Origin of the sequence: Dictyobacter kobayashii (assembly GCF_003967555.1) — a bacterium.
GTDB lineage: Bacteria > Chloroflexota > Ktedonobacteria > Ktedonobacterales > Ktedonobacteraceae > Dictyobacter > Dictyobacter kobayashii.
The window spans coordinates 1,210,325-1,267,995 of the sequence record NZ_BIFS01000001.1 but is presented as its reverse complement, the minus strand read 5'-3'; the positions used below and the strand labels follow the sequence as shown (position 1 = coordinate 1,267,995).

Genomic DNA, 57,671 nt, shown 5'->3' with positions numbered 1-57,671 from the left:
GAGCGCACACTATATTCGTTGAACCTGCTCCCTCTTGGTGGCTTTGTACGTATGGCGGGCGAGAGTGGGGATACAGTGGATGAGAATGGCCGCTATGATGAGGGCAGTTTTGCCGCGAAAACGGCGGGAAAACGCATCATTGTACTCTGTGCCGGCGTCTTTATGAACTTTCTGCTCGGCATAGTCCTGTTCACTGTCGCTTATGGACTGGGTGAGCCCATGCCAACACCGACTGCCGTGATTGGCTCAATTCAAGCCAATTCGCCCGCAGCCATGGCTGGTTTACGGGCAGACGATACCGTCCTGGCTGTGAATGGGAAGGCTGTAAAAGACTTCAACGCTATGTCGACTGCGGTGACACAGATTATCAATGCTGATAAGGGAAAAGATGAGCATATACCCATTCGATTAACGATTCAGCATAGTCAGCAGAGTGGTACCCAGGATGTAACCGTCAACGCGCGTGTCCATCCGCCACAAGGACAGGGCTACATGGGCGTGGGCGCAAAAGTCTTAACCATGCATTATCCTCTCTGGCAGGCTCCTTTTAGAGGCATTGCACATACTTTTGACTTTATCCATCAATACCTGTCCATTATTGGAAAAATGATTATTGGCGCTATCCAACCGCAGTTTTCTGGTCCGGTTGGTATTGCTCAGGTTACTCAAAGTGTGGCCGAGCAAACCCCGGTTGTTGGCTGGTGGCCCATTTTAAGTCTAACCGCCGCCTTAAGTTTGAATTTAGCAATTTTTAACATTTTACCCTTCCCCGCTCTTGATGGTGGACGCGTCTTCCTTATATTGGTAGAGATATTACGGGGTGGAAAGCGTTTGAAACCGGAGCGCGAAGGTCTTATTAATCTCGTTGGTTTTGCTTTACTATTAGTTCTCATGGTTGTGGTCACGGTCAGTGATCTCATGCATTGGAACGGCTAAACGGAGTTTGCTTTCAATTATGCGAAAAAAAACACGACAGATACATGTAGGTAATGTAGCAATTGGTGGAGATGCCCCAATTTCTGTTCAATCGATGACCACTACCTATACACGTGATGTAGAGACAACTGTTGCGCAGATCCATCGCTTACAGGATGTGGGTTGTGAATTGGTGCGTGTTGCAGTGCCTGAGATGGAAGACGCTGTGGTTTTGAGCGAAATAAAGAAGCGCATCAATATTCCGCTGGTGGCCGATATCCATTACAATCCCGAATTGGCTTTAGAAGCGATTCGTCAGGGTATCGACAAAGTTCGCATCAATCCTGGAAATCTGTTACAGGGCCGCAAGTCCCTGGAGAAAATTGTTCTGGCCGCTAAAGAGCGTGACGTTGCTATGCGTATCGGCGTCAACTCTGGTTCGATCGATGCGTTGGATAAAGTCGCCCAGATGCAGCGTGTACAGGTTCGCCTGCGCGATGATGGTACCCTCGAGCGCACAGATCCCACTGAGGCCCGCCGCCAGGAGCGTGAGCAACTGGCCGAGCGTATGGTCGCACGTGCTCTGGAGTATATCAGCTGGTGTGAGGAACTGGATTATCATAACCTCGATGTCTCGTTGAAATCTTCAACTGTGCTGACCGCTATTGAGGCCTATCGCCGTTTCTCGCAGCGTTCGGACTATCCGATCCATCTGGGTATTACCGAAGCCGGTACACTTGTAACCGGTGCCGTTAAGTCTTCAGTTGGTCTGGGTATCCTGCTGGCCGAAGGTATTGGTGACACTATCCGTGTTAGCTTAAGTGCCGAGCCAGAGGAAGAGATTCCTGTTGCCTTTGAGATTTTGCGCTCACTGGAATTGCGTAACCGTGGCGTCACCTTTGTTTCTTGTCCCTCATGTGGACGTGTCGAGATCGACGTTATTAGCGTTGCCAACGAAGTAGAAAAGCGACTCTCGAAGGTACAGACCCCCATTCAGGTTGCTGTTATGGGTTGTGTTGTGAATGGCCCTGGTGAGTCCCGGGATGCCGATGTTGGCCTCGCAGGCGGTAAAGGTAAGGGGGTGATCTTCCGCAAAGGTCAGGTAGTCAAAACCGTGCCTGAAGATCAATTCCTGGATGCTGTCCTGAAAGAGGTCGCTAGCTTACTTCCCGAGGCAGAGGCAAAAGTTGTTTATCCTGATGGTGGTATTACAGATATCGCTGGCACACACCGTACCCGTGACGAGGGCACGAACCTGCCGATCTTACCCCGCGCCTAACACAAATTTTCACATATAGATTAGCGCAGTCTCAACTTGAAGCATCATGCTTCAAGTTGAGACTGCGCTTTTTTAAGTATCCATCCATTGGATCTTATCTACTATTTATCTTCTTTCTCGCTTCCCCTCGCTGCCTCCACCTTTACAGTACAAGCAGAGAAATACTAAAAAATGAGCTGCCTATGGCGTTAGCGACTCCCAAATACCTCTCATCAGGGCGCACTAACTCTGAATCAGGGCTTTTCATGTTCCTCTTTGGCGCCTGCGGCGCCGGGTGTGGAGTGTGTGTGGTGAACGGCCGCGACAGCCCACCACACACACTCCACACCTGAAAGAAGGTCCATCGTATCGCTGGTTCGTGATCTCCCTGCGATCTCTGGACGACCATGAAAAAGCCTTGCCCCTGAATAATTTCTCGTTTGTGAAGGGCAGTGAGCATGCGGCCAGGCCGCATGCTCACTGCCCTTCACAAACCCAGACGAGCGCCGCAGGCGCGTAGCTGCATGCCACTAATTCCTGGATAAAATCTAGTAAGGTAGTTATATACATTCATGACAAGTTTCTGGTTGGATATAAAGTAGGTGATAGTACCTTTTGGAAATAAATGTACTGTATAGTTCTTACAGTTTACCATGTAGTTTTTTTCTAATGTAACTATTCAAATTGTTTCATTGTATGTCTTATTGCGTAAATATATTCCGTTTATGCTATTAATTGCAATAGGACATTTATTATATAACTCATTTCTTCAATATTTTCTATTCAGACACCTAGAAAATTAACTTATTATCTTCTATACTTAGAAAGCGACTCTTCCTATATAGATATGTTTAACTCTATGATTTTATTTGGAGGGATATCTTATGATGCAAAGACGTGTGGTCGCTCCTCACATGCTTTATGCAACTTTCGCTTTTGCGCTATTATTAGCCCTTTTAGCGTCTGGTGCGGCGACACAAACCGTTGACGCCCATGCATCGAGTCATGTCAGTCCGCAGGCGGTGGTTAATCCCCATCATATTTATGCTGGTGCTGTCCAGGATAAGACATTCAAATGCCAGTCAAATACTGCCGCCATCCGTTGTTATGGCCCCAAACAGATTCGTAATGCCTATAGTATTCAGCCACTATTGGACAAAGGAATTACTGGAAAAGGTCGTACAATTGTTATTCTGGATGCTTATAGCGCTCCCCATATCCAGGATGACTTGCATTCTTTTGACCAGAACTTTGGTCTGAACGATCCTACTCTCAACATCATCCCTGGCCAGGGTTCACTGACCCCATTTGATGGCAGTGCTTTGCAGGAAGGTTGGGCTGGTGAGATCGCGTTAGACGTAGAGTGGTCTCATGCGGTTGCTCCTGATGCCACCATCGACCTGGTGTTGGCCAAGAGCAGTAACGACAGCGACCTGGTTGCTTCATTGCAGTATGCTATCGACAACAACCTGGGCGATGTCGTTTCGATGAGCTTTGGTGAGGCAGAAAGCTGCCTGGATGCGCCAACTACGCAATTATGGCACCATGCTTTCCAGACTGCCACCCAGAAGAACATCACACTGTTCGCATCTGCTGGTGACCAGGGTGCAGCACAGCCAACCTGTGATAATAGCTCTTATATCTTGTCTGCCTCTTCACCTGCTAACGATCCATTCGTTTCAGGCGTTGGTGGTACTCAGCTGGTAGCTGATGCTGTTACAGGTGCTTATCAGAGTGAAACTGCCTGGAACGAGCCTGACTTCGGCGCTGCTGGTGGTGGTGGTTTCAGCACAGTATATGCGAAACCATTCTTCCAGTATGGATTGCCAAATATCCCGGTAAAGGTCGCGGTGTGCCAGATGTGGCCTACAACGCAGCCATCAACGGTGGTGTTCTGGCTGTCACATCCGATAGCGGTGCTCCTGCTGGATCAGTCTTCATCTTCGGTGGTACCAGTGCTGGTTCCCCACAGTGGGCAGCTATTGTTGCCCTGGCTGATCAACTTGGCAATAAAAGGGTTGGTTACATCAACCCTGTTCTGTACCTGATCTTTGGCCGTATTGGTAGCATCTATTCCGCAACCTTCCATGACATCACTACTGGCAACAACTCTTATACCTTTGCCGATGCCAATGGCAATCCTGTAACCATTCAGGGTTATGATGCCAAAAAAGGTTGGGATGCCACAACTGGTTGGGGTTCACCAATCGTCTCCAAGTTCGTACCTCTGCTGGTGCTCTTCACTGGTGGCGTTCACGCACACGATTTTGATGCCCAGAAAGCAGCTATGAAATAAGTAGCCTCATTCTGATGTCCCTATGCAAATAGGGGCATCAGAAGCCCTACATTGTTAATAGCATAAAGAAGACCTCCTGCAACAAAAGTATGCAGGAGGTCTTCTTTATGCTGGTGGTCGATACAGAACTCGAATCTGTGACCTCTACGATGTCAACGTAGCGCTCTAACCAACTGAGCTAATCGACCAGATATTCATCCAGTGATTCTGGGTGGGCGATACAGAACTCGAATCTGTGACCTCTACGATGTCAACGTAGCGCTCTAACCAACTGAGCTAATCGCCCTTAACGGAGACAATAATAGCATCGATCCTGTATATTGTCAAGCGCTTTTCGAGGGTTTTCGAGGTCATAGGAATGTGTTAGTGGTTGCAGATGCTATGCCATAAGGCATGTTTATAACTTATTAAGTTACCTAAGTACTAAACATAGACCAGAGCGCCTTGATTCTATATGAATACGATGTTATAATTTCCCGTGTGTCGAGAACGTCTATTTTCTTATTCTCGATAAAAAAATCTACTGCCTTTGCATCGGATATATCAGTATGTATCTATAAAGATGCGTTTAATATTTTCATTTGCCAACCAGTATCTCGATATATCCGCATGCGTATGTCCAGGGGATGTGACCACATGGCCCTTTACCGTCCCTGCTTTTCTTAGGAAGGTGTGTCCTGTATGCTTTTTTCAGCCCAAGGACGGATGCTGAAGGTAACGCGTATGCTAAGCGGTCACTATGATAGCCGCAAGTGGGTAAAGATCATTGGAGTTTGTCTTCTTTGTCTGGTGATTTTTGTAGAGTTTTCACCCTTTGCAGCTCCTCCCGTGAGCGCGCATGCACATGTACAAAGTTCCGCTGATTGGTGTGGCGGCTCCTATTTTTCTCCTGATGGCAATCCTTATATGCTGTGTCCTGGTCCTTATCCACTGGGTGGTAATTGTGTCTGGTGGGCCTGGGAGCAGTGGCACCTGCTGGGTTATGATCTGCCGGTGAATTGGGGCAATGCTGCTGAGTGGGCCACTGATGCAACCAGTTCTGGTTTTAGTGTCGGAACCACGCCGCGTGTGGCTTCTATCGCGGTTTTTCCTGTTGGTGATGGCGCCTGGGCAGCCGGGCCGGCCGGGCATGTGGCCTTTGTTACATCTGTAAGTGCGGATGGCTCTACATTTGATGTGACCTACCAAAATTTTGGCGATGCCAGGTATATGTATGCTGATAAAGGCTATAACGTCAATGTCATCAATCAGCCCCGCTATCAGAATGGACAGCTACGCTTTATTTATTTTCCGCAGAAAGTTGATGGCAATCTTTTTGCGAAACTGCCTGGTATAGGGAGCTTTGGGGATCCTACCGCCGCTGTCAATCAAGCTAACAGCGCTCTGAATACTTCTACCACTGTCGCCCCCGCCGATACAACTGGCACCACGAGCAGCAATAACAGTGTTCAGCAGCAACAGAATACCTATACCAGCGATCGTATCGCGCTGGGCCTTTCACCAGCATCTTCTGACCAGGAATTTAATGCGGATTTCACGGGTACGGGTTCCAGTACGCTATTGCTCTATAATCGGCAGCGTGGAAGTATCCAGATCTATAAGTTAAATCAGCAACGACTGCCGGCGCAGAAGGTGCGACCCAGAACAGGTGATGCCTCTCTGAATGATGACTTGCTGCAGGTACCTGCAGCAGCCTCACCATTAGTGGATCTGGGCGATGCTACCACGCCTGCTGGTAACTGGGGATCAAGCCTGGATATTCATGTCGGTAATTTCTCGGGTGCGAAAGCCTCTGAGATTTTGCTGTATGACAGGATCGCGGGTACGATGCAATTATTAAGCCTGGGTAGCGATTTCCAGATCAAAAAACATGTGACGCTTTCTGATATTGGACCCGGTTGGGAAATTTCGGTTGGACGTTTCAATGGCAAGAGTAGCGGCCTCTTTATGTATAAGCGCTTTGCTACTCCATTGCCTGTTGCAGCTCCAGCTACGCCGATCCCTTCTGATACCAATCCGGTTGATCCTTCGGCCACAAATCCTGGCTCAACTGGACCAACAAGTGGGCCAACGGTAAAGACGACGCCGAGCGTGAAGCCAACGGTGAAGGCAACGCCCACGGTGAAGGCGACTCCAACTGTGAAGCCAACGGTGACGCCAACACCAAAACCAACGGTAACGCCGACGCCGAGCGTGAAGCCAACGGTAACGCCGACGCCAACCGCTACGCCGACCGCTTTGCCAACCGTGAGTCCGACACCAACGGCTCCAGTGACGCCTGTTCCAACAGCAGCGCCCACTCCGGCTCCGACTCCTACACCAACACTTGCGCCTGCGCCCACCGCGTCGGCTACACCGGCTGCTACCGCTGCCGCCAGGCCGAGTGCTACGGCCAGTACCCAGAAGACCGTTCAATACAGCTATATTATGCCTTCAAATATTATGGGCGATACCCCGCCCGATAAAGGTGGGGAGTTGAGTGGTAGTCAACTGACCGATTGGGAGAAGCAGGGGCGCTCAGCCAATATTGAGTTAATGGATTTCAATCCAGATTTAAGTATCCATCATCAACAGAGCTATACCCTCTGGCATTCTAGCTGGGAGGTGTACGTTGGCCGTTTTGTGAACTCACAGCAAGATGGCGTATTCCTGTATGATCGTACGGCAGGTGAAGGTCGCATCATGGACTTTGATCAGAACCTGGTCGTGCAGGATTACCATGAGCAGCACAATCTGGATGGAAACTGGGTAGTCTACAGCGGCGACTTCATCAATGCGGGTCGTTCGCAACTGCTCCTTTACGATCCAGGTAGCGGCGATATTCAGCTCTTGAAGTTCGATTCACACCTGGAGCTCTCCCAGCAAAAGCTGCAATCGCATCTTGGGGCTCATCAGGTCTTATACGTTGGCCACTTTGGTCTGCCAACGCTGAGTGTGATGCTCTATGATGCCCCAAGCGCGCAGAGTACCTTTGTCGCCTTTGACCAGAACCTGGATATCGCCCATCAATATCTGGTTAAGACCTGGGATCAACGCTGGCAAATCCTGGTGGGTGCCTTTACCAACCGGGCTAGTTGTACGCAGAATACAATGTGTGCCACGGACGATACTATTCTGGTACTCAATCGGCAGAGTGGACAGATCGAGCAATATGTCTTCTCATTTGGACGGGCGTTTACTGTATACGATAATCGTATCCAGTCTTTCTTACGAGAAGGCTTACCTGTTCAAGAACACGTGCAATCGGTAGATACCACCGTCTTCAGCATGGTTAATTCTCTGAGCACAAATATTCGCAACGAAGAACTTTATTAAGAACAAAATCGTGGTACAATAGAGCCACTATGCGACACGTATTTTTGATAGGGCTGTCTGGAAGTGGAAAAAGTACCGTTGGGCGTCTCTTAGCGCAACGGTTAGGACGTCCCTTACTGGATGTCGACGCGCTCATCGAACAGGAGTATGGGGAGCGCATTCCTGCAATTTTTGCACGACATGGTGAGGAATATTTCCGCACGCTCGAAGCCCGCATCTTGGCTCACGCAGTGCAACAACCAGATGATGCCATCATCGTTACCGGTGGTGGCATCGTTGTACGATCGGAGAATCGCACGCTGATGGCTCAACATGGCGTGCGCATCTTCCTGTATGTTGATCCTCAAGATTCCCTGGCTCGCCTGCAGGCGCAGCATCTTAGAGAGCAACAGCATGGTCAGACTCCGGAGATACGACCCCTCTTATCTGGTACTGATCCTCTTGCTAATCTACAGAGGATGCTGGCGGACCGTGAAGCCTGGTACAGAGAGGCCGAATTGATCTGTTCCACGCAGGGTAAACATGCTGAACAGGTGGCCGGGGAGATTATGACGATGCTTGATGATCTAACTGCTCTAGAACGGGTGGCTCCGATTGTACGCCATGTTAATGTGGGTGCAGGCTATGATACTGTGGTTGAGTGGGGAGGACTACAGCGGCTGGCTGGCTATCTCCAAAAATTGCAACTGCCCCCACGGGTATTTATTGTTACTGACAGCAATATCCATGACCTCTATATACCTTCGTTGCTCCCACAGTTGACCGCGGCTGGCTTTGAACCATGTGTTTATACCGTGCCAGCGGGCGAAGGGAGTAAGTCACAGCAACAGCTCTCAGCCATTTATGATTGGTTACTGGAGCAGCATGCCGAGCGCCGAGAAGCACTGATTGCGCTGGGTGGTGGTGTGGTTGGTGACCTGGTTGGCTATGCGGCAGCCACCTACTTACGTGGCGTGCCTCTCATTCAAATTCCTACCTCATTGCTGGCCCAGGTAGACTCCGCCATCGGCGGCAAGACCGGCATCAACCATCCTCGCGGCAAAAACCTGATTGGTGCTTTCTACCATCCTCGCCTGGTCCTGGCCGACCCATCCACTTTGCTTTCCCTGCCAGAACGCTCACGCACTGAGGGATGGGCAGAAATTGTAAAGTATGGTATCATACTCGACGCTGAGTTGTTTGCCTTATTAGAGGCGAATGCGGACCTGTTGCGAGATTTCTCCAGGCCTCCTATTGCGTTGCTCTGTCAGATTATTGCGCGTTGTATCGACTTAAAAGTTATGGTGATAGAAGAAGATGAGCGGGAACAAGGACGCCGTGCTATCCTAAACTATGGTCATACCTTTGGACACGCGTTAGAAAACGCTTCCGGTTATGGTGAATGGCTCCATGGGGAGGCTGTTTCGCTTGGTATGGTTGTTGCCGCGGCTCTGGCCCAGGCGGCTGGTTTGTTTGACGAAAAAGACGTTGTACGACAGAACCAGCTCTTGATGGCCCTTGGATTACCAACCACTTATAGCGGCTCGGTGCGCGCGCACGATATTCTGGCTGCTATGCAGCTAGATAAAAAGGTCGTGGGCAAGCGAGTGCGTTGGATCATGCCCAGGCAGATTGGTGAGGTGGTGATCACATCATTGCCTGACGATCTGGTTGAACGGATCATCACAGCGTTTATGGGAGAAAAGTAGGGATAGATGCTTAATTTCCTCATTTTAAGTGGTCCAAATCTTAATATGCTGGGTACCCGTGAACCCGCTATTTATGGTACGATGACCCTGGAGCACATTCATGATGCGCTACGTCAACGTGCCGCCACGCTGGGTGTGAGCGTTGACTGTTTCCAATCTAATTATGAGGGAGCCCTGATCGATCAGATCCAGCAACAGCGCGAACAGGCGGCTGGCATCGTGATTAATCCTGGCGCATTTACCCATTATTCGATTGCCATACGCGATGCTATCGCCGATGCACATCTGCCAACAATTGAGGTTCACTTGAGCAATGTCTATGCACGTGAAGAGTTTCGGCATCATTCAGTGATTGCTCCTGTCTGCCGTGGACAAATAGCCGGACTGGGATGGCGAGGCTATGTCCTGGCACTAGAGGCCTTGACGGCATTGGTAAGCGAGGAATAGAAAGAGATAGCTATGAGTCAAGAGAGCATACAAAAATTTAGGACGTGGATTGCTGAGCAGGGGCTGGATGCTTTTTATGTGACGCAGCCACAGAGCGCTTCCTATTTAAGTGGTTGGCTCAATGATGAGGAAGGGGCTGGTTCTGTCGTTGTCAGCGCGCAGCAGCAGATTCTCCTGACCAATCCTCTCTATAGTGAGGTCGCCGCGCGTGAGGCTGCGGGCTGGAATGTAGTAATACCAGCTGGTCGCAATTATGCGCAATCGATTGCTTCTCTGGCTCAAGAACATGGCTGGAAGAAGATCGGCTTTGAATCCACCGCGATGAGCTACGCCGATTTTGAAGCGCTGCGCAAGGCTGGCGAGGAAATTTTCAGCCTGCACCCATTTGACGAAACCATTGTCAATAAATTGCGTTATGTCAAGCAGCCATATGAACTGGAATTATTGCGGCGAGCGATCGCGATTACCGATGAAACCTTTTCACACCTGCGCCAGTGGATCCAGCCTGGCATGACCGAGAAAGATGTTGAGTGGGAAATCTCGCGCAAGATGGTGGAACTGGGTGCAGATGGTACATCTTTTAACTCGATTGTAGCTTCTGGCCCCAATGGTTCCATGCCCCACGCTATCCCGGGTCAGCGCCAGATTCAGCGTGGCGAACTGATTACTATTGATATGGGTGCTCGCTACAAAGGGTATTGTGCCGATATGACCAGGACCATTTGCCTGGGTGAGCCGGCCGAGCCCCGTATGAAAGAAGTCTACGAGACTGTTTTGCGCGCAATGAAGACCTGTGAACAAGGTTTACATGCGGGCCTCAGCGGCCGCGAAGCCGATGCTCTGGCGCGCAACGTCCTGGTGGAAGCAGGCCTGGCAGAGTATTATATTCACAGCACAGGTCACGGCGTTGGCCTGGAAATCCACGAAAATCCCTCTCTTTCACAACGTGCCCCCGAAGATGTCAAATTACCAGTAGGCTCGGTCGTAACGGTTGAGCCTGGTGTCTATATTCCCGGGTGGACTGGTACACGTGTAGAAGATTGTGTTTTGGTTAAAGAAGATGGTGTTGAAGTATTAACGCAGTCACCAACAGATCTGGTGGTTTCGCGCTAAAGGAGTTTTGCATTTATGATTTCAACTGGTGATTTGAAAAAAGGTGTCACAATCGAATTCGAAGGCCAATTATGTTCTATTCTGGAATGGCAGCATGTAAAAATTGGTCGTGGTGGTGCTATTGTACGTATGAAGTTGCGCAATCTACGCTCGGGATCAACGGTAGATCGTACCTGTGATGCGGGCGATAAATTCAAGCGCATTTACCTGGACCGTTCTAATGTTACCTATCAATATCAGGAAGGTGATCAGTACCATTTCATGGATACCAGCACCTATGAAGATATTGTCCTGACCGAGGCACAACTGGGTGAAGCCAAAAATTATCTGATCGACAACCTGGAGTTGGACATCATTCGTTATGAAGAAGAGCCCCTCTCGGTAGAGCTGCCTGAAAAGCTTGTGCTACGCGTCACCTACACCGAGCCAGGCTTCAAAGGCGATACCGCCACGGGTGGTAGCAAGCCTGCCACAACCGAGACCGGCCTGGTCGTCCAGGTACCATTATTCATCTCAGCCGACGACCTGATTCGTGTCAACACCACCACTGGTGCCTACGTCGAACGCGCCTAACGGCACATTAACAACCTACCCTCGCTTCTCTAAAGGCTGGGAGCTGCAGGAGGGCCGGCGAGGCCATCCTGCCGGGGAGCGGTGGCAGGCATGCTGGGAGCACGCCAGTCCCCGCCATCCCTTTCCTCCCCATCTCCCGCCGCAAGGCGGGAAATGAAAAAATATCATCAATGCTAGCTAGCATATATTGGAGTCGTCTATGGACCACAACTATCCTTATGAAGTCGAAACCATCGCACGCGAAGAAAATGTCTCAGTTCCCAAGGTCAGCATCGAACAACTGAAGCGCCTGGTACAACTACTAGATGAGAGCGATGTCTCAGAGATCGAAGTTAAACGGGCCGAAGAAGGGATGCAGTTAGTGCTGCGCAAAGCAAAAGCGCAGGTGGGCAGTGAAGTTGGCGAATACGCGCTTATGCAATCCGGGGAAGCCAGCCCCGCCAGCGAAGAAAAAGCCACTCCCGAGCCCCGGCATACTATTACCGCACCACTGGTCGGCATCTTCCATACCTGGGCCAAGCCCAAAGGCAATCCACTGGTAGCGGTTGGCGACCGTGTTAAATTGGGACAATTGGTTGGCACCATTCAATCATTAAATGTCATCAACGAAGTAGAAAGTACTATTGCCGGTCGTATCGTCGAAATCCTGGTGCAGGATGGCCAGGCTGTTGAATATGGGCAGCAATTGTTAGTGATTGATAGCTCGGAGGAGGCATAAGCTCCATGCTCTTTCAAGACTCTCTCGGAGCCCAGTCTGCCATCAGTGTCTCAGCACTTTCACTCTATTTGAAAGAATTGCTGGAGACCAACGACATTTTACAAAATATTTGGGTGCACGGTGAAGTCTCGAACTGTAAAATTTATCCATCCGGACACTGTTATTTTACCTTGAAAGAAGGGGACGCTCAGCTACCATGCGTGTTCTTTAAACAGGCACGCCTGCGTACAGCGGCCCCAAATTTGCGCGATGGAATGGCACTGGCCGTCAATGGCCGTATCTCATTTTATGAGCGTGATGGTAAACTTCAATTTTATGTTGACGCAGTAATGTCATTGGGTGAAGGCGCCCTCTTCCGCAAATTCGAGCAATTGAAAGCACGTTTAGAGGCTGAAGGATTATTCGATAGTGAGCGCAAGCGTCCGCTACCCGATCAGCCAACTACGATTGGAATTGTTACCTCTCTTCAAGCAGCGGCTTTACGTGATATGTTACGTACATTGCGTAATCGTTATCCTTTGACGCAAGTTATTCTTGCGCCGGCCCTGGTTCAAGGAGCTGAGGCTCCCGCCTCCATTGCCAATGCCCTGGATCGGCTCAACGAGCATGGAGAAGCAGAGGTCATCATCGTTGGACGTGGTGGGGGGTCAATCGAGGAACTATGGGCATTTAATGAAGAGGTTGTGGCGCGTGCCATTGCCCGATCACGCATTGCTGTGATCAGTGGTGTTGGCCATGAAACCGATTTTACGATTGCAGATTTTGTTGCCGATCACCGTGCCTCGACGCCGACAGCTGCCGCTACCGCTGCTGTTCCCGATATTGCCGATTGGCAGGCAGATATTGAAGAGAAGCAGCAAGTCCTGACCGATTTAATGCTGGAGCAGATCGAGGATCGTAAAGCACAGCTTGCTTACGCCATGCGTGATTTACAGCGCGCCAATCCCCAGAGCACAATCGTCCAGCGCCGCCAGCAACTCGATGAATGTACCGAGCGCCTCCAGACGTATATGCAGCACATCATCTCCTTACGCACTGAACGACTGCGGGGAGTAAGCCTGCAGCTCCATTCTCTAAGCCCACTATTGACCATCGCGCGCGGCTATGCCGTGGTGCGTCAACAGCGGGACCAGACGGTAGTTACCAGTACCCGGCAGGTGCAGGCTGGCGATATGTTAACGATTCAAGTTCAGGATGGACAGATTGAGGCAGTCGTTCGTCCTTCAGGAGCGGAGATTTAATGGAAGAGCAGATGGAATCGCTGTCATTTGAAGAAGCCTTTGAGCGGCTTGAAGCTGCTATTGCAGCTTTGCAGGAAGGCAAAATGCCACTGGATAAAGCATTAGAGCAATATCAAGATGGTATGCATCTGGCGCAGTATTGTAACGAACTTTTGCAGCAAGCTGAACTCTCAGTGCAGCAGCTCAGTTTTGATGAGGGTACTGATACTCTCTCTCTGTCACCCCTCGATTTGTAGAGGGGGAGTAGCGCAACATTATGAATAATACCACTATCCTGGATAATCGTGTTTTAATTGCGGCCTTTCTTGCCTGGGCCATTGCTCAGGTCAGTAAAACCATCCTGGAATTATTTAAGCAACGTAAATTGGCCCTCAGCCGACTGGTCTCCTCGGGTGGATGCCCAGTTCTCACTCAGCACTGGTTACTGGCCTGGCGACCGCTGTTGGCCGTAAGGTAGGGATCGCATCTCCTGACTTTGCCATCGCGGTTGTGCTGGCCAGTATTGTGATGTACGATGCTGCCGGTGTCCGCCGTGCCGTGAGTATTCAGGCTCGTCTCCTGAATCAAATGATCGAAGAAGCTTTTCAAGGTAGCCCTATGGCTGAGAAGCGCTTGCGTGAATTGATTGGCCACACCCCCATCCAGGTTTTTGTGGGTGGCCTGCTAGGCATTGCCATTGGTCTGTTATGCACTGCTTGATATGCTGAATCGATTATAAAAAATGTTATGCATAGGCATTTCTCAGCCCTTTTTATTATAAAGGGCTTTTCTTGTTGCCATAACATTTATTCGGATATAAAGAAGAGTGTATATTAGCACCCCTTTTTTGCTCTGTTTGCCCCTTTTTAATGGCAGATGACCAATTCAGGCCATGTATTGTAGGCGAAAGTGCGGTCTATAAAAGTCGGCCTGTAAAAAAGCAATATGCCGTACAAAGAGTTCTGCAATCAAGAGCTAAGAATGGTCATGTGGGCATTTGAACTCTACAAATTGTGATGTATTACCATATTGGTACATTGCAATTTGAAAACGCATAAGGTATAGTATTTATCAGACGATAAGCAGAGTCTACATTAATATCGGTGTTTTGTTAATCTACTGCATTGGACATACTTAAAATATTATATTGGATATTACGACATTTGTTGCGTCCAGGCATATTTATCGCTTAACACCTGATTCCAAAGACACCTCCGTCCGCAAGCCACTGCTTGTACATTGTTAAACTACGAAGTGAAGTGAGCGAATGTACTCATGTTACAAATATCCATACAAGCGGCGTTTATCAAGTAGTATAAAAATGGAAACTTACAATTATTACATAAGTATCCTGCTGATTGAAATTTTTATTTGTTTTTGAAATTACTGATTTTGTATATATGTGTAATGACAGATGATGAGACTAAAGTTGGGAGGCGACAATGAAATTACTGGTCATTGATAGTGATCGTGATTTGGTTGAGATGCTCACAAGCTGGTTAAAAACGCTGGGCTATGAAGTTTACCGTGCCTACACCGCTGAGCGCGCTCAAATCGAATGGTTGGAGCAGCGGCCTGATCTGGTGATCATGGATACAGCTTTGAAGGATGTAGATATGCTAGCTCTTTGTCGGGAGCTGCGTACCAAGCATGATGCACTGACGCTGGTAGTTACAGATGGTAAAGATGTACACGACGAGGTACGTTGCCTGGAGTCGGGAGCAGATGATTACCTGCGGAAACCCTTTTTCCCGTCTCAATTGCTGGCTCGTATCCGGGCGGTCAGTCGCCGTTCACGAGGGACGCTGGAGCGCCGACCCTCCTCCTTAATTCATGTCGGTCCGATTTGTGTAGATTCTCTACATAATGAAGTAACCGTAAATGGTAAGAGCTGCCGCCTGACACCTACTGAAAGTAAGATGCTGCATCTGCTGGCGATTAATGCTAATGATGTTTGTACCGCTAACCAGATTGTCACCCATGTATGGGGTTATGAGGGGGATGGCGATGCTTGTTTAATCAAAGCCCATATTCGCCATTTACGTCAGAAGATTGAGCCCGATCCCAGTACTCCTCACTATATTCTGACCGTACCTGGCGTGGGTTATACTCTAATTCGTCGCTCGGCTGAAGATGATACGGTGCGCCCATTGCGTGTTGTGTCAGTATAGAGGATTGCTTTTTATAATGTGAGTTGCTCGTATTTGTCTACACCGTGTTCTGGCAGCTGCTCTTAGCTGGTTATTTGTGGGCAGTATGTATACTTATGAACTCTGTATCAGATGGAAAGCGGGCATACTCACAATCCCCTACCTCACTCTATAAAAGCAGTGTTAAAATCTCCACCCCCTTCTTTAATATCACCACAATGTGAATTGATCCTCCATCGCATATACACATTTATCACCTATACTTAGAAAAAGAATTTCTAATGTACAGAGAGATGATATGCGCTATCGACAAGAAAGAAAAAATGGTCGGCCATTATTAACTTTAATTGAGGCCGTACCTCCTATGCCGCGCCTGACTCCTTTACGCCGGGTGCCATCAAAGTATTTTTCTCTATTGCCTTTGCATATGATATTGCGTTACCAGTGTATCGTGGTAGGGAAATCGAAGGGCTCTTTGACAGTAGCGATTGCCGATCATAAGAGTTTGTGTGTGTTACCGATTATTGGTCATTTGACCGGTTGTCAGGTCTTCCCTGTCATAATTGATTCCCGGCATATGAGTCTGCTTTTGCAGCGTTTGGAGCGTACTGAGGAGGAGAGAAGATGGGGGCGCTATCGTTATGCTGATCGTGTACATGTGAACGAAGATTGTGTGTTTCCTTCCCTGCATACAATGATACAGTTTCTTACTTCTCCGAGTATGAAACTGTATCATAGAGAGATAAATGAATAGATATGTTACAATTTATTAAGCGCCACCGCGTGAGAAAACCATAACAGGAACTGTAAGTACGATAAGCTTCAGATCGTTCCATATCGACTGATGCTCAAGATATTCAATATCCATTTCAATCATATTCTGAAATGTGACACGTGAGCGTCCATAGACCTGCCACGTGCCGGTAAGACCGGGTTTGCCAGCCATGCGAAGCCATTCATGTGAGGTATACAGCTCAACCTCATAGGGCAATGGGGGCCGAGGGCCCACTAAGGACATCTGGCCTTTCAGCACATTCCAGAACTGTGGAATCTCATCCAGGCTGGTTTTTCGAATGAAGCGACCGATTTTGGTAATACGTGGGTCTTGAACATCCTTATACGCCATTTTTCCGCTGGAGTCTTCATTCAGTTTTTGACCATTCATGTATTGAAGAATTTTTTCACGATGAGCCATTTGGTCACTATTTACATACATAGATCGAAACTTAAGCATTTCGAATTCGACCCCATTTTGCCCGATACGTTTCTGGCGAAAAAAAATAGGGCCTTCGGAGTTCAATTTAATGCAGATCGCAACAATAATACCAACCAGGATTACAAAGGGTGCAATCAATAGCGTAAAGGTGAGATCAAGTGCACGCTTTGCTCTCAGGTAGCCCGTATTGATGCTGATCGTTCGGACGGGCGCCGATTGAACAACCATTGTATCCTCCCCAAAGTGCAGACAAGAGGTAAAACATTTTACGTTCCCCTCACTCAGTTAGTTCTGATTTCAATAGTATATGACTCAGGTGTACAATTGGTGAGGATTTTTATGGAGATATGGTAAAGAGTTCGAAAATAGGTGATAAAAACGTAAGCCCCCCTTATCTTGTTATTTGACTTTGGTTGTATATTCTTTACTGATTAGCAATAGTTTAACCCATCTTACACCTTTATAGTCATCTAAATACTACCTTTATTGGTTACCATATGTAATATAGACCTATTGCAAATAAACGTATAAGATAACTCCATGTGGGTGATCTATGTTGGGTAATTTGTGAAAAGAACAATTTGCACTATGATTAAGGAGTGATCAAAAATAGTGGCATCTGAAAATGTACCTCTGGTGGATTTACGTGCTCAATATCTGGCATTAAAGCCTGAAATTATGGCTGCTTTTGAAGAAGTTCTTGAAGGAATGCAGTTATTCATTGGACCGCGACAGCGAGCTTTCGAGCAAGAGTTTGCAGCATATTGTGGGTGTCAATTTGGTGTTGGCAATTCTTCTGGCACCACTGCCTTAGAACTGGCCTTGCGTGCCTGTGGGATTGGTGCTGGTGACGAGGTCATCACCGTTTCTAACACCTTTATCGCAACCATTGAGGCGATTGCTATCGTGGGAGCTATCCCTGTCTTTGTTGATATTGACCCCGAAACTTATTTAATGGACTGGCAGCAGCTTGAACAGGTGCTTACACCTCGCACACGAGCCATTATTCCTGTTCATCTCTATGGCCATCCGGTGGAGATGCAGCCAGTGATGGATTTCGCCCGTGCCCATGGCTTGCGAGTGATTGAAGATGCTTCCCAGGCCCATGGTGCTACCTATCAAGGTCAACGTGTGGGCTCGTTTGGAGACGTCGGCTGTTTTAGCCTCTATTTCAGCAAAAACCTGGGTGCTTTCGGTGAAGCTGGTATCTGCACTACCAATGATCCTGAACTGGCTGAGAAAATGCGTATGTATCGGGATCATGGCTCACGCGTACGCTACCTGCATGAAATCATGGGGTCCAATGCACGGTTAGATGAGTTGCAGGCGGCTGTCTTGTTGATCAAAATGCCTCATCTTGAGCGTTGGAATGCGGAGCGCCAGGCCCATGCGCAAACATATAATGAGCAGCTACGAGACGTGGTTGAAGCTGTCCCCGTTGTGCGCTCCTGGGGAACGCACGTCTATTGCTATTACGTTATTCAGGTTCCTGATCGTGATCGTTTCCGCATCGCTTTGCAGGAAGAGGGAATTGGCACCAATATTCATTATCCAACTCCATTACATCTGCAACCGGCCTGTGCTCAATATGGTTATAAGCCAGGTCTCCTGCCTGTTACAGAAGCGTTGGCATCACGTATTGTTTCCTTACCTATGTATCCAGAGCTCACGCAAAAGCAGTTGCAGCGTGTCATAGATGCGGTGAAGAAGCATGCGGGTTCCTTGACTTCCCATTCGGCATAAATCCATCCCATCAAAGCGCACACTGCTTCCGCCGAGTGTGTGGAAGCATGGTTTCTAATTGCATTGTAGCTCTATGTTTTAGGATTTCAAAGGTGTATATTCAAAGGAATGTATAAATGAGAACAGATCTACGTTTTGGTCTTATTGGTTGGGGTATTGGGGTCCAAAGATTGCTCGTAACCTGGATGGCCTTTCTCAAGTATCGGTAACTATGGTGGCGGATCTGGATCAGAGCCGCCTGGCTTCTATCGCTGTAAACCAACCCTGGATTAAAACCACCACCGATTTTTACGATATACTAAATTCGGATGTGGATGGGGTGGTGATTGCTGCACCTGTGCGCGCCCATTATCGCCTGGCTAAAGAGGCGCTACTTCATGACAAGCATGTGCTGGTTGAGAAACCACTGACCGCCAGTGTGGCGGAAGCTGAGGAATTGATTGAACTGGCACGAGAACGCAATCTTATCCTCATGGTTGGTCATACCTTTGAATATAGCCCGGCCGTCAACGAGTTACGCAAGCTGGTACAGAATGGTGACCTTGGCAAGATCTATTGTGTTGAGGCGGAAAGGGTCAATCTGGGGTTGTTCCGCAGCGATATCAATGTGATCTGGGACCTGGCGCCGCACGATGTATCGATACTGCTCTATTTATTTGGTAAGACACCTGAGCGTGTTAAGGTGCAGGCGAACGCTCATTTGCAGTCCCATATCGCGGATATCGCCCATCTGGACCTGGAATTTGCCGATCAAATGACGGCTCATATTCATGTCAGCTGGCTGCATCCCTGCAAAATTCGACGGGTGACGGTTATCGGCGACGCCAGAATGGTAGTCTATGATGATACAAATCCCTCTGAAATGATCAAAGTTTATAACAAGGGTGCGGATGTCCACGCTGATCCTGTCGTGTCATATCGCTATGGGGCAATCACTATTCCGCATATCGACTGGGTCGAGCCTTTGCGCCTGGAGTGCGAGGATTTTGTGAATTCGATCCGGACCGGAAATCCTCCCCGCGCTAATGGTGAGGTTGGATTGGCTGTTGTACGCGTTTTAGAAGCTGCACAGCTGGCTTTGGAGAAGCAAGAGGCTATCAATACTGCTGTGACCGTTCAATAGCCGCCAGGCCATTCCTGATTAAAAAAGTGGGAGTCCTCGATATTGAGGGCTCCCACTTTTTTGGTGCTCTGGTAAGCGTTTTTTTATTACACGATACCTACACGCAGGGCATCCAGCGTCTGCGATAAACCTTCGGCGAACTTGATCTGGGGATCATAACCGAGCAGGCGCTGTGCTTTACTGATATCGGCAAGGCTGTCTCTGACATCGCCAGGACGAGGATCGCGATAGTCGATGTCCGGACTGGTTTCTAATAACTCTCCGGCAATCTGTAGTACTTCGTTGAGCGAGATGCGCTCACCACAACCAATATTCATGGCCTGTCCTACCGCGTCTGGTGCCGTCGCTGCCTTGAGATTGGCCTGCACAACATTGGCGACAAAGGTAAAGTCGCGTGTCTGTTCTCCATCTCCAAAGACAATCGGCTGCTCGTGATTGAGCAGGGCGGTCAGGAAGCGAGGAATAACGGCTGCGTATTCAGACTTGGGGTCCTGGCGTGGGCCAAAGACGTTGAAGTAGCGCAAAGCCACGGTTTCTAAGCCATAGATGCTGGTAAAGACGGAGCAGAGCAGCTCTCCGGTTAATTTATGAACCGCGTAGGGTGACATTGGTGCGGTGGGCATCCCTTCGTGTTTCGGCAGGGTAGGTGTATTGCCATAAACCGATGAGGAACTGGCAAAGACCACTCGTCTCACACCTGCATCGCGGGCCGCGACCAGCACATTCTGGGTACCGTTTACATTGACTTCCAATGAGCGCACCGGATCTGCAATTGAACGTGGACTGAGGCCAGGGCCGCCTGATGAAAGATGACTTCAACCTCCTGCGCTGCCTGTGTGACTGCTTCGAGATCGCGAATGTCTGCCCGCACTATCTCGACGTTTCCAGGTAACCCTTTAAATGCTTGCAGATTACTCTCACGGCCAGTGGAAAAATTATCTAAGATGCGAACATTTTCTCCCTGTTTCAGGAGTGTCGCGGTAATGTGTGAACCAATAAATCCTGCTCCACCTGTAACTAAATAGCGTGCTGAACTCATAATAAAAACATGTGGCACTAGTACTTTCTATTAAGAAGAAAAGACTGTGCACATCCCCTTTCTTCGCATAAATTGAGCTTGTAACAATTTCTACTTTACCATATCGGGCCCAAATTGGCATATGCCGCCTGTTTATTGCTATGTTATATTTTATCTTGTAACTTGGACGGTTGGTATTGTATGAATATTGTTTTTTGTGAATATATAGAAGGAACCCCTGGTGTTTAGACGTCCATGTATTAAACGCTCGCTATCGCTATTTCTGGCACTCTGTTTGGCCGCCTTGTTAAGTAGCTGTACTCTGGCGACACCCACTTCTAGCAGGCCCGCGACTCCAGGAGATAGCCCTGCATCCGCGCCGGTTGGGCTGCAGGTCCCTGTTTGCCACTTAGCCCAATGCACTAATTTTAATCCTGTTAAAGGGACGCGTCCATTCATCGATACCAGTAAGAATATCCATTCGGTGCTGGTCTTTGATTATCGCGTGAAAGATCCCACGGCGATCGCCAACAACTATGATTTTGTTTGGGGAGCGCGCCAGGATCATATGGACGCCTATCGCACCGCTAATCCCAATATCGTCTTGAGCTACTATATGACGATCCATCGAGATGATGGTGCTTTCGACCAGAGTAATATTGGTACCCTGGCTTATTGGCAGCAGGTGCACCCCGACTGGATTCTGTATAAATGTGATCAAAAGACCCCGGCCCTGGAATATTCTGACAAAAATATCCCTTTTGATATTACCAATCCAGCGGTTGTGCAGTGGCAGATAGAGAACTATGTGCAGCCTGCCAGCGAGGCTGGTTATGATGCTCTGGCGGTCGATAATATCGATATGGAAAATATTTTTGGCGCCTGCGGCCATTTTGATAAACAAGGTCACTGGGTGCAACTCTATACGGGCAATAACAACGATGTACACTGGCAGACAGATATGGCGAACTGGGTTGTCCATATGCAGACTGTAGTGCATTCCTTACCACATCCTTTGCTCTTGATCGGTAATTTCAGCACCGGTGTCGTCACAGTTCATGCTCCAACCTCACAAACTGTTCTGGCACATGTCGATGGCGTGCTTAACGAAAGTAGCTTTACTCATTTTGGCAACCATACCCTGGTTGGCAGTGATTGGTTGCATCTGGTGCAGTATATTGATGCGGTCCAGGCTATGGGGAAGCCATTTTTTATTGTTAACCAGGTACAGAAAAAATTGGCGCCAGCGGATACCGAATGGATCTATGCCTCATATTTGATGTGCAATCAACGCCTGGCATCTATTAATATTTCAGGCTATAAAGCTTATGGCTATTCCAATGAATTTCCAGAATTAAAGGCAAATATTGGCAGCGCCAAGAGCGACATGTATGAGTCCCAGAATGCTTATTGGCGAGATTTCACTGGTGGCGAGGTCGTGCTCAATCCGAATAATATTGATACACAGATCACCACCAGTGGTTCCGCTACATATGTCGATCCCTATGGCAATAAGCTCGACCATAGCTTTACCTTACCGGCTTACTCCGCTAGAATCTTGCTCAGAAGCTAATTAACGCTATTCGGTTGCTGGTACAGAGATGTTATCAGCAACCGATGGCACTTCTGCCTCTATCGTTCTTACAGGCGTTTCCTGGCATCCTCAATACTGCTTTGCATCCCAGGCGTAAAGAGCCGCTGATAAGCGCGCACAAGATGTTTAGAGGTCTGGTTCCAGCTGAGCTCATCTTCGATACGTTTACGACCATAGGAACCCATCCGTTCCCTCAGGGCTGCATCTTCCAGTAAGAGCTCAATCTTATCCGCGAAATCCTCTACTCGATTTGCCGTTGCGTAGAGCGCCGCTTCCTGTGCGGAGTAACGCGTCTCCAGCAGATCAAAGGCTACAATAGGTAGTCCCATGGCCATATACTCCATGGTTTTGAGCATCGTACTGTGGTCATTAAGCTGATTGCTAGGATCGGGACAGAGACCAATGTCTGTGACGCTGAGATAGCGTAAGAGATCGTGCTTGCCAACCCAGCCAGCAAAGTGAACGTAGTCTGTTAGTTGTAGATCCTGGGTCAGATTTTTCAGCAAGCTTAACTGATCACCATCCCCCATTAGGACCAGCCCAATGTTTTGGCGTCCACGTTTATTGATCAGCTCATTGAGGGCGTAAAGCACATAATCGACCCCATCTTGCGAGCCCATGACGCCAATATAGGCCAGTAGATAAGGATGTCCGCGTTTGAGCTCTGGTTCAGGTGTGAGAACGGTAAAGCGGGTATCGTCTGGTCCATTGCGTACGACGATCACTTTTTCAGGGGGCAGCCGCCACGCTTGATGGCATTGCGTTTCTGTGATTCATTGGTTGTAATAACCAGGTTGGCGGTCTTATACGAGAGGGTCTCGCACAACTGCAGGCAACGTTGAATCAATTTCATGCGCCCCTGAAATTTGATGGCGAACATTTCTGGTGCCAGATCATGCTGATCGAAAATAAACTTCTTTCCCAGGAGACGATAGAGTACTCCAAGTACAAAAAAAGTGTCCGGGGATTGGCGGCATGGATGACGTCAAAACCATGGCGCAGCCAGACCTTGAAGCTTAAGCGCAGCGTATTGAGCATCGCTACCATATATTCGCGGATATAGTCGGTTGATTTGTTGATCGTAGTGTCGAGGGTGTAGCGGTAGATGAAGATACCATCCAGGCAGGCATAACTTTCGGTATCGCGTGTTTCGCCTCGTGGACAGATAATACTAACCTGATATCCATGCTGGCGCAAGGTTTGAGCCTCGCGCCAGACACGTGGATCAGCAGGAACCGAAAGATTTTCTACCAGGAGAAGCACTTTCTTATTCCTGGGCATAAGCTGTCTCCTTCACTGGTAACTCTGTCGTGGTTTGGCGGGAATCTTCAGGCCGCTGGCTTTCTCATAGACATCAATGATCCGCTGGGCGATCGCCTTACTATCCAGGTGTTGGGTATCAGCACGTCCAGTGGTGCGTTCTGTGTGGGCGAGGGCCACCTCAATTCCGGCGGCCATCTCTTCAATACTATTGGGCGTACAAACGGTGCAGCCCTCTGTACGTTCAATCACGTCACGCACATCGCCGACATCGGTGGCTACTACTGGAACGTTACAGGCCATGGCTTCTCTCACCACATTGGGGAGCCCTCGGCATGCGACGAAAGGATCAGGGCATTACTGGCATTCATATACTTTACCACCGTTGCGTGTGGCAGGCCCGTGGCCACTACCAGCTCAATATCAACCCCTTTGTCGCGTACACGCTCAACGGCTGCTTTCGCCAGGGCATAATTCTTCACCGGGATGTTAGGGTTATTGCTAAAGAGGACATAATATTTGTTCTGGTCCCAGCCAAGCTCTGCACGGATCTCTGAACGTGGCACAGGATGGAACTGCGAGAAGTTGACTCCATCAGGGATAACGTAGATTTTTTGTTGGGGACCACGCGTCTCCCTTTTCATCTGCTCCGACTTCACAATCACTGCTTCAACCCAGTAACAGAGCTGGCGACTCAGCATGGCCACAAAGTTACCTTTAGAGCTATGGCCTCCCTGGGCCGTCACGGTTCCCAGAATGTCATCTCCCAGATATGATGCTACCACGGGGATACCCCATTGGAAGCGGCAGATCACACACCATAGCCCATACTGTCCGTTGATCACGTTATAGCGACCGCTCAGGGCTGCACGCCAGATCTGTAAGAGAGCGGAGGCATAACGCAAAGGTGATGGGATACCGACCTTAGGATGGAGTACATCAACTTCTAGACCCGCCTCGATCAACGAGTCAACCTGGCTTTTGACAAAGGTGCCCGCATGCGGCTTTTCAGCCGTCGGGTAGATACCAGTGACCATCAGGACACGGAATGGAGTAACTGTTTTCCTGGGCATTCTATCGTAAATCCTTTCGGGATAGTAGGGCACGAAATCGACTGCTTACGCTGTCTCAGCAAGCTTGTAATTGCTTGCCTATACAATGGACGCATAGGATTCTTCCGCGAGCAGCTCTTCAACTGATCCCTGCGGTTTGTTCAGGTCAGGTGTATCAATGAAGATACGGAACCAGAGTTCCAGACTGGCCAGGGTGAAAATCTGAGCCTGGTAGTTTGTTTTACCGCTCAGGTGATCACGCACCATTTGCTCGATATAGGCGTTGTTAAAATAGCCACGATCGCGTATACGCTCTGAGAGCAAAAGCTTGCTAATCAGATCGCGTTGGCCCTCACGGAACCAGATGCCAGTTGGGACATTGAAGCCCATCTTTTTACGTGTCAGAATCTGCTCTGGCAAGAAATTGGAGAAGGCCTTTTTTAACAGGTACTTGGTTTTAAGCGATTTGATTTTAGCTTCAGATGGAATGCTGGCTGCATATTCAATAAGTTTATAGTCCAGCATTGGAATGCGCGATTCCAGCGAAGCCGCCATGGTCATCTTATCGCCCTTCATCAGCAGATTGTCCGGGAGCCAGATTTTTGTGTCCAGATACAACATAGATGAGAGGTCGTCGCGCTGTGGATTTTGTTGGAGCCAGTGTTGGAACTCGCGACTGGCATCCAGGTTAATGGCCATCTTGGTCTCATTAGCTAGCAACTGTTCTTTCAACGGACCATTGAAGATGCCGAACCAGTTCATCCAGCGTTGTGGTGCGGGTTGTGAGATATTGCGGGCAGCCGTCTTGAGTTTGCGCATGCTATAAGGTAAGCGCTCCAACAATGGTTGGATAACTTGATTGCGTACCGGAGCAGGCAGGATATGGTAATAGCGCGCCATCCAGTCCACGACGTATTTGGGATAGCCTGCAAACAATTCATCCGCCCCTTCTCCTGAGAGAACGACCTTGACGTGCTGGCGTGCCAGCTTGGAGACCAGGTAGACGCCCAGGTCGGAGGGCTCACTGACCGGCTCATCGCGATGCCAGGTTAATAATGGCCAGTACTGGGTGAGATCCGAAGAACTGACGACCAGCTCATGATGATCGGTGCCGAAGTGATCGGCCACCATACGTGCATAGGGAAGTTCACTATAATCAGGATGATCAAAGCCCACCGAGAAGGTTTTCACCTTATGTGACGTGAGTGTGCTCATAATGCCAGAAATAATGCTGGAATCGACCCCACCGCTCAACATGGCACCCACCGGTACATCGGCCATCATGCGCTCCTCAACGGCCCGGTGCACATGTTGTTTAATTCCATCCAGGTATTCTGGAATGGAGTGCTTCTCAGTCTTCTTAAAGCTGAAATCCCAATAACACTCTTCCCTCATCGTCTCATTTTCAAACAGGACCCAATGCCCTGGTTTCACCTTGGCAATGTTTTTGAAGAGGGTAGCTGGTGCTGGCACATAGCGGACGCTAAGAAAATCAGCCATGGCCTGCACATCTACTTCACGTTTAACCGCTGGATGTCCCAGGATAGCTTTAATCTCTGAGCCAAAGACGATATTGCCATTCAGGTGTGTATAGTACAGAGGCTTTTTTCCAGCCTTATCGCGTGCCAGCAAGAGACGCTGACGTGGTCCATCCCAGATCGCAAAGCCAAACATACCATGTAAGCGCGCCACGCAATCGACTCCATACTCTTCATAGGCGTGCACGATCGTCTCGGTATCACTATGAGTCTGAAAAATATGGCCTTTTTCCTGCAGATCTTTACGTAATTCTTTATAGTTCCAGATTTCACCATTAAAGACTATCCAGATATCGCCTGTTTCATTGCACATCGGCTGGTGGCCGCCGCTGAGATCGATAATGCTCAAACGGGCAAAACCTAGGCCGAGTGGACCATCGATGTGTGCTCCACTATCGTCTGGTCCACGGTGTTCAATTAAACGAGTCATTGCATCTATTATTTGCGGGGAGACTGGTTCACCGCTGTGTGCGTTATAAATTCCACAAATGCCGCACATAAACGTGCCCTTTCCTCACTCATTATTTTTTGATTGTATAAGAAGATGATCTTGTAGCTGTATTAGTTTTTGCTGCCGTCTGACCCGGTTCATCCATATAAGTTTGGAACCATAATTCCAGACAGAGTAGTGACCAGAGTACCTCACTATGATTGGTCAGAGTTTTGCCGCCTCCATCGGTGCGGAGCAAATTGTCGAGCATCTTCTGGTCGAAGATATTGCGCCCTTTTGCTTTGCTCGAGTTCAGTACATCATGGGCATAGCTCTGCATATCGGTGCGGAACCAATTGTTAATGGGGACTGCAAAACCGCGTTTAGGACGCTCCAAAATCTCGGGTGGCAGCAATTCACTGGCTACTTTCTTGAGTAGGTGTTTGCCATGACCCTCACGGATGCGCCCATTATTGACGCGCAGTGAAGGATTCAATGACGCCACATATTCTGCCAGGTGATGATCGAGCAGTGGAGCGCGTGTCTCCAGTGAATTGAACATACTGGCCTTGTCCACTTTGACGAGGATATCATCGGTGAGATAGGTCAGCGTATCGACATACTGCATGCGGGCAGTAGGATTGAGATGTTGTACGGCATGATAGAGGCCCAGGTGGCGTTCGAAGGGCATGTGTCCCTCTACCAGTTGATAGAAATCGTTACTATAGAGTTCTGCTCGTGTATAATCAGGGAAGAGCATCGCCGCCTCAATACTGCGTGTACCATAATCCCGTAGCCAGGTGCGCAAGCGTTTCTTGCCCCGCACATTATCGGGCAACAGATATGAAGCGCGTGCCATGGTACCACGTAAGAGGCGCGGGATCTGATAGATTTGATATTCACGTCGATATTGTTCATAGCCGCCAAAAATCTCATCACCACCATCGCCACTCAAGGCAACGGTCACATGTTCCCGCGCCAGTTTCGAGACATAATAGGTCGGGAGCATAGAAGAGTCGGCGAATGGCTCATCATAATCCCACACCAATTGTGGCAAGATCGATACCAGGTCGTATTTAACAAAGAACTCATGATGATCAGTGCCAAAATGTTGGGCTACTTTGCGGGCGTGAGGTAGCTCGTTGAAGGAGTCTTCTTCAAAGCCAATTGAAAAGGTTTTAACCGGCTGTGTCATCAATTTGCTCATCATACCGACCACCACACTGGAGTCCAGACCCCCGCTCAAGAAGGCGCCCAGGGGACTTCACTCATCAAGCGAATACGGGTGGCTTCTTCCAGTAAGTGGCGTGTCCGCTCAACGGCGGTCGCCTCATCGTCGTTGCAGGTATGGGCAAATGAGATATCCCAATAACGTTTCGTGCTGACCTTGCCATCCTCATAAATGAGCACATGGGCGGCGGGCACCTTCATAATATTCTTGAACATCGTTAATGGGGAAGGCACATAGCGATAGACAAGGAATTCGTCCAGCGCCAGCGGATTAACCTCACGTGGAACTCCAGCCTCCAGGATTGACTTAATCTCAGAACCAAAGATCAGTTTTGTCCATCCAGTAGTATTAAGCGCTTTTTACAAGCGTCGCGGCTGCAATAGACGTTGCGTTGATATCCAGATCGCAAAGGTAAACATCCACGCAAATGATGACAAATCATCGCTATTCTTCATAGCATGTAGAATGTCTCCGTATCGCGTTGGTGCGGATTGGTGGCCCAGTGTTTGCTGCAGTTCCTGGTAGTTATAGATTCGCCATGTGAAAACGAGTCAACTTACTGTGATCTCGTTAAAAATTGGCTGTTGGCTACCGGCCAGTATCAATAATAGAGAGCGGCGCATACCAAGCGCTGCTGTTGTACTCGTTGTCTACGCCATCACCGCAAGTCCTAGGTCCATCTGCCCGCATACATGATTTGGCACATGTATCAACGAAGTTTTCGCATATTCATTACATCACATTTAAAATGACGATCCAACTTGAATGACCTTCAGATATCTATGGCTTCTGGACACTTCGAGTGCGGACATGTTGCGGAGCGACAGGTTTGCTCAGTTCCTGGTAGTTATATAGATTCGCCATAAAAACGATCAACTTACTGTATCTTACGTTATAAAAATTGGGCATGGCTCCGGCAAATCAATAATAAAGAGGCGCGCATACCAAGCGACTGCTGTGGTCTCGTATGTCTACGATACCCACCCAGCGTCCCCTACGTCATCTGGGCCGCGATCGAAGATTTGGACATTGTGGTATCAACAAGTTGTTCCATTTGATTCCACATCCCATTTACAAATCCAATTCTCATTGAAGTGTATCCTTATTGGCGTTATGAGCGCTTTTGAAGGCGTGACATCTTCGGAAAGCTGTTGATTGTTTGTTGTGAGGCGCTGGTAAATCGATGTGTATAGGCTTAAAACATGTTCGAGTGTATATGATCTCTGGATAAGCGCACTGGCGGCTGCCCCATACTGTTTGGCTAGCTGAGGATCCTGCAGCAAGGTGAGCAAGGCCTGAGCCATCGCTTCGTAGTCTTCGCTTTTAACGAGCAAGCCATTGACACCATGTTCAATGACGTCCTCGCTACCACTGACCCGCGTAGCTATGCAGGCCAGACCGCTGCCCATAGCTTCCAGCAGGGCATTGGGCATCCCTTCCCAACGTGACGGTAGAATGCCGATCAAGCCTCGATGTAATTGTCCCGGTACATCGCTTTGCAGGCCTGCGAATTCCACACTCTCTTTGATATTGAGCGCGGCGGCTAATTGTTCCAACTGAGGTTGTACGGGCCCGCTGCCCACAATAACCAGGCGAGCATCCGGCTTTTGTTCTTGTACGATGCGCCAGGCCTGAAGTAGCACATCCAATCCTTTTTCCCAGCGTGCTTTAGAGACGCACACCACCGTGTTAGCCCGTTGTTCAGTGATGATAGTATCGGCGGCCGGGTGAAAGCGTGTGATATCGACGCCATTAGGAATAAGCTGCGTATCCAGCTCACCAAAGCCATTATCTTTTAAGTAGCGTTCCGAGCGCCTGCTAAGTACGATGACCACCGCATGGATATGCTTAAGCAAATTGAGTGTAAGGCTTACCACTCCCTTACCGGCCGATTTGAGGCCATAGAGATCACCATCTATCCAGGTTTTCCCATCGACCTGCAACCATGGGAGGGTAGGATCAAGGGGGCCAGCTAGCAATTTGGCCGCTTCATTCGTTTTGGTTGGCTTCTCCGCACCCGCGCTGATGACAATGATCGTCATCGGTTTTTTAGCGAAATAGCAGACAACAGCGAGTGGGAGTACCAGGAGACTGAACTGACAGACCTGCAAGACATCGAAATTCTTGCGCTCACGCCAGATAGTAGCAGCCATGACAAACATGGCCAGGAAATAGAGCAGGCGTTGGACCATGCGTGGTAATTTATCGCGTTTACCCAGCAGTGAACCAGCGATACGCTTCACAGGCACCCCTTTTAGCGTATCGGTGAGTGGCCAGGTATGTTTATGGCGAAAAGTAACGACCTGAGCTTGATAACCTGATTCGATAAGACGCTGGCACTGGGCCAGTGTCTGTGTTTCCGCGCCACCGACATAGGGATAAAAAGTAGTAATAGCAATACAAATACGTGGTTTATGTTCCATCATTAACTTTCTCCTACGCCCTCCAGAACCTTAGAAGGGGTTGGGGACTCCTTATGAAGTATTTTACGATAGAAATCTATAAATTTATCAGCAATATGAGTCATTTGATAGTCGCGTATGACTGTCTCGCGCCCGGCTTTAGCTAAACGTTGAGCCAGCTCTGTATCGGATATTAAGCGCCGCAACGCTATCGCCAGTTCGGCTGGTTGTTCTGGTTCTACCAATAATGCATTAACGCCATCCTCGACGATATCCTCACTGCCACTCACATTGGTCGCGATAGAGGGTATCGCGCAGCTCATGGCCTCCAATAGTGCATTGGGCATCCCTTCCCAGCGTGATGGCAGCACAAAGCCCCAGCAAGTATGGAGTAGGTTAACGACGTCCTTGCGCGATCCCAGGAAGACCACACTCTCTTCTATATCTAACTCTCTGGCCAGACGTTTTAGCTGCTCCTCCGACTGTCCTGTTCCAGCGATCAGCAGGCGTGGCTTTAAGTTTGCCCGCCAGGCGTCCGGCTCACTCAGCATACGTTTCCAGGCATGGAGCAATACATCCACACCCTTTGGATATTGCAGGCGCGCCACACACAAGATATCACGCTCAGGTTTATTAGGATCAGGTCGTAACTCAGGGGCAGGAGCAAATTTTTCAATTTCGATACCATTAGGAATATGTACAATTTTTTCACGGCGAAAGCCATTTGATGTCATATAGCCGAGACTGCGACTGCTAAGAATTTGGTAGAATGTATCGGATTTTTTTAAGAAATTCAGGATAAGTCCGCCACCAATAGCTGTTTTGCGCATATGTTGCATATCACCCACCACCACATCCGCATAGTCCACCTTCAAGAAACTGGTGTCAGTGAGCTTACCAGCCAGCGTATCCAGCATCAAAATGGCCTCTTCAGGTTTAGGTTTTTTACCAGGTCCTGTACTGGGGATGCTCACAATAACAGGTTTTCCGGTTATTTTTCCCAACAGTGCAGCCACTCCCGATAAAGGAGAAAGCTGGATACTATGCAAAATATCATAGTGCTGGCGCATCCGCCATAGTTGTAGGAACATCAGGAAATCTATCGGGATATGACCTACACGACCAACACGTAATCTGCCACGTCTATTAAAAGATCCACCAATACGGATAACTGGAACGCCATCCACCAGTTCGGATTTTGGCCAGGTTTTTTCATGTTGTAGTGTCACAATAACGACTTTATGACCCAATTCGAGGAGTCTATGAGCCTGTTTGGCCGCGCGTGTCTCCGCTCCTCCAATAATTGGTGCATACAAGAAAGCGACCATACAAATACGCAGTTGATCCTGCGATTGATTTTCCACGGAATTTCTCCTTAGTACGCTGCAAAAAGCAATCGTGAAAGCCGTTTATGGCGGCGCGGCTAGACGCGCTTAAGCGACATTAACGATTGCTTTTTACCGCTAGCGGTTTCCCTGGTCAGGGAATGGTATATTGCTATTTTCTTACTCAGACCGTCGCCAGTTCTTCCTGTTCGGTCAGAGCATTTTCTTCATTAACAGGATCAACCTGTTCCTGTACTTCAGACTCAAGCGTTGTGCTTGACGGTTTTTCATTATCCCAATAGCGAGCAAATGGCAGCGCCATCAGAATAAAGAAGTAGATACCAACTCCCTGATTCCAGATGTCATTCGACTCGTATCCCTGGATAACAATACTTACCAGCGTGCCGAAAGCAATCGCCAGTAACAACTTTTGATCAAAGCTTTTACCGGTGAAGTACTTCTTCAATATGCACCAGCCGAAAGCGAGAAAGCCGAACAACATAAGGATCAGGCCGATGATGCCATGCTCAAACATTGCTTCCAGATAGATATTGTGGGCCGCGGTTGCAATGACGCCGCCACCAAAACCAACCTGTAGCTGGGTGAGCAATACATCCGAAGACTTCAGACCATATCCCAGGATCTGTGCGGGATCAAAGTGATCGATCAGTGCCTGCCAGAGATAGGTGCGCCCATTGAGCGATGAGATATCGCTATTGGCAAAGCGGCTCAGGATAGGGATATTGGCCAGTGTGGTGCCTAGAAAGACCAGGCCCACGATAGCAGTACCAGCACCAAAGGCAATGCCACGCATCTTACTAGAAGGCAGGAATAGCACAGTAACCACCAGCCCAATGGCTACGGCGAGCAATGTACCTCGATTAAAGGTAAGTCCCAGTGCTACCATCAGCAAGAGTAAGACAGCGATGCCTGCACATATTTTCAGGAAGCTACGCATCGTAAAGATACGATAGATAGTGATCGGAATGAGCACCGAGAGATAGAGACCCAGGGTTGGTGGAGTATCATAGAAAATCGAGCTAATACGGAAGTAGCCAGTAGTTGGATCAACCACACCATGCTGCTGGGTTGCGAAGCCATACAAGCCATAGAGCGCGATAAAGATGGCCGGCGCAATCATCGCATCCACAAAACCGAGCAACTTTTTGCGCGAATCGATTACCAGCACAACCAGAACACTGACCGCCAGGAAGTCCAACTGGGTCGTCCAGATGGTCATAAATTCCTGCAAGGCAATTGGCGAAATGCCCATACCCAACAAGATCCAGATGAAGTAGAACAGCCAGACCGGGAGCGCTGGTAGACGCTGAAAGGCCTCTTTGGTTGGAACATAAAAGAGGAGCAAAAGGGTCGGTAATGTTAAGCCAGAGAGCAGGTTGTTACCATTAAATAATGGCAGGTTTGAGCCGATAAAGACATTAATACAGGCCCAGGCCAGAACCAACAGATACTGATAGCGTAAGAGCGCGAAAACAACGAGAGAGCCAAAGGCAATACGTACCGTAAGGGTACCATTCTGCACGGCACCAGCAGCCCCGGCTGCAAAAACGGCCAATGCAAAGACGATTTGCAGTACCTTTTTGCGGAAAGCATGAGTCAGGCCAAAATCTCTCATACCGCTTTCCTTCCAGTTGACCCACTTAATGTAATATTGACCCATTCCCACCTTCCAGAGCATATCTAGCAATTCTTTGGGTGGGGTTAGCAAATTCAAATTTCCAATCATCATGCGTAGTGTAACCAGCAAAATGATCATGGTGCAGAAGTAGTAGAGGGAGGTTCCAAATGCGATACCGAACCCTCCCCATATGCGCCCAAAGTAGGCATCGAAGGCGGCATTGGCAAAGACGCTAAAGATGCTCACACCCATCAAGACGCGTGTTTTGCCCAGCGCACTGAATGCTCGTGACACAATGAAGCCGATGGCGGTCGGGAGCAGACCGATTGATAGGCCAACCAGAATCCAGGAGGTTGTATTAGCATCCTTCGCTGTAAAATGGCCGTGCTCAAAGATGACAGAAACAATCAGGCGGGCCCCAAAAGTCATGAAAATGGTCAGGGCCAGCGTAGCTATGCCCACTATCCATAGATAGAGACGGAGCGTTCCTTTGAAGGCCCTCATATCTTTGATGGCGGCCTGGTTGGCTAGATAGGGCAGGGCGGCCCGACCGACGGCCGCGAACAGCACGCCCGTAGGTACACCATTTAACTTGAGCGCGTTATTCAGCGCCGCGATGGTACCCGCGCTTTGATACGAGCTGAAGATAGTATCCACAAATGGACTTGCCATGCTGATCAAGCCGCCGAAGAGCGCCGGCCAGGCCGCGCTCATGATCGGTTTTAGTTCAGGTAATTTCAAATTCAGCACAGGTCGATAGACGATCTGTGACTTATGGGCGCGGTAAATAATGACACCCAGTTGCAGCAACTGTCCTAGCAGCGTCCCAATACAGAGCATCAGTACGCCAAAGCTATTGCCACCGACCAGCACGACGGTAGCCGTGGTCAGAGGCGTTAGCATACCCGCATAGGCCGGCCAGCCAAACTTGCCTTCAGCATTAAGGAGACACTCCATAAAGCTATTGAGTGTCATCAGCGCCAGTACTGGAAAGATAAAGGGGGTCAGATCCTGCGCTATTAACAGGGTCGAGGCGCGTGTTCCTGGGGCCAGGAGCGTCATCAACTCTGTTTTGAAGAAGAGCAGAAGAATGGTGATCCCAATAGAGAGCACGATCAGCAGGTTGAGCAGCGTGCTAAAGAGTTTGGATGCCTGTTCACGCGTACCCTTGGTACGGAGCCGTGAATAGACAGGGATGACCGAAGCCTCTAGCGCGCTGGCCAGCATCGGTGCAAGCGTTGTTGGAATAAGGGATGCCACATAGTATGCATCCATATGTTGATCTTGCCCAAATTTAGCAGTTACCACCACCTGATTCAAGAGACCCATAACGCGAATCAGTAAGTTGGCTGAGGCAAGACTGAGTAGAGCCCGGAAGATATTTTTATTGGCAGATTTTATCTTGACAGCAACCAGCCGAGCACTTGTTGTGCTCAGCAATGGTTGACTATCATTTCTGCCGTTGCCCAAAGATTGAGACATGTTTCTTAACCGTTCTATCAATGATAATCATGGGTCTAAAGTCTGAAAATCTTGGCGTCTTGAAATCCCTTGGTCATATTGCGCGTATCAACGATAGAGCGTGCCTCCTCAACGATGGAAGAGACATCGTAGTAGTCATGATCAGTTACCAGCACAATACAATCCGCGGCCTGTAACAGTCCGCTACTCACAGGTTGTGAATGAAGGGTGCGGCCCTGAAGTGTAAGTGAAGGCACATAATCATCGTTGTAGAGAACGACCGCTTTGTGTGTGAGTAGATCCTGAATAATATCCAGGGCTGGTGATTCGCGCACATCGCTGACATTGCGTTTATAAGCGACACCCAGTACCAGCACGGTCGCACCATTCAGGCTACGACGCTGCTCATTGAGTGCGGCCATAATTTTGTTTACCACATAGTGTGGCATGCTACTATTGATCTCGGCTGCCAGTTCAATGAAGCGCGCATTATAATCCAGAGTCTTTAGTTTCCATGAAAGATAATGTGGATCGACTGGTATACAATGGCCGCCCAGGCCAGGGCCAGGCTGAAAGCGCATAAAGCCAAACGGTTTGGTCGCCGCGGCATCAATAACTTCCCAGGCGCTGATTTTCAGTTTTTCACAGATAATAGCGATTTCATTGACCAGGCCGATATTGACGGCGCGGAAAGTATTTTCAAGCAACTTGGTCATCTCAGCCACCCGAGCCGATGTTACAGGCACAATCTGTTCAATGGCGGCTCCATAATAAGCCTCGGCTAGCTCTGTACAGGCCGCGGTAATACCACCAACCACCTTGGGTGTATTTTTGGTGCCGAACTTAGGATTGCCCGGATCAATGCGCTCGGGCGAGAAAGCCAGGAAGAAATCTTCTCCAACCTTTAATCCAGTGCTCTCCAGCTCAGGGAGTAGTACCTCATCCGTTGTGCCCGGATAAGTGGTGCTTTCCAGTATGATCAGTTGTCCTTGTTGCAGATGGTCACGCACCTGCTGGGCCGCTGAAATAATATAGGAGATATCTGGTTCCCGTGTTTTGCGCAGTGGAGTAGGTACACAGATACTGATCGCGTCAATCTCATCGAGTGCGCCGAAATCAGTGGTAAACTTCAATATGCCAGCAGTAACCAGCTTTTGCAGCTCACTGCTCTCAATATCAGAGATATAACTTTGTCCTTCATTGGCCAGATCAACTTTTTTCTGGTCTACGTCAATACCTGTGACCTGAAAACCTGCCTCGGCAAAAGTTACGGCCAGGGGGAGCCCCACATAACCGAGCCCGATAATAGCCACACGTAATGAGCGCGAGGAGATCTTCTCCATTAGCTGATTTTTCATTAACCTTTGTTTCCCTTTTATATCCTCAAAACATTTTCGCAAAAGCACAAATATTCTCAATGAGAAATTTTATATAATGTTGTATTTCACTACTGTACCTGACATGGGAGGCTGGTCTAGCTCCATGTCAGGCCAAGTGTATCTCGCTGCCTCGACTCTACCTACCACACATCATTGCCAGGTTTTATGCTTAGCGTTTGTTGTTGGCAGAGGGGAGAATAGCAGTATTGGTTGCATCGATTGCATGATTGACAGGTGGTGTATTAGGCGGCATGGACATGGCTATATCTGCCCGCGGGCGCGATTGGATATTGCTCAGATAGTCATGCACCTGACCAAACTCAGGCCAGTTACTCTTATTGAGCGCGACACCCAGAATACGCGTACCTGTTCGATTGAGAGCCTGCTTTGCCCGTACCATTGCTTTGCGCGGGGTGTGTGAGGCATCAACGACAAGGATTGTTACCTGCATATAAGCCGCCATAATTTGTGCATCAGCGATAGGGAGCAGGGGTGGGGTATCGAAAATAACATAGTCAAATTTAGGTGTATTGCGGAAATGATTGAAGAGCTGACTGGCCAATTGTGACTGCAGCAACTCTGATGGATTAGATGGAAGTACGCCAGCAGTCAGTACACGTAGCGAAGGGATCTCGGTTGGCTGACCGTCTAGTTCCATCTCAACCTGGGCCCACATCTCTAAGAATGCATTTGAGAGGCCCTTTTGATTATTTAGCTGGAAATGCTGATCAAGGACCGGGTGGCGTAAATCAGCATCCACCAGGAGCACTCGTTTACCAGACATAGCCAGGAATGAAGCCATATTGGCAGCAATGGTGCTTTTTCCTTCACCTGCCATTGAGCTGGTTACCATGACTAATTTAAAGGGGCGCAACATCTGTGCCATGTTTAGATTAGCACACAGGATACGACACCCCTCAGCGAGCTCTGGAGTTTCCTCCGCGTTGCGCGAGCGTTGCTTACGAGAAAGTTCAGGGATAATGGTGAGCGCATCAATACCCAGTAGCTTGTTTACTTCTTCAGGAGCAGTCAATCTATCATCTATCCATTCAAATATAACAATAATTGCCAGTGCCAGACCCAGACCAACCAGCGCGCCGATCAATGAATCCTGCGAAGGACGTGGCCTGACCGGGTCCGTTGGAACCACTGGATCGATGATATTAAAGTTTGCCTGACTACCCAGGCGGGTATTTGCATAATCGGTAAAACTGCGTGCTACCTCTCTGGAGAGTTGAGCCGCCAGCTGAGGATCACTGCTATCTACCAGAATATCAATAATAGGGGTATTGGTGCCGGGTTGCGTCTTGACCATGCCGCTCAGCTGCTTGAGTGTCATATTATGTTTGGCGGCCACCGGACTAAGAACATTAGGGTTCGTGATTAACTGGTTAAATGTTGGTTGCTGAGCAATAGCCGCTACTGTACTATCGTTTTGTGACGTACCCGCCAGGGTAATCAGTAAGCGCGTTTGTGCCTCATAGACGGGTTGCATCAGCAGTTTAGTGACGAGATAAGTTGTACCGCCACAAATAACCATACCAAGTATTATGACCCATGCCCAACGTTTTGCGAGTAGTATATAGCGACTTAGCGTACTCCGCATTGAAATACCGTCCTTACCAGGTTTTTAGTCATGTATAAGATGACAATGTCAGACTTCCACAAAATTGTCTATCGTGTAGTACTAATGAATAAATTTGCCTATGATACAGCAACAACATGATGGCTAATTTTAATTATATTCTTCTTAGAAGATACCTTCTATAGATGAGAATCAGGTTGTCACTGGTGTTGAGAAGGCGTTGAAAATAGTACTTCTTTGTTGAGATAATGACCCCGCAGGCGTTATTTTTTTGATCCTCCTATTTTATGGATTGAGCTTAATTAAACCAATTTCATACAACTTCAGGGATTGGTGGCTTTATTTACTTATCCTACGAGCTTTGCTGCATCTTTCTATGTCTTCGTTGTCAGGATGATGCCACAATAGTGAACCGTCAATATATATTAACGGCTTAGATGTCATTCGTGTCGCCACGCAATACTTTTTACCCAAATTTCATACTTTGCACAGTATAGTAGATAACGTTTAGATAATGTAGCGATGGGGAAAATATTCCTACCCTCGCCTGTATTTCTTCGCATGAATGTGGTGAATTGGTAAATCTTAGCTCATGAATTTCTCCACACTTTTACCGGATGATTCACTGATTCTCCACCAATATAAACATCTCTTCATCACGACAGCTATGGTATTTTTGTAAGGGGTAACGTATTATTCATTGCTCCATCATTTTCTGATGCTATATTCTAATGGAGAATATTCTCTTACTTGTATTGTATTCTTGTAAAGAAATAAATCGATGTTAAAAAGAATGAATGCGGAGGATCCTGCATGAAATTTAAGTCTGTTGTCACAATTGTGACTATTTTTATCATCGCAGGAGCTCTGATCAGTTTTTATTTTTTATCGCCATCGTTATCATCTGGTTCGAATGATCAACAGTATATGTTGAACGATAGCACTAATGGCACTGCTGGTGGACCAGATAATGCGATAACGCGTGAGAATGCACTGACTGGCACAACATCTTGGAAGATACCGTCAGGATATGAGTCTTCCACACAAATCCAGGGCTATGTGGGGGCCACCTCTGTAAAACCGGGGAAGAAACTGATTTTCTATGTCAGTACCCAGATTCCTCAGACTTCATATCGCATTGATATTTTTAGACTGGGATGGTATAGCGGCCTGGGTGGACGCTTAATGACCTCGATTCCCAACCTGTCTGGACAGGCGCAGGGCTATTACGATAGCGTTGGTGCTCATCTTGTGAATTGTGCTACCTGCACCATTGCGACGGATAGCGGCCTGGTTGAAACGCATTGGAAACCATCGTATACTTTGCAAGTCCCTAAAGATTGGACGACGGGGATTTATCTGGCAAAATTCACCGATGCTAACAACAAGCAATCCTATGCACCATTTGATGTACTAGGATCAACAAGCTCGCAATATATTGCGGTTACACCTGATACTACCTATGCTGCCTATAATGACTGGGGTGGTTCCAGTCTTTATGGTGCGGACGATGTGTTCCAGGGTACGACAGTAGCTAAAAGGGCTGTCAAGGTCTCGCTAGATAAGCCTTATGATGTGGAGAATGGTTCCAGCCAGGTACTGGTATTTATCGCTCAGACGGTGCATTGGATAGAGCAACATGGCTATGATGTTTCATACGCCAGTGATCTTGATGTGCAGGCCAATACCCATCTCCTGGATAAACATAAGGCCTATATTTCTCTTGGCCATGATGAATATTGGACCAAGAGTATGCGTGCAACGGTGGAGAATGCTCACAATAAAGGGATTGGTTTAGCTTTTATGGGGGCGAATGCCATCTACTGGCAAATGCGTTTTGAGCCTGATTCAGCCGGTGTTGCCAACAGAACCATCGTATCATACAAGGTGCAGACCAGTAATCAGGACCTTACGCGTGATCCAATGTATGGTAAAGATAATTCAGTCGTAACCAGTATGTGGCGCGACCCTGTTGTAAATCGACCCGAGAATGCCCTGGTTGGCATCTTGTTTTCTAATCTCACCCACGACCAGAATGGTTTTCCCTGGCGTGTAGCCCCTCAGGCTGCTTCGTTGCCTCTGCTCAAAGGTACTGATCTACAACCTAACCAGGAGTATGGCTGTGGGGTAGTTGGTTATGAATGGGATCGAGCTAACTTGAGTCCTAATGGCACGCCTGCCAATCCATCATATAGTAGTACCACGCCAAAAAATTTGCATGTGATCAGTTCATCGCCTACTGTTAGCAGTGAGACCAAGCAGACCGATGTTAGCAATTCGGCTTATTATATCGCTCCCTCGGGAGCGCTGGTCTTTGCTACCGGCTCAATATATTGGGAGACAACACTAGACAATTATCGAGCACATGTTGATCCTAAGTGTGGAGATAAAAGTACAGCGGTACCAGGGATGCAGGCATTGATGGCAAATGTCATGGCCGCGCTGGTGGTGAAGCATAATCCCAATAGTTTTTAAGCAAAGCAGCTATTTCTTTCGTAGAACGGAACAGCTGTTGTGCTAATTGGATGAAGGAAGCATCCAGACTATCTTACAATTGACAATGAGGGAAAAGGTTTTATGCGTAAAGCAGCACGCGTATTGGTTGCAGCATTTTTCTATTATAGCGGATTAGTAGGGCTTAGTCGCTGGCGCATGCGCCAGCGGGGCCACGCCTGCTTATTTTAAATTACCACCGTGCGAGCCTGGGTGATATCCGGCAACATATGCGCTATTTAAAGCGCTATTATCGTGTCATGCACCTCGAAGAGGCCCTGGAAGAATTGTATGGGTTGCATGCGAATGAAAAGCAATCGTATCGGCAGCGTACACCTGTGGTGATGACGTTTGATGATGGCTATCATGATAACTACACCCATGCATTTAAAGCGGCCGTTGAATTACAGGTCCCTATCACAATCTTTTTGATCCCAGGCTATATCGATAGTGGAGATTATTTCTGGTGGGGTGAAGGCGAACGTCTGGTAAAGCAGACCCGGCTAAACGAATTTACTTTTGACGGCCAGACATATCACCTGCAACAGCCTGAGTCACAAAAGGCTCTGGCACTCTTGATCGATATGCGTTTGCGCACTGCCCATTCGGTTGCGGAACGTGAACAATTTTTGACACAGATGCGACACAATTTAGCCATTTCGGTGCAGGAAACTTGTGGAAGAGATGTAAAAGATGTTAATATTCCTCTGTCATGGAATGAGGTTATGGAAATGCAGGAAAGTGGTTTTGTCTCCTTTGGGGCTCATACCATGCATCATCCTGTACTGGCATACTTATCTGATCCAGCCGAAATGAACTACGAAGTTGCTGATTGCCGGAAAGTACTGCAAGAACGTCTGGGAAAGCCGATCCGCACATTAGCCTATCCAATCGGACGCGACGAGCATATTGGGATGGAAGCCATTAAAGCTGTACGTAGGGCGGAATACACCTGGGCTGTTACAACTACTAAAGGTGTCGCGACCCCAGAGAGTGATCCCTATCGCCTGGAGCGTGTGCTGGTAGAGGTGCGTCGCCACTGGCTCTTGATCGCTGCCGAAACTTCAGGGGTCTGGGGCATATTTGCGCCACTCTGGAAACCTTTTACTAATAAAAAAGAAAATATATAACAAAATAAAAGACTGGTCTAGCGTTGAGGTGTTGTGTGTTACATCATTCATCTGAGGCAGATAGTATTGATACAATTCAATCTAATCTGAGTGAGCAAATTAATAGTAATATTGAGCGTACCTCGAATGCGTATGATGCTGTGGTGTTGGATGCCGCTTTGCGTCAATCACTGGTATCGGTACGCTCATTAGGGAAGCGTGGATTAAGGGTTGCTGCTCTGGAGGCAGAGCACGCTGTGCCAGCTTTCTCCTCACGCTGGTGCCAGCAAGGAATTATCTGTCCCGGGGTTGCCGGAACTGAGGCCTATCTTAGCTTTCTTGAACAGTGGCTAGAGCATAGTGGGGCGCATGTGATAATTGCCTCTTCCGATAGCACGGTCGCGCTATTACGCCAGCACCGGGAACGCCTGGAAAAGCGGGTACAGATTGCACTTGCGCACGATCCTGCTCTGGGAATTGCCATCAACAAAGAGCAGACCCTGGATGTGGCCAGGCGACTGGGATTGGGCATTCCACGTGGAGCGACCGTCAGCTCAGTGGATGAGGTTACGGCGGCGCTTAAAGAGATCGGCTTACCGGCCGTCATCAAGCCTGTTGAATCCTGGTTATGGGATGAGGCGCAAGGCGGTGGTGCTCGTTTTGCCTCACGCCTGGTGACCACCGCTGATGAAGCACGCAGGGCGGTTGAAGAATTGACACAATTGGGTGGCACAACCTTATTTCAGCAATTTTTAACTGGCCGCCGTGAGGCGATAAGTATCATGTATGCTAACCATGAGGTCTATGCCAGTTTTGCCCAATGGGCCAGGCGTACAGAGCCTCAATTAGGCGGTACTTCGGTTCTGCGTCAAAGTATTGCCGTTCCATCTGATATTGGCAAGCAGTCCGAGCAACTGATACGTGAGATTGACCTTGAAGGTTATTCTGAGGTCGAATTTCGCCGCGACCAGGCTGGCGTTCCTTATCTGATGGAGATTAATCCCCGCTTGTCGGCCTCTGTGGAGGTGGCCGTACGTTCAGGTGTCGATTTTCCTTATCTCCTCTATCAATGGGCGAATGGTGAAAAAATCGATAAGATTCATTCTTATCGTGTCGGGAACTGGATGCGCTATCTCAAAGGGATATCATGACCACAATTGAAGCCTTGCAGCAACGTGGCCGCCCCGGTGTAACCCCACCCGGCCAGGCCGTATTAGATTTTACCCTCTCTTTCTTTCAACCTATGGCTTATGACTATGTCGATTGGAATGATCTGACCCCTGCTATAAAAGCATCAACGGAGTTTACGCTTGAGTGGGTGGGAGGGGCTATTGCCAAGAGGTTATCACGTATCAAAAGGAGGTTTTCATGAGCGTTGTGTCTGACTTACAAGAATCTCAGCAATCGACTCCGGTAGCGCAATATGATGTCATTGTTGTTGGTGCTGGACCTTATGGTCTAACTACGGCAGCCCATTTGATTGGCAAAGGATTAAATGTCGCTGTCTTTGGCAAGCCAATGGAATTGTGGACCAAACATATGCCAGCTGGAATGTATCTACGTTCCCACTGGTGGGCAACCAATCTTTCTGATCCCCAAAAAAAGTATAGCTTCGCGCGTTACTTAAAGATGAAGAACATACACAATCCCTATCCTGTTCCGCAGAAACTTTTCCTGGATTATGCTTTCTGGTTTCAGAAAAATGCGGTACCCAATGTAGATGAGACCTATGTGACCTCGGTTAAGCGGCAAAATGAACGTTTCATTGTAACATTGGAGGATGGGCGTGTACTTCAAGCAACGTCGGTTGTGATGGCCATTGGTGTCTATTATTTCTGCCGTCGTCCAGAAGAATTTAGCGGCTTTTCCAAAGAGCTGGTCTCACATGCCTTTGACAATGGTGATTACAGCAATTTCAAAGATAAAAACATCCTGGTTCTGGGTGGTGGACAAAGTGCCGTTGAATATTCTGCCTTGCTTCTGGAAGATGGAGGCGCGGCTGACGTACACCTGGTGGCCCGCCGTCCGATTAACTGGTTGCCACGAGATCGCCATGACGAACGTTCGTTGTGGGAAAAGATCCAGGCTCCATCGGCCGGTATCGCTCCTGGTTGGGAAAACTGGGTATTGGAATATATTCCATATCTCTTCCATCGTTTCCCTCAGGAACGCAAGGATCGCTTCATTAAATCGCACTATAATGCTGCCGCTTCTGACTGGCTGCGTGAGCGCGTTTTAGGTGAAGGCAAGGTTAAAGTGCATGAGCGCACGACGATCAAAGAATTAAAAGAGCAGGATGGCAAACTGGATGTGTTGCTTTCAGATGGCCAGCGTTTGCAGGTCGACCATTTATTACTGGGTACAGGTTACGAGGTCACGGTAAAGAATCTCTCGATGATCGATCCAGGCTTGTTGTCCCAGATTCAAACAGATCAGAATATTCCGATCTTAAATAACTGGTTTGAAAGTAGTGTGCCAGGATTGTACTTTATTGGTTTAAGCTCTGTCCGTACCTTTGGTCCATTATATCGTTTCGTTGTGGGTGCGAAAGCTGCTGGGAAACGTGTAGCCGCTGGAGCCGCACGCTATGTGGCTCGTCAGAGATAGGTAGAATGCAAACAACACATTTGCTGTCAGCTGTATTGAGGGTGGGAGGGATTGGTCATGTATGAGCGGATGCGTATAGTAATTGCTGCGATCTTTTTTTATACTGGACTGACATATCTGGCTTTACGTATTAAAGAACGTTCAGACCGGAGGTTAATTATTCTCAATTATCATAATGCGGATGGCTCTCTGGAGGCGCATATACGTTACCTGCAGCGTCACTACCGGATTATGCATTTGGAGAAAGCTCTGGAAGAAGTCTTTACGCCAGAAGCGAGTTCGGCTAAAAGAGATCGTCGTCGCCCGCTTGTTCTGACATTCGATGATGGTTATATTGATAACTACGCAGAGGGATTTCGACTGGCGCAACGCTATCAGGTCCCAATAACTATCTTTCTGATTCCTGGTTATGTGGAGAGTGGCTGCTATTTCTGGTGGCTAGCGGCCAGCAAGTTGGTCAGCCAGATTCAATCCGAGCAAGTGACATTTGATGGCCATGTCTATCAAATGTCACAGCCACATGAACGCCAGGCGTTGATTGATAGCATCGATGGAAGAGCGCGTCATGCCACCTCGATTGCTGAGCGAGAGCAATTTCTCTCAGAGGTCCAGTTAAGCTTGCAGGTATCGCTACCTTGTCGGGGAGCAGGTATAAACGATAGTAATTTGCCAATGACCTGGGACCAGATTCGCGAAATGGAGGCCACTGGCCTGGTTTCGTATGGAGCCCATACCGTCAATCATCCTATTCTGGCTTATTTGTCAGATCCGGATGAAGTTTTGTACGAGGTCCAGGATTCTCGTCGGCTTCTAGAAGAGAAACTGGGTCATCCTGTGCGTATGTTTGCCTATCCGGTGGGGAAGATGCAACATATTGGCGAGCAAGGGATTGAGGCCGTTAAGTCTGCCGGTTTTACCTGGGCTGTGACGACCCTGGAAACACTCAATACCAGGGAGTCCAATCCCTTATTATTAGGTCGTATGCCGGAGATACGGAACTTAATTGGATGGTTATGGCAGCAGAGCTTGTTGGATTATTAGGCATTGTGTCTCGAATTAGGAAAAAGTATGCCAAACTCTTTAAATAATAGCGATCTACAAGGTCGATCAGGATCTCCTGTCTCGGCCGCCACGCTGTCGGAGCAGGTGGTTGAGACAGGAGTACAGCCACCGACGTATGATGCATTGGTATTAGATGCCAATTTGCGCCAATCGTTGGTAGCAGTGCGTTCCCTTGGACAACGTGGGATGCATGTAGCAGCACTGGAAACGTCTCCGAATGCCACCCGAGGGCGCTTTGTACCGACGTTTTCATCTCGCTGGTGTGAACATGCTTATGTAGCACCCGGGTATGATCACCAGACGGAATCTTACCTGACCTATCTGCACCAGGTGTTGGCTTATACCGGAGCCCGCGTGTTGTTGACCTCTTCGGACGGGACGCTAGCGGTTATCCGCGAGCACCGGGCGGAGATTGAAAAGTATACTCGTATCGCTCTGGCAAAGGAGCCAGCCCTGGAAGCCGCCATTAACAAAGACGTTACCCTGGCGATTGCGGAACGTCTGGGATTGGGCATTCCCAGAGGCGTGACGGTCTCTTCTACCAGTGAAGTCAAGGAAGCTATACGCGAGATTGGTTTACCAGCAGTGGTCAAACCAATTGAAACCTGGTTATGGGGAGAGCAACAAGGGGTGCGCCTGATCTGTGAGCTGGTAACCACTCCTGATGAAGCATATCAGGCAGTGGAAAAATTAACTCAATTTGGTGGCAGCACCTTATTTCAACAATTTTTGACTGGCCGTAGGGAAGCGATCAGTCTTTTATATGGGCAAGGTACTTTTTATGCTCGTTTTGCTCAATGGGCGAAGCGAACCCAACCCCCTCTGGGAGGCACCTCTGTCTTGCGCCAGAGTATTGCTATCCCGGATGATATTGGTCAACAGTCAGAGCGACTGGTGCGCGAAATCGAACTGGAAGGCTACTCTGAGGTTGAATTTCGGCGCGATGATGCTGGAAAACCCTATCTGATGGAGATTAATCCTCGGCTCTCGGCTTCCGTTGAAATCGCGGTCCGTTCTGGTATCGATTTTCCTTATCTACTTTATCAATGGGCGGCCGGAGAACTTATCAAGCCCGTAGAAGGCTATCAAGCAGGTGGCTGGATGCGCTTTCTCGAGGGAGATATCGTCACGACTGCAGAGGCCCTGGCCCAGCGCGGTCGACCTGGTGTTCCACCACCCACCCAAACCATTTTACAATTTTGTTCTAGCTTTTTTACCCCTACCGGTTATGATTATGTCGATTGGAAGGACCTTAAACCTGTTTGGAGTGCGGCGAAGGATTTTTCTTATCGTTCCGTGCGCAAATTGCGTAAACGTCCGTCTGGGAGGAATTAATTATGAGCGTTACTTTAAATGCTAAAAAGAATCAAGAATCTACCCCTTCTGCCCAATATGATGTTGTAGTTATGGGTGCTGGACCTTATGGGCTGTCTCTTTCCGCGCATTTGCTGGGTCACGGGCTCAAGGTAGCTACTTTTGGAAAAGTAAATTATTTCTGGCGCAATCATATGCCTGACGGAATGTTGTTGCGGTCTTTCTGGTGGGCTTCCAGCCTCTCAGATCCACAGGGTAAATATGCTATTGCACGCTACTATGAAGCAATCGGTGAAAAGCCGGTTGATCCGATGCCACGCGAAACCTTCCTGGATTATGTTAATTGGTTTCAGAAACATGCTGTGCCCAATATCGATGAAACCTATATAAGTAATATTGAACATCTGGATGATAAGTATCGTGTGACCCTGGAAGATGGGCGTGTGGTTACGAGCAAAGTAGTTGTGGTTGCTCCTGGACTGCACTACTATATCTATTCTCCGGAAGAGTACGCTCACATGCCCAAAAATCTGGTTACGCACCAGTCTGAACATGCGACCCTGGAGCCATTCAAGAATCAGCGGGTCGCGGTTATCGGTGGTGGTCAGGGAGCCCTGGAGACAGCGGCTCTATTGAATGAGCAAGGTACCGATGTAACTGTCTTTGTGCGTCGTACTGTGCGCTGGCTCACCCTCAACAATACCAGATATCCAAACTGGATTCGCAATCTGCGTGCTCCTAAGGCTGGCATGGGTTATGGTTGGTCTAATTTGTTCCAGGAGAAATATCCTTATTCGCTGCATAGCGCATCCCGTGCCCGCCGCGATAATATTGTGGATACCACCCATGGTCCAGCCGGATCACACTGGCTGATGCCACGTATCCTGGGTAAAGTCGACTTGAGAGAGAATACGTCTATTACTAAGATCGAGGAAGTAGACGGCAAGGTGAAATTGACACTGGCCAATGGTAAAGAAGAGATTTTCGATCATGTTATCCTTGGTACCGGCTATCGTCCGGATGTGAAAGCGTTGCCGATGCTGGATCAGAAGATTAAAGACGCACTGCAGTCCCATCGTGGCTCACCAGTTCTGAACAGCCATTTTGAGACCAGCGTACCAGGCCTCTACTTTGTAGGTTTCTCGTCCGCGCGCAGCTTTGGTCCTTTCTACCGTTTTGTCGTCGGGGCTCAGGCGGCTGCTCGTCGTGCTTCTGGCGCCATTGCCAAACAAGTGGTACGTTCTCGCTAATTCTAATCTACCTATGTTTAAGGCCATCATAGCAACACAACGCTGTTGCTATGATGGCCTGGTTGATGGAAGTAGTGTCAAAGGAAGCAAAAATGGGCAGACGAATCCTGATAATGCTGGCTGGATTCTTTTATTATAGCGGCCTGGTTGCTCTGGCTCGCTGGTGGACACGGCGAGCTGGACGACGGGTGGCAATCTTGACTTATCACTCTTCAGTAGGTGGCAATTTTTTACAGCACCTGCTTTATTTGCGTCGTCATTATCGTATTATGCCGTTGGACGCCGCCTTAGAAGAACTCTATAGCGGTCACAAAGATCCTAAGTACAAGCAAGATCGACGTACACCACTGATTATTACCCTGGATGATGGCTATACTGATAACTATACCTATGCTATGGGCCTTGCTCGCGATTATTGTATCCCCTTAACTATTTACCTTGTGCCCGGCTATATTGAATCGCATCAGCGCTTCTGGTGGTTTGAAGGCCAGAGTATGGCTCAGCGGGCCCGTGCCACTGAGTTTACCCTGGACAAGCAAACCTTTCAGTTAGAGCAAGAGGGAGCGCGTCCCATCCTGGCCCAGTATATTGATGACCATGCGCGCTTTGCGACCTCGGTTGCTGAGCGAGAGGGCTTCTTAGCTGAAGCCAGGGCTGTGCTTGATTTATCACCCACGATTGAAGATCCGGTTCGTGATAACGAGCTTCATCCAGTGAACTGGGAACAGGCGCTGGAGATGGATAAAAGCGGTTGGATTACCTTCGGTGCACATACTATGCATCATCCAATTCTTTCTTATATCACAGATTTAGCTGAAGTGCGCTATGAGGTGACCGAGTGTCGCCAGGTACTGGAGCAAAAACTGGGGCATCCCGTCCGTAGCTTTGCCTATCCGGTTGGGCAGGCGCAGCATATCGGAGATGCAGTGGTGCAGGCCGTTAAGGATGCTGGCTATGATTGGGCGGTCACCACTACCTACGGCATTAATACCCCCGCCAGCGATCCACATCGCCTGTTGCGCATCGAAGCGGATGTTGACCAGCATTGGTTGGTCGTAGCAGCAGAGGCGGCCGGACTATGGGATTTATTGCCCGCTTACGCTGGCTACCCTTTATCCGTAATAATTTTACCAATGCTCGTCGCGTAAAAGGAAAATAATGCAAGAGAGATCATTTTATGTTCACCCTCAGGCCGAGGTAGAGGAGGGAGCGCAGATTGGGGCCGGCACGCGTATCTGGCGCCAGGCTCATGTGCGTTCCCAGGCCCACATTGGCGAACAGTGCAATATTGGCAAAGGCGTCTATGTGGAATCCCATGTCTCGATTGGTTCACGCGTAAAGATTCAGAACCATGTCTCTGTCTTTGAAGGTGTCACCATCGAGGATGGTGTCTTTATTGGCCCTCACGTTTGTTTTACCAATGATATGTTTCCACGAGCCATTACACCCGAGGGTCAACTGAAAAGTGCCGAGGATTGGGAGGTAACACCTACCCTGGTCAAATATGGAGCTTCATTGGGGGCTGGCTCAGTGATCGTCTGCGGCATTACGATTGGGGAATTTGCCTTGATCGGGGCTGGAGCTGTGGTCACCAAAGATGTGCCTGCCCACGCCCTGGTCTTTGGCAATCCTGCACGGGCGCAGGGCTATGTGTGTCGTTGTGCTTGCCGCCTGACCAATGTCCATGAACTGAATGGTCAGCTCTCAGGCTGGTGTGAGACATGCGGCACCCTGTGTGTGTTTGCTAAATAATGCCATATGCGACCTTCACTTAAGCGATTTTTATGGTGGAGTACAGTAAGGAGGTGGCCGTAGTCGCCTCCTTACTGTACTCCACAAACATCGTCAGATCGGCTTATGAAAGTCTTTCGGGATGTTTTTTCTGCCAGTAGCGGATATAGCCCTGGGCGGTCATTGGATAATTAGTGGCCAGGTCATAGCGTTTGAATGCCTCCGCATCAGCCCCTTTACGTTTAAGCTCAGGCTCAGTTTTATCGATTAAGATCTGGATGATCTCTTCCTCGTTTTTTCCGGCCTGTAGTGCTTCCAGTACGATATCGCCCCAGGCGAAAAGCTGGGCGCGAAACCTTTCCAGGTAAGGGATAGTGTTGCGTACCGGTCCAAAATGGGCCAGGTAGAGCACATCTGGGCGTAGCTTTTTAAGCAGGTCGATGGTGGCTGACCAGGCTTCGATATCTACATCGGGTGGTGGCGTTGGTGGGCGGACATAATCGATACCAGGTAAGTGTACACCTGCGGCATCGCCCGCAAACAGTTCACCAGCATGGACATCGTAGAACACGACATGATGGCTGGCATGACCAGGTGTATAGTGCACCTCTAGCCGGCGACCGGCGACATTCAGAATATCGCCACCATCGATGGTCTGTATATTCGCGGCCGGGACTGCTTCGACATTGCCCCATAGCTCTTGCATGCGCTCCTTGTAGACCCGGCTGGCGCTGGTAATCAGTTTGGTCGGATCTTTCAGATGCGGCGCCCCTTTGCTATACACATAGACTTTGGCATTGGGCATGTGGTGCAGCAATGTGCCCACACCTCCAGCATGATCCAGGTGAATGTGGGTCAGGAGAATGTGGGTAATCGTCTGTGGATTGAACTCTGCTTCCTGTAAAGAGGCCAGCAGTGCCTCAATCGTTGTTTCTGGTCCGGGATCGATGAGAGCGATCTCATCTTTCCCGGCCAGGACATATGTCCCAATGACCTCGGGCTCTCCCTGAAATGGTAAGGAGATATGCCAGAGCCCTGGACTGTGTTTACTAACGGTTGCCAAGAGCTGCTCCTTCGTTTTATTTTTTCACTGAGATGGCTTTGGCCTGGGTAAAGAGAAGCAGGTAATCACGGCCGCCAGCTTTAGAGTCAGTGCCCGACATATTAAAGCCGCCAAACGGATGAACACCTACTAATGCGCCTGTACATTTGCGATTAAAGTAAAGATTTCCGACATGGTACTCTTCTTTGGCACGAGCAATGTGCGCTGCGTCGGTGGAATAGAGTGAGCCAGTCAGACCATACTCGGTATCATTGGCAATTTCAAGGGCATGGTCAAAATCTTTTGCTTTAATTACGGCCAGAACCGGTCCAAAGATTTCTTCCTGGGCAATGCGAGCGTGTGGGTCTACATCGGCGAAAATGGTTGGTTCAATGAAGTAGCCCGGTCCCTGTTCACCACCGCCAAGGACAAGTTTACCTTCTTTTTTCCCAACCTCAATGTATTCGAGGATTTTTTTCTTTGCATTGGCGTCGACGACTGCGCCCATGTATGTCTCAGGCTGAGTGACATCTCCCTGGGTTAATTTTTTCGCCTTCTCGACTACTTTTTGTAATATTTCGTCATAGACTGCATCGACCACAATAGCACGTGAGCCAGCCGAACATTTCTGTCCCTGGAAGCCAAAGGCGGAGCCTACAATGTTGGTCGCGGCAGCCTCAAGATCGGCTGTTTCGTCGACGACAATGGCGTCTTTCCCACCCATTTCAAGGATAGAGCGTTTCAGCCAGCGCTGTCCTGGATGTACCTTCGAGGCCCGCTCGTAGATGCGCAGTCCGACTTCGCGTGAGCCAGTGAAGGAGACAAAACGTACCTGTGGACTATCGACCAGGGCGTCTCCAATGGTTGAGCCAGAACCTGTCAGATAGTTGACGACACCCGCTGGCAGCCCTACATCTTCTAAGATCTGCATGAACTGGTAGGCGATGGCCGGGGCGGTACTGGCCGGTTTGAGTACTACGGTATTTCCTGCCACGAAGGCGGCACTGGTCATACCTGCCATGATAGCACATGGGAAGTTCCAGGGTGGAATGACTGCGGCCACGCCCAGCGGAATATAGACCAGTTCATTTTCCTCGCCCTCAATGCGGGTCAGTGGATGCTCGCCTGCTAACCTGAGCATTTCGCGACCATAGAACTCGAGGAAATCAATGGCTTCTGCCGTATCTACATCAGCCTCGATCCAGCTTTTACCGACCTCATAAATCATCCAGGCATTAATGAGGAAGCGGCGCTGGCGCATCAGGTCTGCGGCTGCAAAGAGATAGCCAGCTCTCTCAGAGGCAGGTACACGTTTCCAGCTTTCAAAAGCTGTAGCAGCGGCCTGAATCGCCTCATCGGTCTGTTCCCGTGTGGCGGCAGCGAAGGTTCCAACGACCTCATCTGGCCGACCGGGATTGACCGAGTTAAAAGTCCGGTCGCTCTGTATTTTTTTGCCACCAATAATTAAAGGATAGGTGCGCCCTAATTCGTTTTTCACCTGCTCAAGCGCGGCTGCCTGAGCACGCTGATTGGATGCTTGTGAAAAATCAGTGAAGGGTTCATTCACAAATGATTTTTGCGCGTGGGTGATGGCATCTTTAAATACTGTTGTCATAGGAAACTCCTTACAAACACTTCACTGTTATGAGTAAATGATCATATAGTCCATTGTATCTCATAGCATGAGAGAGGTGAAAGCATTTTATGCGTCAGTCGTTCAATATCTCTACTTTTTAGTGAGATATGTTTATTTGCCGCCTCCATTATTGGATTACTGGGAGCGGCTGATTGGCAAGTGCATCTTGAATGCGTTGTAGATGATGTTCCAGGACATCCATCTGCAAGATCTCTGAAGGACTAAAATAGCCCACCTCAGTGGTTTCGTCACTCAGGCCTAACTGTCCGCCGGTGGTCTCAGCTTCAAAGGAATGGTTCACGACCTGGTAGCGATTGCCGTCGGCATATTCAAGCAACATATGAGGGCTGCTATAAATACCCACCAGACGTTTAATCTTAACCTGTAAACCGGTCTCCTCATGGATCTCGCGTATACAGGCCTCGCTAACACTCTCGCCCACTTCCATGCGACCACCAGGTATACACCAGCGTCCATTATCGCTACGGCGCGTCAGCAAAATTTTCTGATGTGTAGCATCATAGATAATTGCTGATGTGCCCATGTTGAGAACTCCCTGGGCTCCAATCCGATCTCCATATAGGATTTTCACGTTCGCTCTATCTCCTTGCAAGTAAAAAAAGAGCATCCATAACATTTATGATCGGCCTGCCGCTGGTAGTATCGTATCTATATTACCATTGAATGTGCAATGTGCACACAGTCTGAGTTGCCAGATTCAGAATACGGATGGCTGAATTATTGGTATCGGCCACATAGAGTTTGCCATCAGCGGCGGCTATGCCTGCCGGCTCATTAAATTGTGCTTCCCCAAATGTACCATCTTTAAGGCCAGCTATGCCAGTTCCTGCCAGCGTCGTTACACGTCGGGTGGCTGGATTGAGGATCTTAATGCGATTATTATATGTATCTGTCAGGTAGAGTTGTTGCTGCCAGAGGCAGAGTGCCTGCACATGTTGCAGGCGCACAGCTTTGCCTATGCCATCCTGATCTCCAAACACAAAAAGCCCCTCCCCAACCAGTGTATGCACCTGTTGGGGCTCAACCAGCTCAATAGCGCGCACGGCGCTCGTTTCACTATCCGCTACATACAGGGTGTTTTCAGCAAGGGCCAGCCCATTGGGTTGCGCGAAAAAAGCCTCCTGGTAGCTGCCATCTCCGATCCCTTCAGGACCGCGACCAGCGAAAGGTTCAATCTCTCCACTGTTCAGATGGAGGACCGCGACCTGGTGATTGCCGGCCATAGCGATAAAGAGCTCGTCGTGGTCAGTTAGTACATCGTGTCGCAGCTGGAGATCCCAGGGCGAATTGAGGGCAATGCTATGGGCGGCTCCACTGGTCGGTGTACGACTCAAGCCATATTGCTCGCCGGTGCCCGCAATGGTGGTTACTTGTCGTCTGGCCAGATCTACCTGTCGTATAAGGTGGTTATCGGTATCAGCTACATAGAGCATATTCTCTACGAGGTGGAGACCCTGTGGACGATTGAATTGGGATTCTGAGAAGTTCCCATCTACCCTGCCTGCCTGCCCATTGCCGATAATCTGGCGTATCCGACCATCCAGACTGGTCTCGAGGAGACGGTGGTGGGCCGAGTCACTGATCACCAGACGATCAGCAGCGCTATCGATGGCGATTTTGCCTGGAAAGGCGAGCAGTGATCGGGTGGCTACTTCCCAGGTAAAGCGCAACGTTTGGTGTGTGAGTAGACCACGCGCCTCGAATTCGTCGATCATAGGCTGGATCAGGCTGATAGCCTGTGTGGGCTCAATCTCACCCTCATGGCGTTGAATGACCCGGCCCTCAGGATCGATAAATATCAGGCTTGGCCAGGCGCGTACAGCATATTGTTGCCAGAGGTACATGCTGCGATCATTAACCACAGGATGCTCAACGCCATAGCGTAAGACTGCATCGCGTACACTGTTGGTAAACTGCTCACGTGGAAATTTGGGCGAATGGACACTGATGACCGTTACCGTATCAGGAAAAGCCGCGGCTATCTCACGCAACTGCGCCAGCGCATGCATGCAATTAATACAACAAAATGTCCAGAAATGGAGTATCACCATCTGGCCGCGCAGCTCTGCCAGGCGCAAAGGATGATCACTATTGATCCAATCTAATCCTGCTGGAAAATCAGGGGCCCGCACCTCACCGCGAAATTGTGGTCTGCTCATTGCTCTCGCCCTTTTTGAATAGTAAGTTTATAAAAGTAAGCATTCAGTCTCACCGCTGAAAGTGATGAAAATTATAGCGTTTCTCTTTATGAAAACACTTGAATTGATCTTTTATTTCGTTCACTCTTTAGCCAGCTATAGGTTTTTATTTCTTATAGTGACGTAAGCAACGAAGAAAGTTGTAACCTGCTTTCTTCCGGTGTTTGTATTAGATAAATGATGATTTTTGGCAAGCTTTCCATTCATAATGTCAACATTCTTTGAAGCTAAACTTTCTTCTGTCCCGTGATTAATAGTAGCATTCCTTTGAAGGTAGAGATAGGTGACTTATCTCTAGCTTCTTTTTGTTGATTTTTTTTGCTTCAGAGATGTAGGTAGAGATTACTTCTTTACACCAGGCCTGTACACCCTCTTAGAGAGATAATCTTTACTTATAGTTTTGATTATTAATGGAGATCTCTTATGCTCACGTTGACAGCGGTTTCAACCAAAGTCATTGCTAATGCGAACTGGGTAGACTATCTCATTATCGCGGTCTACTTTGTTGTAACGCTTGGTATTGGCTTTGCACTGAGAAGGCGGATGAAATCCTCGGAAGATTTTCTTCTTTCCGGGCGTTCTCTTCCCAGTTGGGTAACTGGATTAGCTTTTGTTGGCGCTAATCTGGGTGCACTAGAAATTCTTGGTATGGGTGCTAATGCCGCTCAATATGGTTTTATGCAGGCCCATTTCTACTGGATTGGTGCCATCCCGGCCATGTTATTTGTGGCTATTTTTATGATGCCGTTCTACTATGGCAGTAAGGCACATTCGGTTCCTGGTTTCTTGAAATTGCGTTATAACGAGGCTACTCGTGGTTTCAATGCTATCTCATTTGCCATTCTAACCCTGCTGACCAGCGGCATCAATATGTATGCGGCTGCGCTGGTATTTAACCTTCTTCTGGGCTGGTCATTAAATACCTGTATCTGGTTGGCTGCCTTATTCATCATGGTCTATATCTTACTTGGAGGACTGACATCGTCTATCTATAATGAGACGCTCCAGTTCTTCTTGATTGTAGCAGGACTCTTACCTTTAACGATTATTGGCTTGATCAGCGTTGGTGGTTGGTCAGGATTGCAGGCTAAAGTAAACAATCCTCAGTTCTTTCATCTCTGGGCAAACACCGCTGGCAATGCCAATCCATTTGGGGTTAACTTTATTGGTATCGTGCTGGGCCTGGGCTTTGTGCTAAGCTTTGGCTACTGGTGTACCGACTTCCTGGTGGTACAGCGTGCGCTGGCTGCTGAAGATGAGGCTGCTGCTGAGCGTACACCTTTGATCGCCGCTTTCCCGAAATTGTTTTTCCCATTCCTGGCCATCATTCCTGGCCTGGTCATCCTTTCGGTGCTGCCAAATCTGGGTCATGGTGGTGATTTCCAGAACTCTTATAACATGGCTATTCCTATAGCTATGGCCCGTTACCTCCCCAATGGTGCACTGGGTCTGGGTCTGACGGCGCTATTAGCCGCGTTTATGTCAGGTATGGCTGGTAATGTGACCGCCTTTAATACTGTCTGGACCTACGACATCTATCGCGCCTACATCAAGCGCGATGCTGGCGATAATCATTACCTGTGGATGGGACGAGTCGTGACCGTAGTTGGTATCCTGTTGAGCGTTGGTACCGCGTATATCGCGGCCAGCTTCACCAGTATTATGGACTATGTACAGGCCCTCTTCTCCATCTTTAACGCTCCTCTGCTGGCAACCTTCTTGCTAGGTATGTTCTGGAAGCGTACAACGCCATGGGGTGGTTTTGTTGGTCTGCTGCTTGGCACACTGGCTTCGATTGCTCTCTGGATCACCGAGCAGTATATGCACCTCTTCACGCTGGGTAGCTCTGAAGGTTCCAGCATGTGGCGCGCCTTGATCGCCTGGGGTATCTGTTTCGTCGTGACCATCGCTGTCTCGTTGTTCACTAAACCGAAACCGGACGCCGAATTAAAAGGCCTGGTCTATAGCATGACACCGAAGAGGGAAGTTGTCGAGACAGTATGGTACAAGCGACCAATGGTGCTTGCGGGTGCTGCCCTGGCCATCTTCATTGTCCTCAATATCATATTCTTCTAGGAAGCGAGAGGGTGACAGCGTTATGAGTCAACAAGAATTGCAGCAAGAAGAAAAAGTGCAAAGTGCTGAGGGTTCTGGGGCGGCACATAGAATGTCGATTGCCTTAACCATTGGCGCGACCATCGGTGCAATCGGCTTGATCCTTTTCCTGTACGGCGTGCTTGGAAATGCGGATTATAAACAGAGTGCGGGTATCAATATCAATCTGTGGTGGGGGCTGGTGTTGGTAGTTTTCGGTCTCATTTTGGGTATTGGTGGCTTTCTCTCTGGACGCCGAAGCGCCGCTGCATAGTCACAAATAACTGCAGCTATGTTTTACAGAGCCGGGGCAAACTTTATTCAAGGGTTTGCGCTGGCTCTCTTCCATTCAGTCCGAATGATCAGGGCTTTTTCATGTTCGTCCAGAGATCGCAGGGGAGATCACTCGTAAGCGATGAAATATGCCTTATTTCATGTGTGGAGTGTGTGGTGGTGGTCGGCCGCGGCCGACCACCACCACACACTCCACACCCGGCGCCGCAGGCGCCAAAGAGGAACATGAAAAAGCCCTGCCGAGTGATAATTTGCAGGTGCTTTTTTTGAGCCTTCGTAGTATACTAAGAGGCGCATAAACATAGTATATTAGCAATGTAGGAGTAAGAGAGATGGCAGAAGCACGGCAGGATTTCCCTATTGAGCAGCAATTAAAAAAAGATATCCAGGATGCACAACGGCAGCGTGACCAAACGCGTCTGGATACATTGCGTATGGCTTTAGGTGCTATTCACAACCTTGAGGTTGCACGTACTGATCGCAAGAATGCAGAATATGGACAGCCCTTGACTGAGGCCGATTGCTTAAAAGTGCTTGAGCAAGAAGTGAAGAAGCGCAATCAGGCTATCCCCCTCTACAAGCAGGGTGGGCGTACCGAACTGGCTGAAAAAGAGCAGCGTGAAATGGACATTTTGCAGTCATACCTGCAATCTTCTCAATTAAGCGATGAGGATCTGCGGGCAATTATTGCGCGCTTGATTGAGGCCAATGGTAAAGAGTTCCGTCGTGTTATGCCTCTGGCCGCCAAAGAAACCAAGGGGCGCGCTGATGGTGCTCGTGTGCAGCGTATGGTTAAGGAGTTGACTCAATAATATATTGCTTGTTTATATGCGTGCGTGCGCATACGCGCCCGACCATTTTTTATAGTTGTTGCGGCAAATGTGCTTTGCACATTTGCCGCAACAACTATAAAAAAGTATATAATAGTGGATGAGATTGTAGGTGAATCCAATTAAGTTTCATTAGCATGTTTAAGTTGCCCCATAACACATACCAGTGGCGTCTCAAGGTACAACGAATGATTCTAGCATAAGATGGATATGATCCTGACCAAGTTACCATCTTTACGTCATTACAAACTAAACCAAGAGGTGGCGATCTCTTCACCCTGGAGGATTCCTGATATGTCAG

General features: G+C 48.7%; 49 protein-coding genes, 2 tRNA genes and 2 pseudogenes (2 of these 53 running past the window's edge). 32 read left to right on the top strand and 21 right to left on the bottom strand.

From position 1 onward, the window contains the following. The 4 genes from EL645_RS05670 to EL645_RS05655 form a co-directional block, all read left to right on the top strand. Positions 1 to 936: the 3' portion of a M50 family metallopeptidase gene (locus tag EL645_RS05670; RefSeq protein WP_126549120.1), read on the top strand. The gene continues 264 nt to the left of window position 1, outside the view; 936 of the gene's 1,200 nt are visible here — the last part of the coding sequence; its start codon lies beyond the left edge, outside the window; the stop codon is at positions 934 to 936. Positions 937 to 955: 19 nt separating this feature from the next. Continuing rightward, positions 956 to 2,194, top strand: a complete 1,239-nt coding sequence (gene ispG / locus EL645_RS05665; RefSeq protein WP_126549119.1) for a flavodoxin-dependent (E)-4-hydroxy-3-methylbut-2-enyl-diphosphate synthase — start codon at positions 956 to 958, stop codon at positions 2,192 to 2,194. Between the two features lie 283 nt (positions 2,195 to 2,477). Next, positions 2,478 to 2,693 carry a hypothetical protein gene (locus EL645_RS05660; RefSeq protein ID WP_126549118.1) on the top strand — a complete coding sequence of 72 codons (216 nt, stop codon included), beginning with the start codon at positions 2,478 to 2,480 and terminating at the stop codon, positions 2,691 to 2,693. Between the two features lie 364 nt (positions 2,694 to 3,057). Further along, positions 3,058 to 4,221 carry a S53 family peptidase gene (locus tag EL645_RS05655; RefSeq protein WP_126549117.1) on the top strand — a complete coding sequence of 388 codons (1,164 nt, stop codon included), beginning with the start codon at positions 3,058 to 3,060 and terminating at the stop codon, positions 4,219 to 4,221. A gap of 359 nt (positions 4,222 to 4,580) precedes the next feature. Here the strand turns inward: EL645_RS05655 and EL645_RS05650 are convergent. Together EL645_RS05650 and EL645_RS05645 are read right to left on the bottom strand one after the other, a co-directional pair. Further along, a tRNA-Val gene (locus EL645_RS05650) sits at positions 4,581 to 4,657 on the bottom strand. A gap of 24 nt (positions 4,658 to 4,681) precedes the next feature. Continuing rightward, positions 4,682 to 4,755: transfer RNA gene (locus EL645_RS05645), tRNA-Val, on the bottom strand. Between the two features lie 395 nt (positions 4,756 to 5,150). On the opposite strand from EL645_RS05645, the gene EL645_RS40725 reads away from it, so the two are divergent. The 11 genes and pseudogenes from EL645_RS40725 to EL645_RS05590 all read left to right on the top strand — a co-directional run bounded on the left by EL645_RS40725 (position 5,151) and on the right by EL645_RS05590 (position 16,447). Further along, positions 5,151 to 7,784, top strand: a complete 2,634-nt coding sequence (locus EL645_RS40725; protein WP_126549116.1) for a CHAP domain-containing protein — start codon at positions 5,151 to 5,153, stop codon at positions 7,782 to 7,784. A 29-nt stretch (positions 7,785 to 7,813) separates the two neighbouring features. Beyond that, on the top strand, positions 7,814 to 9,472 hold the full coding sequence (gene aroB, locus EL645_RS05635) for a 3-dehydroquinate synthase (protein WP_126549115.1): 1,659 nt from the start codon (positions 7,814 to 7,816) through the stop codon (positions 9,470 to 9,472). 6 nt (positions 9,473 to 9,478) lie between these two features. Then, a complete protein-coding gene (aroQ, locus tag EL645_RS05630; protein WP_126549114.1) occupies positions 9,479 to 9,919 on the top strand; it encodes a type II 3-dehydroquinate dehydratase in 441 nt (146 codons plus the stop codon). Between the two features lie 12 nt (positions 9,920 to 9,931). After that, positions 9,932 to 11,032 carry a M24 family metallopeptidase gene (locus tag EL645_RS05625; RefSeq protein ID WP_126549113.1) on the top strand — a complete coding sequence of 367 codons (1,101 nt, stop codon included), beginning with the start codon at positions 9,932 to 9,934 and terminating at the stop codon, positions 11,030 to 11,032. Between the two features lie 15 nt (positions 11,033 to 11,047). Continuing rightward, positions 11,048 to 11,605 carry an elongation factor P gene (gene efp, locus EL645_RS05620; RefSeq protein ID WP_126549112.1) on the top strand — a complete coding sequence of 186 codons (558 nt, stop codon included), beginning with the start codon at positions 11,048 to 11,050 and terminating at the stop codon, positions 11,603 to 11,605. Positions 11,606 to 11,804: 199 nt separating this feature from the next. Further along, complete coding sequence (locus EL645_RS05615; protein ID WP_126549111.1) at positions 11,805 to 12,323, top strand: acetyl-CoA carboxylase biotin carboxyl carrier protein; 519 nt, start codon at positions 11,805 to 11,807, stop codon at positions 12,321 to 12,323. 5 nt (positions 12,324 to 12,328) lie between these two features. Then, positions 12,329 to 13,564, top strand: coding sequence for an exodeoxyribonuclease VII large subunit (gene xseA, locus EL645_RS05610; RefSeq protein ID WP_126549110.1), 1,236 nt, complete (start codon positions 12,329 to 12,331; stop codon positions 13,562 to 13,564). Next, positions 13,564 to 13,800 carry an exodeoxyribonuclease VII small subunit gene (gene xseB, locus EL645_RS05605; RefSeq protein WP_246035288.1) on the top strand — a complete coding sequence of 79 codons (237 nt, stop codon included), beginning with the start codon at positions 13,564 to 13,566 and terminating at the stop codon, positions 13,798 to 13,800. The genes xseA and xseB overlap by 1 nt, the downstream gene beginning before the upstream one ends. A 20-nt stretch (positions 13,801 to 13,820) precedes the next feature. Continuing rightward, positions 13,821 to 14,263: pseudogene (locus EL645_RS05600) on the top strand (divergent PAP2 family protein). Positions 14,264 to 14,985: 722 nt separating this feature from the next. Continuing rightward, positions 14,986 to 15,714: a response regulator transcription factor gene (locus EL645_RS05595; protein ID WP_126549109.1), complete on the top strand. Its 729-nt coding sequence runs from the start codon at positions 14,986 to 14,988 to the stop codon at positions 15,712 to 15,714. Positions 15,715 to 15,991: 277 nt separating this feature from the next. Further along, positions 15,992 to 16,447 carry a GspE/PulE/PilB domain-containing protein gene (locus EL645_RS05590; protein WP_126549108.1) on the top strand — a complete coding sequence of 152 codons (456 nt, stop codon included), beginning with the start codon at positions 15,992 to 15,994 and terminating at the stop codon, positions 16,445 to 16,447. Positions 16,448 to 16,462: 15 nt separating this feature from the next. Here EL645_RS05590 and EL645_RS05585 read toward each other — a convergent pair whose 3' ends face one another. Next, positions 16,463 to 17,137, bottom strand: a complete 675-nt coding sequence (locus EL645_RS05585) for a sugar transferase (RefSeq protein ID WP_126549107.1) — start codon at positions 17,135 to 17,137, stop codon at positions 16,463 to 16,465. Between the two features lie 384 nt (positions 17,138 to 17,521). Between EL645_RS05585 and EL645_RS05580 the strand changes: the two genes are divergently transcribed. Next, entirely contained in the window at positions 17,522 to 18,652 is a 1,131-nt protein-coding gene (locus EL645_RS05580) for a DegT/DnrJ/EryC1/StrS family aminotransferase (protein WP_246035285.1), read from the top strand. 148 nt (positions 18,653 to 18,800) lie between these two features. Next, positions 18,801 to 19,775: a Gfo/Idh/MocA family protein gene (locus EL645_RS05575; protein ID WP_161977144.1), complete on the top strand. Its 975-nt coding sequence runs from the start codon at positions 18,801 to 18,803 to the stop codon at positions 19,773 to 19,775. Between the two features lie 86 nt (positions 19,776 to 19,861). Here EL645_RS05575 and EL645_RS05570 read toward each other — a convergent pair. Continuing rightward, positions 19,862 to 20,814: pseudogene (locus EL645_RS05570) on the bottom strand (SDR family oxidoreductase). A 220-nt stretch (positions 20,815 to 21,034) separates the two neighbouring features. On the opposite strand from EL645_RS05570, the gene EL645_RS05565 reads away from it, so the two are divergent. Beyond that, positions 21,035 to 22,366, top strand: coding sequence for a putative glycoside hydrolase (locus EL645_RS05565; protein WP_126549105.1), 1,332 nt, complete (start codon positions 21,035 to 21,037; stop codon positions 22,364 to 22,366). 68 nt (positions 22,367 to 22,434) lie between these two features. On the opposite strand, the gene EL645_RS40715 is transcribed toward EL645_RS05565, so the two are convergent. From EL645_RS40715 to EL645_RS05510, 13 genes are all read right to left on the bottom strand, one after another. Then, positions 22,435 to 23,112 (bottom strand): glycosyltransferase family 4 protein, encoded by a 678-nt coding sequence (locus EL645_RS40715; RefSeq protein ID WP_218031747.1) that lies wholly within the window; start codon positions 23,110 to 23,112, stop codon positions 22,435 to 22,437. Next, the gene (locus EL645_RS43950; RefSeq protein ID WP_281276261.1) at positions 23,109 to 23,240 is read right to left on the bottom strand and encodes a hypothetical protein; all 132 of its coding nucleotides are present in this window, start codon (positions 23,238 to 23,240) and stop codon (positions 23,109 to 23,111) included. Before EL645_RS43950 ends, EL645_RS40715 begins: the two co-directional genes overlap by 4 nt. Beyond that, complete coding sequence (locus EL645_RS40710; protein WP_218031746.1) at positions 23,237 to 23,668, bottom strand: glycosyltransferase family protein; 432 nt, start codon at positions 23,666 to 23,668, stop codon at positions 23,237 to 23,239. The genes EL645_RS43950 and EL645_RS40710 overlap by 4 nt, the downstream gene beginning before the upstream one ends. A gap of 12 nt (positions 23,669 to 23,680) precedes the next feature. Continuing rightward, entirely contained in the window at positions 23,681 to 23,950 is a 270-nt protein-coding gene (locus tag EL645_RS05555; protein WP_126549104.1) for a glycosyltransferase, read from the bottom strand. Positions 23,951 to 23,958: 8 nt separating this feature from the next. After that, on the bottom strand, positions 23,959 to 24,720 hold the full coding sequence (locus tag EL645_RS05550; protein ID WP_126549103.1) for a glycosyltransferase: 762 nt from the start codon (positions 24,718 to 24,720) through the stop codon (positions 23,959 to 23,961). Positions 24,721 to 24,798: 78 nt separating this feature from the next. Further along, positions 24,799 to 26,736 (bottom strand): asparagine synthase (glutamine-hydrolyzing), encoded by a 1,938-nt coding sequence (gene asnB / locus EL645_RS05545; RefSeq protein WP_126549102.1) that lies wholly within the window; start codon positions 26,734 to 26,736, stop codon positions 24,799 to 24,801. 22 nt (positions 26,737 to 26,758) lie between these two features. Then, positions 26,759 to 27,874 carry an asparagine synthetase B family protein gene (locus EL645_RS05540; protein ID WP_246035519.1) on the bottom strand — a complete coding sequence of 372 codons (1,116 nt, stop codon included), beginning with the start codon at positions 27,872 to 27,874 and terminating at the stop codon, positions 26,759 to 26,761. Between the two features lie 35 nt (positions 27,875 to 27,909). Further along, complete coding sequence (locus tag EL645_RS46315; RefSeq protein ID WP_503827026.1) at positions 27,910 to 28,224, bottom strand: hypothetical protein; 315 nt, start codon at positions 28,222 to 28,224, stop codon at positions 27,910 to 27,912. Positions 28,225 to 28,935: 711 nt separating this feature from the next. Then, positions 28,936 to 30,324: a glycosyltransferase family 4 protein gene (locus EL645_RS05530; protein ID WP_126549099.1), complete on the bottom strand. Its 1,389-nt coding sequence runs from the start codon at positions 30,322 to 30,324 to the stop codon at positions 28,936 to 28,938. Further along, positions 30,324 to 31,664 carry a glycosyltransferase family 4 protein gene (locus EL645_RS05525; protein WP_126549098.1) on the bottom strand — a complete coding sequence of 447 codons (1,341 nt, stop codon included), beginning with the start codon at positions 31,662 to 31,664 and terminating at the stop codon, positions 30,324 to 30,326. Before EL645_RS05525 ends, EL645_RS05530 begins: the two co-directional genes overlap by 1 nt. A 145-nt stretch (positions 31,665 to 31,809) precedes the next feature. Then, a complete protein-coding gene (locus tag EL645_RS05520; RefSeq protein ID WP_126549097.1) occupies positions 31,810 to 34,746 on the bottom strand; it encodes a lipid II flippase MurJ in 2,937 nt (978 codons plus the stop codon). A gap of 35 nt (positions 34,747 to 34,781) precedes the next feature. After that, complete coding sequence (locus tag EL645_RS05515; protein ID WP_126549096.1) at positions 34,782 to 36,083, bottom strand: nucleotide sugar dehydrogenase; 1,302 nt, start codon at positions 36,081 to 36,083, stop codon at positions 34,782 to 34,784. A 190-nt stretch (positions 36,084 to 36,273) separates the two neighbouring features. Next, the gene (locus EL645_RS05510; protein ID WP_126549095.1) at positions 36,274 to 37,710 is read right to left on the bottom strand and encodes a tyrosine-protein kinase domain-containing protein; all 1,437 of its coding nucleotides are present in this window, start codon (positions 37,708 to 37,710) and stop codon (positions 36,274 to 36,276) included. Between the two features lie 792 nt (positions 37,711 to 38,502). Here EL645_RS05510 and EL645_RS05505 point away from each other — a divergent pair. The 10 genes from EL645_RS05505 (at position 38,503) to EL645_RS05460 (ending at position 49,276) form a co-directional block, all read left to right on the top strand. Continuing rightward, complete coding sequence (locus EL645_RS05505) at positions 38,503 to 40,164, top strand: N,N-dimethylformamidase beta subunit family domain-containing protein (RefSeq protein ID WP_126549094.1); 1,662 nt, start codon at positions 38,503 to 38,505, stop codon at positions 40,162 to 40,164. Between the two features lie 248 nt (positions 40,165 to 40,412). Beyond that, complete coding sequence (locus EL645_RS05500; protein WP_126549093.1) at positions 40,413 to 41,312, top strand: polysaccharide deacetylase family protein; 900 nt, start codon at positions 40,413 to 40,415, stop codon at positions 41,310 to 41,312. A 35-nt stretch (positions 41,313 to 41,347) separates the two neighbouring features. Further along, entirely contained in the window at positions 41,348 to 42,442 is a 1,095-nt protein-coding gene (locus EL645_RS05495) for a carboxylate--amine ligase (protein WP_161977141.1), read from the top strand. Beyond that, positions 42,439 to 42,663 (top strand): hypothetical protein, encoded by a 225-nt coding sequence (locus tag EL645_RS05490; RefSeq protein WP_126549091.1) that lies wholly within the window; start codon positions 42,439 to 42,441, stop codon positions 42,661 to 42,663. The genes EL645_RS05495 and EL645_RS05490 overlap by 4 nt, the downstream gene beginning before the upstream one ends. Next, positions 42,660 to 43,898 (top strand): NAD(P)-binding domain-containing protein, encoded by a 1,239-nt coding sequence (locus EL645_RS05485; RefSeq protein ID WP_126549090.1) that lies wholly within the window; start codon positions 42,660 to 42,662, stop codon positions 43,896 to 43,898. Before EL645_RS05490 ends, EL645_RS05485 begins: the two co-directional genes overlap by 4 nt. Before the next feature lie 57 nt (positions 43,899 to 43,955). Next, positions 43,956 to 44,939: a polysaccharide deacetylase family protein gene (locus EL645_RS05480; protein WP_126549089.1), complete on the top strand. Its 984-nt coding sequence runs from the start codon at positions 43,956 to 43,958 to the stop codon at positions 44,937 to 44,939. Positions 44,940 to 44,966: 27 nt separating this feature from the next. Further along, the gene (locus tag EL645_RS05475; RefSeq protein WP_126549088.1) at positions 44,967 to 46,295 is read left to right on the top strand and encodes a carboxylate--amine ligase; all 1,329 of its coding nucleotides are present in this window, start codon (positions 44,967 to 44,969) and stop codon (positions 46,293 to 46,295) included. Positions 46,296 to 46,297: 2 nt separating this feature from the next. Then, a complete protein-coding gene (locus EL645_RS05470) occupies positions 46,298 to 47,524 on the top strand; it encodes an NAD(P)-binding domain-containing protein (RefSeq protein WP_126549087.1) in 1,227 nt (408 codons plus the stop codon). A gap of 92 nt (positions 47,525 to 47,616) precedes the next feature. Further along, a complete protein-coding gene (locus EL645_RS05465; RefSeq protein WP_161977140.1) occupies positions 47,617 to 48,672 on the top strand; it encodes a polysaccharide deacetylase family protein in 1,056 nt (351 codons plus the stop codon). A gap of 10 nt (positions 48,673 to 48,682) precedes the next feature. Then, complete coding sequence (locus EL645_RS05460) at positions 48,683 to 49,276, top strand: acyltransferase (protein WP_126549085.1); 594 nt, start codon at positions 48,683 to 48,685, stop codon at positions 49,274 to 49,276. 103 nt (positions 49,277 to 49,379) lie between these two features. On the opposite strand, the gene EL645_RS05455 is transcribed toward EL645_RS05460, so the two are convergent. The 4 genes from EL645_RS05455 to EL645_RS05440 form a co-directional block, all read right to left on the bottom strand. Continuing rightward, complete coding sequence (locus EL645_RS05455; protein ID WP_126549084.1) at positions 49,380 to 50,318, bottom strand: MBL fold metallo-hydrolase; 939 nt, start codon at positions 50,316 to 50,318, stop codon at positions 49,380 to 49,382. A gap of 16 nt (positions 50,319 to 50,334) precedes the next feature. Then, positions 50,335 to 51,912 carry an L-glutamate gamma-semialdehyde dehydrogenase gene (gene pruA / locus EL645_RS05450; protein ID WP_126549083.1) on the bottom strand — a complete coding sequence of 526 codons (1,578 nt, stop codon included), beginning with the start codon at positions 51,910 to 51,912 and terminating at the stop codon, positions 50,335 to 50,337. Between the two features lie 148 nt (positions 51,913 to 52,060). Next, positions 52,061 to 52,477, bottom strand: a complete 417-nt coding sequence (locus EL645_RS05445) for an NUDIX domain-containing protein (RefSeq protein ID WP_246035284.1) — start codon at positions 52,475 to 52,477, stop codon at positions 52,061 to 52,063. 130 nt (positions 52,478 to 52,607) lie between these two features. Continuing rightward, positions 52,608 to 54,113, bottom strand: a complete 1,506-nt coding sequence (locus EL645_RS05440) for a thioredoxin-like domain-containing protein (protein WP_126549081.1) — start codon at positions 54,111 to 54,113, stop codon at positions 52,608 to 52,610. 462 nt (positions 54,114 to 54,575) lie between these two features. On the opposite strand from EL645_RS05440, the gene EL645_RS05435 reads away from it, so the two are divergent. The 4 genes from EL645_RS05435 to EL645_RS05420 form a co-directional block, all read left to right on the top strand. Then, a complete protein-coding gene (locus EL645_RS05435; RefSeq protein WP_126549080.1) occupies positions 54,576 to 56,228 on the top strand; it encodes a sodium:solute symporter family protein in 1,653 nt (550 codons plus the stop codon). 22 nt (positions 56,229 to 56,250) lie between these two features. Next, the gene (locus EL645_RS05430) at positions 56,251 to 56,520 is read left to right on the top strand and encodes a hypothetical protein (protein WP_218031745.1); all 270 of its coding nucleotides are present in this window, start codon (positions 56,251 to 56,253) and stop codon (positions 56,518 to 56,520) included. 352 nt (positions 56,521 to 56,872) lie between these two features. Next, on the top strand, positions 56,873 to 57,352 hold the full coding sequence (locus EL645_RS05425) for a GatB/YqeY domain-containing protein (RefSeq protein WP_126549079.1): 480 nt from the start codon (positions 56,873 to 56,875) through the stop codon (positions 57,350 to 57,352). A gap of 312 nt (positions 57,353 to 57,664) precedes the next feature. Then, positions 57,665 to 57,671: the start of an LON peptidase substrate-binding domain-containing protein gene (locus EL645_RS05420; protein WP_161977139.1), read on the top strand. It continues 647 nt past the right edge of the window; only the first 7 of its 654 coding nucleotides appear in the window; it begins with the start codon at positions 57,665 to 57,667; the stop codon falls past the right edge of the window.

What these genes read in the sequence shown, in the direction of transcription:
- ispG (WP_126549119.1), top strand. Translation starts at nt 956, where the DNA reads ATGCGAAAAAAAACACGACAGATACATGTAGGTAATGTAGCAATTGGT.
- EL645_RS05655 (WP_126549117.1), top strand. Translation starts at nt 3,058, where the DNA reads ATGATGCAAAGACGTGTGGTCGCTCCTCACATGCTTTATGCAACTTTC.
- EL645_RS40725 (WP_126549116.1), top strand. Translation starts at nt 5,151, where the DNA reads ATGCTTTTTTCAGCCCAAGGACGGATGCTGAAGGTAACGCGTATGCTA.
- aroB (WP_126549115.1), top strand. Translation starts at nt 7,814, where the DNA reads ATGCGACACGTATTTTTGATAGGGCTGTCTGGAAGTGGAAAAAGTACC.
- aroQ (WP_126549114.1), top strand. Translation starts at nt 9,479, where the DNA reads ATGCTTAATTTCCTCATTTTAAGTGGTCCAAATCTTAATATGCTGGGT.
- EL645_RS05625 (WP_126549113.1), top strand. Translation starts at nt 9,932, where the DNA reads ATGAGTCAAGAGAGCATACAAAAATTTAGGACGTGGATTGCTGAGCAG.
- efp (WP_126549112.1), top strand. Translation starts at nt 11,048, where the DNA reads ATGATTTCAACTGGTGATTTGAAAAAAGGTGTCACAATCGAATTCGAA.
- EL645_RS05615 (WP_126549111.1), top strand. Translation starts at nt 11,805, where the DNA reads ATGGACCACAACTATCCTTATGAAGTCGAAACCATCGCACGCGAAGAA.
- xseA (WP_126549110.1), top strand. Translation starts at nt 12,329, where the DNA reads ATGCTCTTTCAAGACTCTCTCGGAGCCCAGTCTGCCATCAGTGTCTCA.
- xseB (WP_246035288.1), top strand. Translation starts at nt 13,564, where the DNA reads ATGGAAGAGCAGATGGAATCGCTGTCATTTGAAGAAGCCTTTGAGCGG.
- EL645_RS05595 (WP_126549109.1), top strand. Translation starts at nt 14,986, where the DNA reads ATGAAATTACTGGTCATTGATAGTGATCGTGATTTGGTTGAGATGCTC.
- EL645_RS05590 (WP_126549108.1), top strand. Translation starts at nt 15,992, where the DNA reads ATGCGCTATCGACAAGAAAGAAAAAATGGTCGGCCATTATTAACTTTA.
- EL645_RS05585 (WP_126549107.1), bottom strand. Translation starts at nt 17,137, where the DNA reads ATGGTTGTTCAATCGGCGCCCGTCCGAACGATCAGCATCAATACGGGC.
- EL645_RS43950 (WP_281276261.1), bottom strand. Translation starts at nt 23,240, where the DNA reads ATGAAATTGATTCAACGTTGCCTGCAGTTGTGCGAGACCCTCTCGTAT.
- EL645_RS40710 (WP_218031746.1), bottom strand. Translation starts at nt 23,668, where the DNA reads ATGCCCAGGAATAAGAAAGTGCTTCTCCTGGTAGAAAATCTTTCGGTT.
- EL645_RS05555 (WP_126549104.1), bottom strand. Translation starts at nt 23,950, where the DNA reads ATGGCCTGTAACGTTCCAGTAGTAGCCACCGATGTCGGCGATGTGCGT.
- EL645_RS05550 (WP_126549103.1), bottom strand. Translation starts at nt 24,720, where the DNA reads ATGCCCAGGAAAACAGTTACTCCATTCCGTGTCCTGATGGTCACTGGT.
- asnB (WP_126549102.1), bottom strand. Translation starts at nt 26,736, where the DNA reads ATGTGCGGCATTTGTGGAATTTATAACGCACACAGCGGTGAACCAGTC.
- EL645_RS05540 (WP_246035519.1), bottom strand. Translation starts at nt 27,874, where the DNA reads ATGAGCAAATTGATGACACAGCCGGTTAAAACCTTTTCAATTGGCTTT.
- EL645_RS05530 (WP_126549099.1), bottom strand. Translation starts at nt 30,324, where the DNA reads ATGATGGAACATAAACCACGTATTTGTATTGCTATTACTACTTTTTAT.
- EL645_RS05520 (WP_126549097.1), bottom strand. Translation starts at nt 34,746, where the DNA reads ATGTCTCAATCTTTGGGCAACGGCAGAAATGATAGTCAACCATTGCTG.
- EL645_RS05515 (WP_126549096.1), bottom strand. Translation starts at nt 36,083, where the DNA reads ATGAAAAATCAGCTAATGGAGAAGATCTCCTCGCGCTCATTACGTGTG.
- EL645_RS05510 (WP_126549095.1), bottom strand. Translation starts at nt 37,710, where the DNA reads ATGCGGAGTACGCTAAGTCGCTATATACTACTCGCAAAACGTTGGGCA.
- EL645_RS05505 (WP_126549094.1), top strand. Translation starts at nt 38,503, where the DNA reads ATGAAATTTAAGTCTGTTGTCACAATTGTGACTATTTTTATCATCGCA.
- EL645_RS05500 (WP_126549093.1), top strand. Translation starts at nt 40,413, where the DNA reads ATGCGCTATTTAAAGCGCTATTATCGTGTCATGCACCTCGAAGAGGCC.
- EL645_RS05490 (WP_126549091.1), top strand. Translation starts at nt 42,439, where the DNA reads ATGACCACAATTGAAGCCTTGCAGCAACGTGGCCGCCCCGGTGTAACC.
- EL645_RS05485 (WP_126549090.1), top strand. Translation starts at nt 42,660, where the DNA reads ATGAGCGTTGTGTCTGACTTACAAGAATCTCAGCAATCGACTCCGGTA.
- EL645_RS05480 (WP_126549089.1), top strand. Translation starts at nt 43,956, where the DNA reads ATGTATGAGCGGATGCGTATAGTAATTGCTGCGATCTTTTTTTATACT.
- EL645_RS05475 (WP_126549088.1), top strand. Translation starts at nt 44,967, where the DNA reads ATGCCAAACTCTTTAAATAATAGCGATCTACAAGGTCGATCAGGATCT.
- EL645_RS05470 (WP_126549087.1), top strand. Translation starts at nt 46,298, where the DNA reads ATGAGCGTTACTTTAAATGCTAAAAAGAATCAAGAATCTACCCCTTCT.
- EL645_RS05465 (WP_161977140.1), top strand. Translation starts at nt 47,617, where the DNA reads ATGGGCAGACGAATCCTGATAATGCTGGCTGGATTCTTTTATTATAGC.
- EL645_RS05460 (WP_126549085.1), top strand. Translation starts at nt 48,683, where the DNA reads ATGCAAGAGAGATCATTTTATGTTCACCCTCAGGCCGAGGTAGAGGAG.
- pruA (WP_126549083.1), bottom strand. Translation starts at nt 51,912, where the DNA reads ATGACAACAGTATTTAAAGATGCCATCACCCACGCGCAAAAATCATTT.
- EL645_RS05445 (WP_246035284.1), bottom strand. Translation starts at nt 52,477, where the DNA reads ATGGGCACATCAGCAATTATCTATGATGCTACACATCAGAAAATTTTG.
- EL645_RS05440 (WP_126549081.1), bottom strand. Translation starts at nt 54,113, where the DNA reads ATGAGCAGACCACAATTTCGCGGTGAGGTGCGGGCCCCTGATTTTCCA.
- EL645_RS05435 (WP_126549080.1), top strand. Translation starts at nt 54,576, where the DNA reads ATGCTCACGTTGACAGCGGTTTCAACCAAAGTCATTGCTAATGCGAAC.
- EL645_RS05430 (WP_218031745.1), top strand. Translation starts at nt 56,251, where the DNA reads ATGAGTCAACAAGAATTGCAGCAAGAAGAAAAAGTGCAAAGTGCTGAG.
- EL645_RS05425 (WP_126549079.1), top strand. Translation starts at nt 56,873, where the DNA reads ATGGCAGAAGCACGGCAGGATTTCCCTATTGAGCAGCAATTAAAAAAA.